Genomic DNA, 55,524 nt, shown 5'->3' with positions numbered 1-55,524 from the left:
CGCCCGCCTCGTGCTGGTGCGCAGCACCTCCCGCAGCGAGCTCGTCTCGGCCATGGCGACGCTGACGATCCCGGCCCTGGTCGGGCCGCTGGCGGGGCCGCCGCTCGGCGGATTCATCACGACCTACTTCTCCTGGCACTGGATCTTCCTGATCAACGTGCCGGTCGGCATCGTCGGCTACGTGCTGTCGGGCATCTATCTGCCGGAGGTCGAATCGGCACCGCCCGGCCCCCTCGATTTCAAGGGGTTCCTGCTGGCGGCCATCGCCGCCGCCGGCACGATGTTCGGCCTGTCGGTCATCAGCCTGCCGGCCCTGCCGCCCGCGATCGGCATCGCCTCCACGGTCCTCGGGATCCTGTCCGGATGTCTGTATCTGCGCCACGCACGGCGTCATCCGAGCCCCATCCTGGACCTCAGGCTGTTCTCCGACAGCGCCTTCCGGGCCGCGGCGGTTGGGGGAACGCTGTTTCGCATCTCGATCGGCGCCGTGCCGTTCCTGATGCCGCTGATGCTGCAGCTCGGCTTCGGCTTCACGCCGTTCCAGTCCGGCCTGATCACGTTCACGGGGGCGGTCGGCGCCATCACCACGAAGTTCATCGCCAGGCGCGTCTTGACCCTCGCCGGCTTCCGGACGACGCTGATCGTCGCCACCATCACGGGCGCCATCCTCACCTTCGCCAACGGCCTCTTCACGCCGGCGACCCCGGTTTTTCTGATCTCCTTCGTGCTGCTTCTCGCCGGCTTCGCCCGATCGTTCTTCTTCACCAGCGTGAATGCGCTGTCCTTCGCCGACATTTCCGACAGGGACGCCAGCAAGGCGACGACGATGAGCGCGGTGCTGCAGCAGATGAGCCTGGCGCTCGGGGTCGCTGTCGCCGGCGCCATCCTCGAGGTCGAGACGGCGTTCACCGGCACCGCCCTTCAGCTGCGCGACTTCCACATCGCCTTCATGATCGTCTCGGCGATCGCGTTGTCGGCGGTCGTCCCGTTCCTGACGATGGCGAAGAACGCCGGCGCAGCCGTCTCGGGCCACCGCATGGCGGCGAAGGACGACGTGGTCAGCGTGAAATAGAGGCCTCGTGCGGCCGCTCGCAGACGGCGGACAGCTTGTTGCCGTCCAGGTCGCGAACGAAGGCCGCGTAGAAATCGGGATGGAACGGGCGCAAGCCCGGCGCGCCCTCGTCGGTGCCGCCATTGGCAAGGGCGGCGGCATGGAAGGCGTCCACCGCCGCCCGGCTCGGCGCATCCAGCGCGACCGTCGCGCCGTTGCCGAAGGTGGCCGGTTCGCGGTTGAAGGGCTCGACGACCCAGAAGCGGCAGCGCACGTCGTCGTCGGCGCCGTAGCCGATCTCCCCGTCCGCCTGCTTCTGCCTGCGATAGCCGAGGAGCGGCAGGACCGCGTCATAGAAGCGGCCGGCGCGCTCGAGGTCGTTCGTACCCAGCGTCACATAGAGCAGCATCACGCCTCCGCCGCCGTCTCGTCGTCCGCCGCTTCCGCCGGCCTGCGCCCCTTGAAGCCCTTGGCCAGCAGGAACATCTCGACCGATTCGGCGCGCGAGGCGCCGGGCTTGACGTGGATCACCTGCCGGAAGTTCTGCTTGAGCATCGCCAGGAGATCGCGCTCGGTGCCGCCCTGGAAGGTCTTGGCCAGGAAATGCCCGCCATCGGCCAGCACCTCGACGGCGAAATGCGCCGCGACCTCGCAAAGGTGCATGGTGCGGATATGGTCGGTCTGGCGATGGCCGGTCGTCGGCGCGGCCATGTCGGAGATCACGAGCTGCGGCGCGCCGCCGATCGCCTGCTTCAGCTTTTCCGGCGCCTGCGGGTCGAGGAAGTCCATCTGGAGGATGGTCACGCCGGGCAAGGGGTCCATCTCGAGGAAATCGATCGCGGCGACGCGCGGATCGGCATCGGTGGAGTTCGTCACCTTGGCGGCAATCTGCGACCAGCTGCCGGGGGCCGCCCCGAGATCGATGATGCGCCTGGCGCCATCGAGGATCTTGTGCTTCTCGTCGATCTCCAGGAGCTTGAAGGCCGCGCGGGCGCGATAACCCTCGAGGCGGGCCCGCTGGACGTAAGGGTCGTTGATATGGCGCTCGATCCAGCGCCGCGACGACGCCTTCAGCTTGCCCTTCTTGACCTTCTGGCCGAGCTTGCGCCCGGTCCGGCTGCCGCCGGCGGGAGGCTTCGTCATGTCTTTTGTCCTTCGGGCCTGCCCGGGTGGCGGAAGCCGCTGCGGTTCTGGCGGCGATGGCGGCCGCGCCGCCAGACGCCGTCGTCGGCCATCATGTCGGTGAGCAGGCCCTCGCGCAGGCCGCGGTCGGCCACGCGCATGCGTGTCGACGGCCAGCGGTTGCGAATGGCCTCCAGGATGGCGCAGCCGGCGAGCACGAGATCGGCTCGGTCCGGCCCGATGCAGGGATTGGCCGCGCGGGTGGAAAAGTCCCAGGAGAGAAGCCGCGCCTGCATGGCGCTGACCTCGGCATCGAGCAGCCAGACACCGTCCACCTGGCGGCGATCGTAGCGCGGCAGGTCGAGATGGACGCCGGCAAGCGTCGTTACCGTTCCCGAGGTGCCGATCAGGTGAAAATCCTCCGGCGCCTCGAAGCCGCCATGGGGCGGGCAATCGAAGCTCTCGAGCATCGATTCGACCTCGCGCACCATGGCCGCGAAGCTCTCGGGTGTGACGTCGCGACCGCCGTGGCGCTCCGACAGCGTCACCACGCCGACCGGCAGCGAGGTCCAGTGGGTGATGTGGTTGGCGAGCCGGTTGGAGCGATTGTCGTCGATCCGGATGACTGCGATCTCCGACGAGCCGCCGCCGATGTCGAACAGCACCACCGACTTCGCCTCGCGGCCGACGAGCGACGAGCAGCCGGACACGGCGAGCCGCGCCTCGGTCTCCCGGTTGATGATCTCGAGCTCGAGCCCGGTCTCGGCCCGCACGCGGGCCAGGAACGCCTCGCCGTTTTCCGCGCGACGGCAGGCCTCGGTGGCGATCAGGCGGCTGCGACGGATGTCGCGGCTCTTCAGTTTCGCAGCGCAGATCTTCAGCGCCTCGATCGAGCGGTCCATCGCTTCTTCCGACAGGCGGCCGCTCGCGGCGAGCCCCTCGCCCAGCCGCACGATGCGCGAAAAGGCGTCGACGACGCGGAACTGGCCGGGACGGGTGGGCTGGGCGACCAGCAGGCGGCAGTTGTTGGTGCCGAGGTCGAGGGCCGCATAGAGCGGCGCGTCGTCGAGGCGGAGCTCGTTGCGGGCGATGCCGGCGCCGGCAGGCTCGTGCCGGTCGCGGCCGTTCGGCCGCCCGCCCCGCGGCCCGCCGGGCGGGTAGCCGCGGCGCTGACCATCCTCGTTGCGGCCGTGGTTCTGACCCCGTTCCTGGCCCCGATCCGCCCCCCTGTTCAGACCCGGATCCTGGCCGTGCCGCTGAGTCTGATCCTGATTCTGGCCCTTGTGCCGGCCCTGCTTCTGGTCCTGCGCCGGCCTGGCGGCGGGCTCCACGAAGGCGGGCGCCTTTTCCGGCCCCTTGAGCAGGCGTCCCTGCAGACCGCGACCCTGATGGTGCTTGCCGAAACCGGAACGACCCTGCCCGCCCCGGTCGGCGACAGGGGCGGCCGCCGGCCTGGGCTCGGCGGTGAGTTGCTGCGGATTGGCCGCGCCGCCCTTGCCGCGGCGGCGACGCTTGCGCTTGCGGACGGAATCGCCGTTCTGCGCACTCTGGTGGGGGCGTGGTTCCTGGGCGCCGTGGCCGGCATCACCCTTGCTCGGGCCAAGGGATGCGGAGGACGGATTTTGAGCCCGCTTTTCCTTTCCCTTGCGGCGGCGCGACCGCTTCGGTCTTGCCTGTCCGCCCGTGCCCTGCCCCCCTGATGAAGACGGCCCATGGCCGAGGTCGGGGTCGTTCACGTGTCTCGCCTATCGCACCGCGCAAGGCCCTTGCGGGCCGCAGCAGGCGCTGTCTGATATTTTCGTTGCCGCGACCTTAACAGCGGCCGCCACGTTCCACAAATTCTTTTTGCGGGGCGGCATGGGCGGGGCCAATCAGTGACATGGTTTGCGGGCCGCAACGGTTCCGGACAGGTGGAGCGTTCGCCCGCGCACCATACAGCCCCTCCCCCCGACCGGCCGATGCGGCCGGGAACGCGCCCGCGGGCCAACTGCGCACGGAAACGCGCCTGTCGTGAAAGGCGCCGCCCGGTGGCTTCACGGCATCGCCTGCCGAAGCGGGCGCTGCCTTCTGCGCCGCAACCGATCACACCGGCGGGGCACACGCCTGCCCTGCAGCGAACGGAGGCAAACCTCCTGCACAGATATCCCCAGCCTGGACGGAAAAAAATGCAGAAAGCCTATTTGCATCCGCAAACGTTTTGGTTATAAGCCGCCCACACCGACAGGGCGCCGCCTGCGCCGCCCACCGTTGGGGAATAGTTCAATGGTAGAACGACGGACTCTGACTCCGTTAATCTTGGTTCGAATCCAGGTTCCCCAGCCAATTCTCGCTAAATCTCCATAATTCCTTGTTTTTCCAGCCGTATCGGCCCCTGTGCCCGCAGGTGATGCTCACGGGATTGAAGCAGGAAGACTCGGTTGTGCGGGCGCGAGACGTCAGGCCTACGTCCAGAATCACTAAACGAGTACGGCTTCACCTGCCGCCGTCAGGTCCATTGGCTTGCCGCCAGCGCCAGCGCCGCATAGCGGCCGACCTTGGCGATGGAGACAAGGACGAGGAAGGTCGGCAGCGGCACCCGAAGGACGCCGGCGGCCACCGTGATCGGATCGCCGACGATCGGCAGCCAGCTCGCCAGAAGCGACCACTTGCCGTAGCGCCCGTACCAGCGCTGTGCCGCAGAGAGCCGTTCGGCAGAGACCGGAAACCAGCGCTTCGTCCGAAAGCGGTCGATGCCGCGCCCGATCAGCCAGTTGACGACGGAACCCAGGACGTTGCCGAGGCTTGCGACGGCGACGAGGGCGATGACCGGGTAGTCCTTGGTCAATTGCAGAGCGACGAGCGCCGTCTCCGACTGGGCGGGCAGAAGGGTCGCCGCGAGGAAGGCGGCCAGGAACAGGCCGGCATAGGCACCGGTGCCAGTTCCCACGCTAGTCCCGCCGCTGCCGCGTGCCGCGGCTGGCCGCTGCGATCGCCGCCTGCATCAAGGCTGCCCCGTCTCGATCGCCGGCGCCGCCTGCGCCTGCAGACCCTGCCAGCCATGGAGGCCGACATAGAGGCCGACGAGCACGATCAGCAGGCCGGAGAGGTAGGGGGCGCGACGGGCGAGCGCCGTGAGGCCGCTCCAGCGCGTCGTCGCGTGGCGGACGCTGAGCGCCGCCAGGACGCCCACCGTCACGAGTGTTGCGGCAAGGCCGACCGAGAAGCACAGCACGAGCATGAAGCCGAGGGTGAACGCCTTCAGTTGCAGGCAGAGGAGCAGGACGGTGATCGCGGCCGGGCAAGGAATGAGGCCGCCGGTCAGGCCGAAGAGGGCGATCTGCCAGTTCGTCACCTGGCGGTCTGAGAATCTGCGGCGGATGTCGTCGGCATGCGCGCGCGCGTGCGCGTCCTGATAGCCGTCCGCACGAAGCGCGAGACCGCCCGGCTGACCGTGGGCATGATCCGTGCCGTCGTCCTCGGTGAAAGCGAGCTCATAGTCGTGGCTGTGATTGCCGTGGCCGAGGGTGATCCGGGCCGCGAACGCATGCGGCTCCGCAATCGTGGTGGCCGATTGCAGGTATCCGCCCCCGTCGACGAAGGAAAAGCGCTGCCTCGTCCCGTCGGGCCGCTCGGTCACGAGCGTGACGTCGCCTGCCCGCCAGACGTGGCCGCTCAGCGTCCGCAGCCGGAAGACCGGCAGCAGGCCGTCCTCGAAGATCGCGACCTCCACGACGCCGTGGCCGGTATCGATCCGGCGGCTGCTGCCGCGGGGACCGTCGCGCCCGTGGGCATGGTGGCGGCTATCGCCTTCGCGGTGACTGTGGTCATGGTGATGACGGTGATGATGGTCATGGTGATGACCGTGAGGGTGGCCCTGCGCCATTGCGGCGGCCGCCTTCGCCAGCCTTTCGTCTCGCCAGGTTCGCCACAGCATCCACAGCGCGATCGCAATGATGATCGCTGCGGATGCCAGCTGGAAATAGGGCTCGAAAACCTCCGCATCGACGTCGCGCCACAGGTACAGGCCGGCAAAGGCTATGCCCCAGACGACCGCCGTGTGCGAGATCGTCGCGGCCACACCGAGGAGCACCGCCTGTGCCACCGTGCCCCGCACGGCGACGATGAAGGCTGCCATCATCGTCTTCGAATGGCCGGGCTCCAGGCCATGCAGCGCGCCGAGCAGGACGGCGCTCGGAACGAACAGCCAGGCATGCGCCGTTCCCTGTCGGATCAACTCGGCGAAATCGGGCATCCTGCGGACCTCAGAGATATTTGGTGATCGCCTTGAACTCGTCGATCGGTCGGCGCTGGTCACGCGCGAGCGATCCGACGGCGTCCTCCAGGCAATGGTCGAGATGGTCCTGGATCAAGGTTCGCTTGGCGTTGGCGATCGCCTTCTCGACGGCGTGGAGTTGCTGGGCGAGCTCGAGGCAGGGCTTGCCCGCCTCGATCATGGCGACCACGCTCTTCAGGTGCCCCTCGGCCCGCCGCAGCCGCTTGACGATCTCGGGATGGGTATCGTGCTTGTGTTCGGTCATGAGCATATCCTATCCCCCTGGAGGGGATATGGCAAGCCGCTGCCGGGCGTGGCGAGACGGCGTCCGGGGTCGGGCGGCAACACGCTGCCCGCTTGCGGTTCCGCCTGATCCGGTCCGGCGCGACGGCCACAGGCGACAAGCCGCCGCCCGCGCCGCTTTCGTTCCGTCACCGGCAAAGGGATGCCCGCCATCGACCGAACGACCGCGGCACAGACGCCGAAGCGGTTCCGCGGTGCTACGGCCGCAGGCTGACGACGCGGGTGACACCGGTGCCGGGAGGCATGGATGGGAAGAAGAGACGCCCTGGCCCGGGGCGTCCCGGGAAGGCACTCTCGAGCCGCCCGGCGATCGACAGAAGCGCGAGATGGCCTCACGCCCCCCCTCGACCAGCGCGATCCGGGTCCATCTGCGCCTGCCGCGCGAATGGGCCGGCGCAGCAGGGCTCCGCCAACGCCGCAGGCGGCCTACTGCGAGCCTTCCTCGCCGTGCGTGAATTCCGTGCCTTCCGGGAAGAGGCCCGACATCCGCTTCGGAGCGGTCTCCATCGCGTTGTTCAGTTCGTTCAGCTGGATCTTGTTGTCGTTGGCATAGAGGCGTTTCACCATCGGTGCGTAGCCGTCGAGCAGCTTGGCGGTGCGGCAGTCGCGGGCATCGGATCCCTCGTTCAGCGCACGCGACATGTATTCGATCCCCGACGCCAGGACCGGCTGCTTTCCCCCCTTGCGCGTCATCGACAGCAGCGTGCTCTGGCCCGTCTGGTTCATTTCGATCTGGCCGGCCTGCGTCAGCCCGATCAGCGAGTATTGCGGATGGACGCAATCGCGCGAACGCAGTTCCTTCACCTCGCCGTCGTTGGCGATGATGCCGGCCATCAGCGCCCGCGCCTGTGCGAGGCCGGCCTCGTAGAGCCGCCTGTCGTCGTTGAAGACGCCGAGCGACATGTCGGCGAGTGCGCCGGAGACCCCCTGGTTGTCGACATGATCGCGCCGCATCTCGTTTCGCTGCGCGTGCAGGCGTCCGAGAAAGGCCCGGAACTTGCGGACGTCGCTGTCCTTCCATTCCGGACCCGGATCGCCGTAGGGATGCTTGTAGTAGCGGATGATCTCGGCGGCGTTGGCCCAGATCGGGATCGCCCAGGCGGCTTCGAGCGGGATCTGTCCGGGCCCGGTCTTGGTGCCCTTCTCGCGCGTCAGGGCAACGAATTTGTCTGCCCAGGCGTTCATGATCTCGATCGACTTCGCGCGGTAGCGGTTGTCGCCCGTCTTCACCCAGCGCAGGGCCGTGAAATAGGCGGCCGCCATGTCGTTGCGGAACCGCTTCTCCGATTCGTTGCTCGTGCGCGCCACGACGAGCACATAGTCCATCGCCCTCGGCTGGTAGTCGACGGAGAAGCGACGGTCCTTGTCGAGGGACGCATAGTAGCTCTGGCGCCGGTCGGAGCTGCGGGCGTCCTTCTCCAGGCGCGACAGCACGTTGAGCCGTCCGCCGGAATTGATCAGCCCGGGATGCTTGAGGTCGGCGGCCACCGCACTCCCCGCCAGCATGACGGCGGCGACCAGCGTGAGGGCTGCATGGGCAAGGCGTTTCATCATCTCGAATTCCAGTCCATCCTGTCCGGTTCCGCAGGCCCCCCGCCCATCGGCCCGCGGTTCAAGCCGGCTCCCCGCCCGGCGCATAATAGGTCTTCTGCTTGAAGGCAAAGACGTTGCCGCAACGGCAGCGCACCATGTGCCTCGCAGGGTCGCTCGAGGCGCGCTCGGTGGAAAAACCGGCCGGCATCTCGTCGATCCTGAAACCCGGATTCCTGCGGCCCGGATCGTCGTCCTCGGAGACCTCCGCAAAGCCGGTTCGCCCGCATTTGGAGCATTCGAGCTTCCTGGAGTATCGATCCCGTGCCGCCATTTTCGCCTTCACCGTCGTTCCTGCTGCGCCTCCTTACACGGATTCGGAGCGCTTCCCAATCCGCTTCGGCACCGCCGGTCGCCGCCTAGGGCTGTTTAGCACCGCCCGAGATCACCGGGCTTTCGACGCGGTCGCCGGTGCGGATGCCGAGGCTGCGCACCGTGCCGGCGTTGAGCTCCAGGACATAGGCCACCGGCCCGCGCGAATCGATGATCGCCTCGGACAGCGGCTCGGCCTTCTCGCGGATGGTGCGGATCTCGCCGCCTTCGTCGATGAACAGCATGTCGAGCGGCAGGTAGGTGTTCTTCATCCACATCAGCACCTGGCGGGTCTCGCCGAAGGAGAAGAGCATGCCGCGGTCGGCCGCCATGGTGCGGCGGTTCATCAGCCCCTGCGCCCGCTGGCGCGGCGTCAGCGCAAGCTCCACCGTGAAGGCATGGCGGGCGCCGTCGCGCGTGACGATCGACAGCTGCCCTTCCGTAAACGTCTCGTCCGCGTGCGCGGCGCCGGCGAGCAACAAAAAAAGCGCCACGAGGGCGCTGCAGACATGGAGGAGGCGGGCGCGGACAGCGTCGGCCATCAATGCGCCCGGTTGCCCGGCATCGGGTTGTCCGGATGGATCTCGGCCGCCATCAGGCCCTTCTCGCCGTCGCCGAAGCGGACGAGGACGACCTGTCCCGGACGCAGCTCCGTCAGCCCGAAGCGGCGCAGCGTCTCCATGTGGATGAAGATGTCCTCGGTCCCCTCCCCGCGGGTCAGGAAGCCGAAGCCCTTGGTGCGGTTGAACCACTTCACCAGCACTCGCTCCAGGCCGCTCGTCGGGGTGACCTGCACATGCGTCTTGACCGGCGGCATCTGCGAGGGATGGACCGCCGTCGACTGGTCCATGGAAAGAATGCGGAAGGCCTGGTAGCCGCGGTCGCGGCGCTGGATCAGGGCGACCACGCGGGTGCCTTCCAGCACCGTCTGGTAGCCGTCGCGGCGAAGGCAGGTGACGTGGACCAGCACGTCCTGCATGCCGTTGTCCGGGACGATGAACCCGAAACCCTTGGCGACGTCGAACCACTTGATGACGCCGGTGATCTCGATCAGGTCGACCGCCTCGCCACCCTGGTCATCACGCTCCGTGATTTCCTTCGTTGACATCCTGTCCGCCATGATCTGCCCAGCCCCTCGATTACGCGTCACATGTTTTACGGTTAACTGATTCTTGCCAACCAGAATAACATCGTCCCAATGCGGTAGGGCAAGCCTTCACGAAAAGTTTTGCCCGCAACTCTCCATAGACGGCGAGGCTTGCCTCTGGCTGACAATCTCCTATCTTCGCGCCCATTCGTTCATCCGCTTTGAGGATAAAGGCATGCGCTACCTTCACACCATGGTCCGGGTCGCCGACATCGAGCAATCGCTTCACTTCTATCGCGACCTCATGGGTTTCATCGAAACCCGCAGGATGGAAAACGAAAAGGGCCGCTTCACCCTGATCTTCCTCGCAGCGTCCGAGGACGTCGCCGCCGCCAAGGCCAATGCCGCCCCCTGCATCGAGCTGACCTATAACTGGGATCCGGAAACCTACACCGGCGGCCGCAACTTCGGCCACCTGGCCTACGAGGTCGACGACATCTACGGCTACTGCCAGAAACTGATGGACAACGGCGTGACCATCAACCGGCCGCCCCGCGACGGGCACATGGCCTTCGTGCGCTCGCCGGACGGCATCTCGTTCGAGATCCTGCAGAAGGGCGAAAGCCTGCCGCCGGCCGAACCCTGGGCATCCATGCCGAACACCGGCAGCTGGTAAGCCTCGCACAACGCACCCGCTCTAGCACTCGATAGCGATCGCAGGCGCCTGCCTTCCGCCGCACCCGGGATACCGAACGACCCCGGGCACGGCTAACTGCAACGCCTGCGCGCATTTCACCACGGTTTCGCCGTCTTTTGCCCGGACTATGCCGCGGCTGTCGGCGGGTGGATGATTCCCGGAGGGAGGAGAGCCCCGGCCCCGCCCGACAGGCTTCATTCCGGTGGAATTCGAGTAAGCGACCCGCAGTGACTTGCGGGCTGCGGGGAGCCACGACGGATCATTCCTTCCGCGATGGCTGCCCTTGTGCGGACAGGCGCGGCCGATCCTTGTGCGGCGGCGGCGCCGAATGCGGGGATCCGAACTTCATGACGACGGACGGAATAGGCAAGATCGCCAACAGGATGCGGAGCGGACTGCTGGTTGCGGTATCGTCGCTGGCGCTCAGCGCCTGCGTCTCGGCCACCGGAGACGTTCAGCCGGATGACGGCGGCGTCGCGGCGGAAGCGGCCGCAAGCCAGGTCGAGACACCCGAGGCCGGCGGCGGCGGGCAGACGGCCCGATATCGCGACCCGATGGTGAGCGCCGGTGGCAACGATACCGGCCAGTCGGGGCCACCGGAGGCCGGCGGCGCCCCCTCCGAACCGGCGAGCTTCGCCGAAGCCATCATGCAGCCCGCCCAGGTGAATGCGAGCCAGACCAGCATCTTCGCATCCGCCGCCCCTTCCGGCGAACAGGGGCCGGCGGCCGACCCGGGTGCGGAACCGACCGGCCGCTCGATCACCAATCTCTATCAATCCGATTCCGCGACGATGCCGGCCGACGACACCACCGGTGCGATCCCCGCCGCCTCCGGCGTATCGCCCGCTCCGATGCCCGCACCCGACGAGGAGGCAGCCCTCGTCCCCGATCGCGTCCCCGTCCCCACCAGTGCCCGCACGGCGCTTGTCGCCGAAGGCGAAGGCAACGACGCGGCGCGCGCGCTCGCGACAGGCCCGGCGGATGGCGCGCCGGCTGCGGAGACGGAGGATATGGCCGTCGCCGATCCCGGACCGCAGGAGAACCCCGCCGGCAGCCCGGAAACCCGGCTGACGCTCGCGGCCCTGTTCGCCGCCAAGCGCAAGCCAACCGGCAACACGGACGCGGAAAAGCCGTCGACCGTCAGAAAGACCAGGCTTCTCAACCGCGAGACGGCCGTCGCCTACCAGGCGGCCTCGCTCGACCCGTCCGCCCTGCCCGACGTCGCTGCCGCACAGACCGCAGCCCCCGGAGACCACTCCGAGGCGGAAGAATCCCCCGACGATGCGGACGACAATGGCGGTGTGACGGAGGTCGCCTCGCTCGCGGGCCTGGCGCGGCTGTCGCCGAACGGCCTCTGGCTGCAGACGGAGAAGGTCAATACCGGCTGCTTCAAGCCGGAGCTCCTGACCGTCCTGAAGACGGTCGAGCAGCACTACGGCAAGCCCGTCATCGTCACCTCCGGGGTCCGTCCGATCAAGAGCAACCGGGCGAAGCAGTCGCTGCACACGCGTTGCGAGGCTGCCGACATCCAGATCGCCGGCGTCAGCCGATGGGAGCTCGCCCAGTATCTGCGCAGCATGCCGGGACGCGGCGGCGTCGGCACCTACTGCCACACCGAATCCGTCCATATCGACATCGGTCCGGAGCGCGACTGGAACTGGCGATGCCGCGGCCGGCGCAAGTAGCGCCGCCCTGCGCGGCAGTTCCGGCTGCCTGCCCCCGGCGCCGACGTGGGCACCTCCACATGTAAGAATTTAACACTAACTATTTGATTCTATAACACTATTTCGCGCACCTGGGGACGTTTCGCCCGGATGAAGTTTTTTTGACATCCGCACCGTTTGCCGCTTGCGCAACCGCAAGACGCCCACTATAAACCGCCCCGCACGCGCCCTTCGTCTATCGGTTAGGACGTCAGATTTTCATTCTGAAAAGAGGGGTTCGACTCCCCTAGGGCGTGCCACTCCCCTTTCTTCCGTCTGCCAGCGCTGCATTGCTCCAGCCCCAAGGGCCGCTTTTGCACCTCCGTTCCCCACTTGTGAATAATTTGTCGTGGCCTGCATTTTCCGCCTTGCACAAACGGGGGGGCCTAGCTAGAAGACGCCCACCGCACGCGCCCTTCGTCTATCGGTTAGGACGTCAGATTTTCATTCTGAAAAGAGGGGTTCGACTCCCCTAGGGCGTGCCACCCTCCTGCGATTTCCGCTCTTTCCTACGCCCTCGCCGCGCGCCGAACGGATCGTTCGCATGGCGCGGTCGCGCGATGTCTCTCCCTGCGGGCGGTCCCCGCCGGGCGCTGCAAAATCCCCGGAAATTTCCGCCGAATCATCATTTTAGGGCTTGCGCGACAGAGGGGTGCTGGCTAGAAGACGCCCACCGCACGCGCCCTTCGTCTATCGGTTAGGACGTCAGATTTTCATTCTGAAAAGAGGGGTTCGACTCCCCTAGGGCGTGCCACCTCTTCTCCTCCCAGGTCGCGATCTCCCGCCGCTGAACCGGCCTGTCCCCAGCCCGGATGCAGTTTGCAGCGCAGCGAGAGGCTCGGCCCGGCATCACGACGATGACCGGCCTTTGCGGCGAACCGCGAGCGATCACCCCCCTGCCGCGGCCCGGCCGATGTGGTCAGCCGGTCTTGCGGTAGCGGTAGCGGAAGGTGCAGCAGGGCGCGCCGGCCATGATCGTCTGCTTGCGCTCCAGTTCGATGTTCGGGTCATACCCCTGGCAGAACGTCCCGTCGCGATTGCAGGACATCAGGTGGCCGATGTCGGCCAGCCCCATCTCCCTGTAGGTCTCGGCGTAGCGACATCGGGTGACGTTGAAATCGTAGACCTCGTCGGTCGCTTCCAGCACCTCGACCTCCAGCGCATCGTCGGCGGTCCAGAGGTCGTACAGCCTGATGAAGCTCGCAAGCGAGGTCTCGCCGCCGGGTTCGCGGGCCGCAAACGCCTTGCCCTCGGCGATCGCCGCCTTGCGGACGGCGCTGTCGATGATCGCGTCGGCCGTCTCGCGCCCCAGCACCGCCACCATCTCCGCATGGATCGGCCCGATTACCTGCGCCTGCAGGCGGCGCTTCACCAGAACCGGTATCTCCAGCGTATCCTTCGTCATGCCAATATCCCCCGGGGCGTCTGCCGCTCGCCATCCGAAACCGGACGGCCGCCTGCCCATCCTAACACCACCGCGCGCGCCGTGCTGCGGCAAATGGCAGCCGCGGGATCGGCATGCGGAATTCGGCCGGTTGCCAACCCTTGCCGGACGAATCGGAAGCCCCTATATTGCAGCCACCTGCAAGCGCCCATCGTCTAGCGGTCAGGACATCGCCCTCTCACGGCGAAAACACGGGTTCGATTCCCGTTGGGCGTACCAACTCCACACCCACACCCGATTCCTTTCCGGAACAGCTCGGCTGGCCGCACCCGCCCCTGATTCTCAGTAGGCGTCGGCGGCGTCGCTGATACGGAACTGCACGCGCTTGGTGCCCTGCCACTGGTCGGCGGAGACGGAGCCTGCGACGTGCAGCACCTGGCCGCGGCGGGCCATACAGAAGGCGCCGAGCGGGGCGTCGGCGGCGCGGAAGGCCATGCCCTCGATCCGGCCGCGATCCGGTCCCTCCAGCGTCAGCTTCAGATGATTGACGCCGACCTGGCGGACGTCCGCCAGCCGGTGGGCGGCGAGCGCGAAGACGGGTTGCGGGTGGCCGGAACCGTAGGGGCCCGCCTGTTCGAGCTGATCGGCGAGGGCGACCGTGGCGCCGGAGGCCGACAGCGCTCCGTCGATCTTCATCGTCCGCGTCGCCGTCAGCTCGCGGACGGTCTTTTCCGCCCGCTCCTCGAAGAAGCTCCGGAGGCGTCCGAGATTGCCGCGTTCGACCGTCAGGCCGGCCGCCATGCCGTGGCCGCCGCCCTTGACGAGGATCCCCTCCTCGACGGCGGCGCGCACCATCCGGCCGAGATCGAAGCCGTGGATCGAGCGGCCCGAACCGGTCCCCTTTCCCGACGGATCGAAGGCAATGGCGAAGGCCGGGCGATGAAAGCGGTCCTTCAGCCGCGAGGCGAGCAGGCCGACGACGCCCGGATGCCAGCCTTCGCGGGCGGTGACGATGACCGAGGCGCTCTCGCCCGTGCCGTATTCCGCCGACGCCTCGGCCTCGGCTTCGGCGAGCATCGCCACTTCCAGCGCTTGGCGCTCGCGGTTCAGCCCGTCGAGCTGTGCCGCGATCGCCTCGGCCTGCGTGGTATCCTGCAGCGTCAGGAGCCGGCTGCCGAGCGCGGCATCGCCGATCCGCCCGCCGGCGTTGATGCGCGGGCCTACGAGGAAGCCGAGGTGATAGGGGGTCACCGGGCCGCCGATTCCCGCCTGCTTCAGAAGCGCGGCCAGTCCCGGATTGCCGAGATGGCGCGCGGCCACCAGCCCCTTGACCACATAGGCGCGGTTCAGCCCCTTCAGCGGCACCACGTCGCAGACGGTGGCGAGCGCCACGAGATCGAGCATGGCGAGCAGGTCGATGCCGCCGGCGCGGGGATCACGGCCGCGCATCAGCCGCTGCAGCGCCACCAGCACCAGGAAGACGACGCCCGCCGCGCAGAGATGCCCCTGCCCGGACAGGTCGTCCTCGCGGTTCGGGTTGACGAGGGCGGCGCAGACCGGCAGCTCCTGGCCGACCTGGTGATGGTCGATCACCACCACGTCGATGCCGCGGGCGCGGGCGTGGCCGATCGATTCGAAGCTGGTCGAGCCGCAGTCGACGGTGACGATCAGCTTCGCGCCGCGATCGATCAGCGCGTCCATGGCCTGCGGGTTCGGGCCGTAGCCCTCGAAGATCCGGTCGGGAATGTAGATCTCGGCATCGACGCCGAAATGGATCAGGAAGCGATAGAGGATGGCGGACGCGCAGGCGCCGTCGACGTCGTAGTCGCCGAAGATCGCGATCCTTTCGCGCCTGCCGATCGCCGCTGCGATGCGCTCGGCGGCCGCCTCGCAGTCGGTCAGGCGATAGGGATCCGGCATCAGCCGCCGGAGCGTCGGGTCGAGAAACTCCAGCGCCTCGTCGAAGCCGACGCCGCGGCCTGCGATCACGCGGGCGATCAGGTCGGGAATGCCGTGCGTCTGGGTCATCGCCAGCGCCCGGTTCTCGCCGGCCTGGTCGAGGCGGGCGATCCAGCGCTGCCCGGTGGCCGATTTCTCGACCCCGAGGAAGGCGCGCTGGACGGGATCGACCTCCTGGCTCATCGTTCTCCTTGGCGGGCTCTCCTCGGCGGCGCAGCCGCGCCGCCGCGCTGTCGTCAGGCGGTCTTCGGCCGCTCGATCCGGATCACCTGCGGCTCGCCGGCAAGATAGCCTTCCTTGGAGATCGAGGCCACCGCCCGGCGGACGCTGTCCTCCATCGTCGCATGCGTGACGAGGATGATCGTCTTCGGCTCGGCCGCCTCGCTGTGATGCTTGGAATGCTGCACGATCGATTCCAGCGAGATGCCGTTCTCGGCCATGTGGCCGGCGATGTTGGCGAACACCCCTGCCCGGTCCTCGACCGTCATGCGGATGAAATAGCCGCCGTGGTGCTTGCGGATCTGCGCGCGTTTGTAGGGGGCGAGCGAGGCGGCCGGCCGGCCGAGCACGGGCACCATCTGCGCACCGGGGCGGCTCTTGGCTATGTCGGCGATGTCGCCGAGGACGGCGGACGCCGTCGCATTGCCGCCGGCGCCGGGACCGACCATCAAGAGCTCGCCGAGGACGTCGCTCTCGATCGCCACCGCATTGGTGACGCCGTCGACCTGGGCGATCTCCGATTCGATCGGCACCATGGTCGGGTGCACCCGCTGCTCGATGCCGGTATCGGTGCGCTGCGCGACGCCGAGCAGCTTGATGCGGTAGCCGAGGTCGGCGGCGGCACGGATATCCTCGATCGAGATGTTGCTGATGCCTTCCAGATAGATGTCGTCGGCCGAGATCTTGTTGCCGAAGGCGAGCGTCGTCAGGATCGACAGCTTGTGGGCGGTATCGTTGCCCTCGATGTCGAAGGCCGGATCCGCCTCGGCATAGCCGAGCCGCTGGGCCTCCTTCAGGCAGTCGGCGAAGCTGAGACCCTCCTTCTCCATCTTGGTCAGGATGTAGTTGCAGGTGCCGTTCATGATGCCGTAGACGCGGGAGACGACGTTGCCGGTGAGCGATTCGCGCAGCGCCTTGATCACCGGGATGCCGCCGGCCACCGCCGCCTCGTAGTTCAGCAGGCAACCGCGCTCCTCGGCGATCGTCGCAAGCTCGACGCCGTGGGCGGCCAACAGCGCCTTGTTCGCCGTCACCACGTGGACCCCGCGCGACAGCGCCGCCTTGACCGCCGCATAGGCCGGGTCGCCGGCGCCGCCCATCAGCTCGACGAAGACGTCGATCTGCGGGTTTTCCGCCAGCGCCACCGGATCGTCGAACCAGGCGACGCGGGAGAGATCGACGCCGCGGTCGCGCTTATTGTCGCGGGCGCTGACGGCGACGATTTCGATCGGGCGGCCGCAGGTCGATGCCAGGCTTTCCCGGCGTTCGACGAGGATGCGTGCGAGCGAGGACCCAACGGTCCCCAAGCCCGCTATGCCGATCTTGAGGGCATCAGCCATGATGAAAAGTCCTATCGATATATGAATGTGCCCACCGGCGGCGGCCGGCGGGCGAAGAGGATCAGCGGTGGGCGTTCAGCGAGATGACGTTGTGCATCGTCTCGTCGGCCGACGACAGGAAGCGCTTGATGTTGCGCGCCGCCTGGCGGATGCGGTGTTCGTTCTCGACGAGGGCGATGCGCACATAGTCGTCGCCCTGCTCGCCGAAGCCGATGCCCGGCGCCACGGCCACGTCGGCCTTCTCCACCAGCAGCTTGGAGAATTCGAGGCTGCCGAGATGGCGGAACTTTTCCGGGATCTTCGCCCAGGCGAACATGGTGGCCGCCGGCGGCGGCACGTCGAAGCCCGCCTTGCCGAAGGTGTCGACCATGACGTCGCGGCGGCGCTTGTAGATGTTGCGGACTTCCGCGATGTCGGAGCCGTCGCCGTTCAGCGCATGCGTCGCCGCCACCTGGATCGGCGTGAACGCGCCGTAGTCGAGATAGGACTTCACGCGCGTCAGCGCCGCTATCAGGCGCTCGTTGCCGACGGCAAAGCCCATGCGCCAGCCGGGCATGGAGAAGGTCTTCGACATCGAGGTGAACTCGACGGTGATGTCGATCGCGCCCGGCACCTCGAGCACCGACGGCGGCGGCGCGCCGTCGAAGTAGATCTCCGAATAGGCGAGGTCGGACAGCACGATGATGTCATGCTTCTTCGCGAAGGCCACGACGTCCTTGTAGAAGTCGAGGCTCGCCACCTGCGCCGTCGGGTTCGACGGATAGTTGAGGATCAGCGCCAGCGGCTTGGGGATCGAATGGCGCACGGCGCGCTCGAGCGGGCCGAAGAAGGTCTCGTCCGGCTCGACCGAGATCGAGCGGATGACGCCGCCCGCCATCAGGAAGCCGAAGGCATGGATCGGATAGGTCGGGTTGGGGCACAGCACCACGTCGCCGGGCGCGGTGATCGCCTGGGCCATGTTGGCGAAGCCCTCCTTGGAGCCCAGCGTCGCCACGACCTGGGTGTCGGGATTGAGCTTCACGCCGAAGCGGCGGGCATAGTAGGCGGCCTGGGCGCGGCGCAGGCCGGGAATGCCCTTGGAGGCGGAATAGCGATGGGTGCGCGGGTCCTGGACGACCTCGCACAGCTTGTCGACGATCGCCTTGGGCGTCGGCAGGTCCGGATTGCCCATGCCGAGGTCGATGATGTCGGCCCCGCCCGCTCGCGCGCTCGCTTTCAAACGGTTGACCTGCTCGAAAACATATGGCGGCAGACGCCGGACCTTGTGAAACTCTTCCATCTCAGACCCCGTTGGGCACGGTCCTCGTCGCGCCCCAGGATCGGACGCCCCGCCTTCCGTGCAAATCAAGATTCTCGGTTAGGCGGGAATATGTCCGATTTGATGACACTCCACCCACCGAAACGGTCACTTGGACCATTCAAGGCTTTGCGTCCAATCGAGCGCAAAGGCAAGCGCTAATTCTCGATCTCTTTGAGCGTGTCGGCGCCGTGATTCGCAGCCAGCGCGTCCATCTCGGCCATCAGCCGGCGATACTCGGCCTCCGATATCGTGCCGGCGCGCCGCTGAGCGCCGAGCGCGCTGACGCGGGCGCTGATCTTGGCCGCTTCCTCGTTGCTCATCTGGGCGGTCGCGGCCTGTACGCGGGCGGTGATGTCCGGATAGGTGGCCGATCGGTCGGCCCCCGGATTGACCATCGCGGCATTCGCCGTCGTCTGCGACGGCGACGTGCATCCGGCGACCAATGCCAAGGCACCGGCCATCACGATCGCCGCACCAAGCCTTCTCGAAACACACGCCATGCCATCCCGCTCCGCGCAGCCAAAAACCCCGTTCCGGCGGCGCGCTGCCGCCCCGTCCGGACGGCGCCTGCCGATCGTGGCGCCGAAGAACTCTATGGCCCTTTTATTCTTTTTCCGGCAGGATGTAAAAACGGAACTAACAAGAAAATCCGGAGGAAACGGTTGAGCCAGGAAAAGGACGGCGACACGCGCGAGGCCGCCGGGTTTGCAGGTTTCGACCCCAGGACGATCGAGCCCTACGTCGTCAAGAATCCCGAGGCACTCGCCGTCAATTTCGCCCGCACGGTCGAGCAGCTCGGCCGGGCGGCATCCGCCTGGCTTGCGCCGCGCGAACGGGGCGAGAAGGTCGATACCGTCGCCGATCCCGTCGTCGACATGGTCAAGACGCTGTCGAAGGTGTCGGAGTACTGGATCTCCGATCCGCGGCGGACGCTGGAGGCCCAGACCCATCTGCTCGGGAGCTATTTCTCCATCTGGTCGCGGACGCTGCAGAAGATCGGCGGCGAGACGGGAGTGGCCGACGACGCGCCGGCCGTCCCCGACAAGCGATTCGCCGACGAGGACTGGGTGAAGAACCCGTTCTTCGACTTCCTGCGGCAGGCCTATCTCGTCACCGCCGACTGGGCCGAAAAGATGGTGTCGCAGGCCGATGGCCTGGACGAGCACACGCGCCACAAGGCCGCCTTCTACGTCCGCCAGATCACCAGCGCGCTGTCGCCGTCGAATTTCGTCACGACCAATCCGCAGCTCTACCGCGAGACCGTCGCCAGCAACGGCGAGAACCTGGTGCGCGGCATGCGGATGCTGGCCGAGGACATCATGGCCGGCAAGGGCGACCTGAAACTCCGGCAGACCGACACGAGCAAGTTCGCCGTCGGCGAGAACCTCGCGATCACCCCCGGCAAGGTCATCGCCCAGAGCGACGTCTGCCAGGTGATCCAGTACGACGCCGCCACCGAGGAGGTGCTCAAGCGGCCGCTCATGATCTGCCCGCCCTGGATCAACAAGTTCTACGTCCTCGATCTCAACCCGCAGAAATCCTTCATCAAATGGGCGGTGGACCAGGGTCACACCGTCTTCGTCATTTCCTGGGTCAATCCGGACGAGCGTCATGCCCGCAAGGACTGGGAGGCCTATGCCCGCGAGGGGATCGATTTCGCGCTCGCGACGATCAAGCAGGCCTGCGGCGAGGACGAGGTCAATGCGGTCGGCTACTGCGTCGGCGGCACGCTGCTGGCGGCCACGCTCGCCCTGCATGCGCAGGAGGGTGACAAGCGCATCCGGTCGGCGACGCTGTTCACCACGCAGGTCGACTTCACCTATGCCGGCGACCTGAAGATCTTCGCCGACGAGGACCAGATCGCCGCCCTCGAGCAGGGCATGGCGGCGGTCGGCTATCTCGAGGGCTCGAAGATGGCGACCGCCTTCAACATGCTGCGCTCCTCCGAGCTGATCTGGCCCTATTTCGTCAACAACTACCTGAAGGGCCAGGAGCCCCTGCCCTTCGACCTGCTCTACTGGAACTCCGATTCGACGCGGATGCCGGCGGCCAACCACTCCTACTACCTGCGCAACTGCTACCTGACGAACAGCCTCAGCAAGGGCGAAATGACGCTCGCCGGCAAGAAGCTCTCGCTGAAGGACGTGAAGATCCCGATCTACAATCTCGCGACCCGGGAAGACCACATCGCCCCGGCCAAGTCCGTCTTCGTCGGCAGCAGCGCGTTCGGCGGCAAGGTCACCTTCGTGCTGTCCGGCTCGGGCCATATCGCCGGCGTCGTCAACCCGCCCGACCGCAACAAGTACCAGTTCTGGACCGGCGGCGCGCCCAAGGGCGCCTACGAGGACTGGGTGAAGTCGGCCAAGGAAACCCCGGGCTCCTGGTGGCCGCACTGGCACGCCTGGATCGAGAAGCTCGACGCCCGCAAGGTCCCGGCCCGCAAGACCGGCGGTCCGCTGAACTCGATCGAGGAAGCGCCCGGCTCCTACGTCCGGGTCCGGGCCTGAGACCGCACGGCCCGACGGATCTGGCACGGGATGGGTCAGGCTGGCGCGCACCCACCTCCCCCTCTAGGGGGAGGTCGCCGCGAAGCGGCGGGTGGGGGTGACACGCCGCGGAACAGTGACAGACCTTTCTCGCTGGGACCCCACGGATCACCCCACCCCGGCACTGCGTGCCGACCCTCCCCCTCGAGGGGAGGGTGTTCATCACGGCAGCCCACCGCGCCGAACCTTCGCGTCGCTCGCCCGGTGGCCACGTCCCACCGGACAGCCATCTGCTCGCCATTCGCTATTCGCTATCCCCTCCGCCCCCGTCTCTGCTAAGCAGCCCGTCACCCCTACCGCCACACTCGATCCACCCTTTCGGTCTCGCATGATCTTCGATCCGCCTCTCGTGCCGGCAACGCTGGTGCAGCGCTACAAGCGCTTTCTCTTCGACGCGGTGCTCGACGACGGCACCGCGATCACCGGCTCGTGCCCGAACACCGGTTCGATGCGCGGGCTGACGACGCCCGGATCGCGCATCTGGCTGTCCGAGCACGACGGCCCTCTGCGCAAGTATCGCCACCGCTTCGAGCTGATCGAGGCGGACGGCACGGTGGTCGGCATCAATACCGGCCTGCCAAACCGGCTGGCCGAGGAGGCGATCCGCGCCGGCCTCGTCGGCGATCTCGGCGGCTACCCGCTCGTCGAGCGCGAGCGGAAATACGGGCGGAACTCGCGCATCGACCTGCTGCTCTCCGGTCCCGGCCGCCCGTCCGCCTATGTCGAGGTCAAGAACGTTCATTTCTGCCGTGCGCCCGGCCTTGCCGAATTCCCCGATACGGCAACGGCCCGCGGTGCCAAGCACCTGGAGGAACTGGGCGATGTCGCCGAAGCCGGCCATCGCGCGGTCATGCTCTATGTCGTCCAGCGCGGCGACTGCGACCGCTTCCGGATCTGCTCCGACCTCGACCCGGTCTATGCCTCAGCCTTCACGCGCGCCAGATGGCGCGGCGTCGAGGCCTATGCGGTCAAATGCGCCGTCTCGCCCCTGGAAATTCGCCCCGACGCATTGATCGCCATGGACGAAACAGCCATAGCTGCTTTATGAAATCTTGAACGACAATCGAAAGTTCGACGATGGTGACCTATATCGAAGCCTTTTCCGCGCCGATGAAGAATACCGGCGTGATCCGGCTCTACGGCAGCGAGGCCTTCGAAGGCATGCGCAAGGCCAGCCAGCTGACGGCGCGCGCACTGGACGAGATCTACCCGCTGGTCAAGCCGGGGGTCACGACCGAGGAGCTGGACCGCTTCGTGTTCGAGTTCGGCATGGACCACGGCGCACTGCCGGCGACGCTGAACTATCGCGGCTACACCAAGTCGTCCTGCATCTCGCTCAACCATGTCGTCTGTCACGGCATTCCCAACGACAAGCCGCTGCGCGAAGGCGACATCGCCAATATCGACATCACCTACATCCTCGACGGATGGCACGGCGATTCCAGCCGCATGTATCCGGTCGGGCAGATCAAGCGCTCGGCCGAACGCCTGCTCGAGGTCACCTATGAGTGCCTGCTGCGCGGCATCGCCGCCGTCCGGCCGGGGGTGCGCACCGGCGCCATCGGCGAGGCGATCCAGAAATATGCCGAGGCGGAACGCTGCTCCGTCGTGCGCGATTTCTGCGGCCACGGCCTCGGGCGCCTCTTCCACGACGCCCCCAACATCCTGCACTACGGCAATGCCAACGAGGGGCCGGAATTGAAGGAAGGCATGATCTTCACGATCGAGCCGATGATCAATCTCGGCCGGCCGCATGTGAAGGTGCTTTCCGACGGCTGGACCGCGGTGACGCGCGACCGGTCGCTGTCGGCGCAATACGAGCATGCCGTGGGCGTCACCGCCGACGGCTGCGAAGTCTTCACCCTGTCGCCGGGCGGCCTCGACCGACCCGGCCTACCCGGATAGGACCCAATGGGCAAAGACCCCGTACCGAATGGCGACAAGGCCGCTTCGGAAGAAGCGCAATCAGCAATGGGGTACGGCGGCCTGCTCTTCGACGACGAGCGCGGGCATTTCGCGGAACGGTCGGCCCGCCACGGATCGCTTGGCGGTGCCCGGGCCGCCGCACCGGCGGACGTCGAGGCCGCGCACTATCACGGTCACCGCGAACGGTTGCGCAGCCGCTTTCGCGAACACGGGGAAGCGGCGCTCGCCGACTACGAGATCCTGGAACTCCTTCTGTTCCGCCTCATTCCCCGGCGGGACACCAAGCCCATCGCCAAGGCCCTGCTCGACCGGTTCGGCACGCTGTCCGGCGTGCTCGGCGCGCCGTCGGCGCTCCTGCAGGAGGTCAAGGGCATCGGCGAGGCCGTGGCGCTCGACCTGAAGCTGGTCGCCACCGTGTCCCAACGCATGCTGAAGAGCGAATTGCGCAACAAGCAGGTGCTCGGTTCCTGGACGTCGGTCATCAACTACTGCCATGCCGCCATGGCGCATGAAAGCCGCGAGCAGTTCCGGATCCTGTTTCTCGACAAGCGCAACGTGCTGATCGCCGACGAGGTGCAGGGACGCGGCACCGTCGACCACACGCCCGTTTATCCGCGCGAGGTGGTGAAGCGGGCGCTGGAGCTTTCGGCGACCGCCATCATCCTCGTCCACAACCACCCGTCCGGCGATCCGACCCCCTCGCGCGCCGACATCGAGATGACCAAGACGATCGTCGAGACCGCCCGGCCGCTCGGCATCGTCGTCCACGACCACATCATCATCGGCCGTGACGGCCATGCGAGCCTGAAGGGCCTGCGGCTGATCTGATCCGTGATCGCGCAGTGCGACGCACAGAAATTTTTCTTGCGTCGCAACAAGAGCGCGAAGGCTTTGTTAAGCCATCACAGAGAGGCTATAGCTACGGCGGCTGGAAATGCCGCAACGCAAAAGATTCCATCGGACCCGGAAGCACCCCCATGCAGCAATTTGATCTCGTCGTCGTCGGCAGCGGCCCCGCCGGTCGCAGGGGGGCGATCCAGGCCGCCAAGCTCGGCCACAAGGTTCTCGTCATCGAGCAGGGCAAGAGGGTCGGCGGCGTCTCCGTGCACACCGGCACCATCCCGTCCAAGACCCTGCGCGAGACGGCGCTCAACCTGACCGGCTGGCGCGAACGCGGCTTCTACGGGCGCGCCTACCGGGTGAAGCAGGAGATCAGCGCCGAGGACCTGCGCCGCCGCCTGATCATCACGCTCGACCACGAGGTCGAGGTGCTGGAGCACCAGTTCGCCCGCAACCGCGTCCAGCTCATCCGCGGCAAGGCGAGCTTCCTGACGCCGGAGACGCTGCAGATCGTCAAGGACGACGGCGAGATCGTCCAGGTCTCGGGCAAGAGCATCATGCTCGCCGTCGGCACCAAGCCCTATCGCCCCGCAAGCATCCCCTTCGACGGCAAGACGATCCTCGACAGCGACGAACTGCTGGAGATCGAGGAGCTGCCGCGCTCGCTCGCCGTCATCGGCGCGGGCGTGATCGGCATCGAGTATGCGACGATCTTCAGCGCGCTCGACGCCCAGGTCACCGTCATCGACCCGAAGTCGACGATCCTCGACTTCATCGATCGTGAGATCGTCGAGGATTTCACCTACCAGCTGCGCGACCGCAACATGAAGCTCCTGCTCGGCACCAAGGCCGACAGGATCGAGAAGCTCGACAACGGCAAATGCGCGATCACGCTCGACAACGGCCGCACGGTCGTCACCGACATGGTGCTCTATGCCGCCGGCCGCATGGGCGCGACCGACACGCTGAATCTCGCCGCAGCCGGGCTGGAAGCGGACGACCGCGGGCGGCTGAAGGTCAATCTGGAGACGTTCCAGACGGCGGTGCCGCACGTCTTTGCCGCCGGCGACGTCGTCGGCTTCCCCAGCCTCGCCTCCACCTCGATGGAACAGGGCCGCGTCGCCGCACGCGTGGCGGTCGGCGCCATCGCCAAGGAACCGCAGAAATACTTTCCCTACGGCATCTACGCGGTGCCGGAAATCTCCACCTGCGGGCTGACCGAGGAAGAGGTCAAGCAGCGCGGCATCCCCTATGAGTGCGGCATCGCGCGGTTCCGCGAAACCTCGCGCGGCCACATCATGGGGCTCGATTCGGGGCTGCTGAAGATGATCTTCTCGCTCAAGACGCGGCGGCTCCTCGGCGTTCACATCGTCGGCGAAGGTGCGACCGAGCTCGTGCACATCGGCCAGGCGGTGCTGAACCTGAAGGGTACCGTCGAATATTTCGTCGAGAACACCTTCAACTATCCGACGCTCGCCGAGGCCTACAAGATCGCCGGGCTCGACGCCTGGAACCGCATGGGCGAGATCAGGCCGCAGGAGACGGCGGAAGCGCCGCCGGCCAAGAGCGCTGTGCAACGCAAGTAGCTTGCCCCGGGGCGGGCCTCAGTAGCCCTGCGGAAACTGGCGGCTGCCGTCCTCGATCTCGTAGTAATCGCCCTTGTCGGCGCAAAAGATGTGGAAGCCAATCTTCAGCCCGGTCGGCTGGTCGAAGGCGCCGGCCATGATCGACGTGTAGTCGGAGCGGTCGCCCTTCCAGAACAGGGCCGAGCCGCAGGTCCGGCAGAAGCCGCGCCCGGCCGTGTCGCTGGCGCGATACCAGGTGATGTTCCCGCCGCCCTCGATCTCGAGGTTTTCGTCCGGCACGTTCGTGGCGGCGTAGTGGTGGCCGGTCTGCCGGCGGCACTGGCTGCAATGGCAGGCGATCACCTCGCGCAACGGCCCCTTCGTGCGAAAGCGGACGCTGCCGCAAAGGCAATGCCCGGTGTGAATCTCGGCCATCAGGTCCCCTTCCCTGCTTCTTCTTGTGGTCTTTGCGCCTGACGCTGGCAACAAAAAACCGGGCCAGCTTCGGCAGCCGGCCCGGTCCTGTCAAATGCAGAAAATTCATCAGTCTTTTCAATGCCGTTGATGGACGGCACCAAACCGTGAACGAAAGGCGATCAGCCGTTCACGACCATGCGTTTCTCGTCCAGGCTGCTCTTCAGGCGCTCGGCCAGCAGGAAGGCCAGCTCGAGTGCCTGGTCGGCGTTCAGGCGCGGATCGCAATGCGTATGGTAGCGGTCCGCCAGGTCGTCGCCCGACAGTGCACGGGCGCCGCCGGTGCATTCGGTGACGTCCTTGCCGGTCATCTCGATATGGATGCCGCCCGGATGCGTGCCCTCGGAGCGATGGATCTGGAAGAAGCTCTCGACTTCCGACAGGATCCGCTCGAACGGACGGGTCTTGTAGTTGTTGAGCGTGATCGTGTTGCCGTGCATCGGATCGCAGGACCAGACGACCTTCTTGCCCTCGCGCTCGACCGCGCGGATGAGGCGCGGCAGGTTCTCGGCGACCTTGTCATGGCCGAAGCGGCAGATCAGCGTCAGCCGGCCGGCCTCGTTGGCCGGGTTCAGCAGGTCGATGAGCTCGATGAGGCCGTCGGCCGTCAGCGACGGTCCGCACTTCAGCCCGATCGGGTTCTTGATGCCGCGGCAGTATTCGACATGGGCATGGTCGGCCTGGCGGGTGCGGTCGCCGATCCAGATCATGTGGCCGGAGGTGGCATACCAGTCGCCCGAGGTCGAATCGACGCGGGTCAGCGCCTGCTCATAGCCGAGCAGCAGCGCCTCGTGGCTGGTGAAGAAGTCCGTCTCGCGCAGTGCGGGATGGTTCTCGGCGGTGATGCCGATCGCCTTCATGAAGTCCATCGTCTCGGAGATCCGGTGCGCCAGCTTGCGGTAGCGCTCGGCCTGCGGGCTGTCCTTGACGAAGCCGAGCATCCACTGGTGCACGTTCTCCAGGTTGGCATAGCCTCCCATGGCGAAGGCGCGCAGCAGGTTCAGCGTCGCGGCCGACTGCCGGTAGGCCATGATCTGGCGTTCCGGATTGGGAATCCGGGCTTCCTCGGTGAACTCGATGCCGTTGATGATGTCGCCGCGGTAGGACGGCAGCGTCACCTCGCCCTGCTTCTCGACGTTCGAGGAGCGCGGCTTGGCGAACTGGCCGGCGATGCGGCCGACCTTGACCACCGGCTTCTGCGCGCCGAAGGTCAGCACGACGGCCATCTGCAGGAAGGCGCGGAAGAAGTCGCGGATCGTGTCAGCGCCGTGTTCGGCGAAGCTCTCGGCGCAGTCGCCGCCCTGCAGCAGGAAGCCCTTGCCTTCGGCGACGTTGGCCAGCGCGCTCTTCAGGCGCCGGGCCTCGCCGGCGAAAACGAGCGGCGGATACGAGGCGAGTTGCTCCTCGGTCGCGGCCAATGCCGCAGCGTCCGGGTAGTCCGGCACCTGCTGGATCGGCTTCTGCCGCCAGCTGTTCGGGGTCCAATTCTGTGCCATCTCGTTCACCTGTTTCGGGGCATGCGCGACAAGAGGCCCGCACGCCCGCTTTCATTAGGATGCGGGCTTATAAACCGGAAAGTCCCGCTTGCCTAGCGGGGCTTCCGCCGCCTCAGAGCTTCTCGCCGTTGCGGATCCGGTAGCTCGGCTGGTACATCGTCACCAGCTCCTCCGCCGCGGTCGGATGCACCGCCATCGTCCGGTCGAAGTCGTCCTTTGTGCAGCCCGCCTTCAGCGCGATGCCGAGAAGTTGCGCCATCTCGCCGGCGTCGTGGCCGAGCACGTGCACGCCCAGCACCTTCCGGTCCGCCGCATTGACCACGATCTTCATGATCGTCTTCTCCTGGCGTCCCGAGAGCGTCGCCTTCATCGGGCGGAACTCGGCGCGGTAAACCTCGAGCTCGGCAAAGGCCTTCGCGGCCGCCTCCTCGCTCATGCCGACGGTGCCGATCTCGGGCTGCGAGAACACCGCCGTCGGGATCAGATCGTGATCCGGCGAGGTCGGGCGTCCGCGGAACTCGGTCTCGATGAAGCACATCGCCTCGTGGATCGCGACCGGCGTCAGCTGCACGCGGTCGGTGACGTCGCCGATGGCGAAGATGCCGGGAACATTCGTGCGCGAGTATGCGTCGACCACGATCGCTCCCTTCTGGTCCGTCTCGACGCCGGCCGTCTCCAGCCCGAGGTCGGTGGTGTTGGGAACGCGCCCGAGCGCCAGCATGACCTGGTCGACGACCAGCGCCTCGCCCTTCAGCGTCCGCACCTGCCGCCGGCCGTCGGCGCCTTCGACGATATCCTGCAGGATATCCTCGCAGAGGATGCGGATGCCCTTGCCTTCCATCGCCTTGTGCAGGCCCTGGCGCATGTCGTGGTCGAAGCGCGACAGTATCTCCTTGCCGCGGTAGATCAGCGTCGTCTCGACGCCCAGCCCGTGGAAGATGTTGGCAAACTCGACGGCGATGTAGCCGCCGCCGGCGATCAGGATCGACTTCGGCAGCGCCGGCAGGTCGAAGGCCTCGTTGGAGGTGATGCAGAGCTCGTGGCCCGGCAGGTCCTTGTGCGGCGCCGGATGACCGCCGGTGGCGATCAGGATGCGCTCTGCCGTGACCAGCCTGTCGGTCGCCGCAAGCCGGATCGTGTTCGGGCCGACCAGCACCGCCCGCGTATCGAGGATCTCCGCGCCGGAGGTGTCCAGCCCCTTGCGGTAGAGCCCCTCCAGCCGCGTGATCTCCTGCTCCTTGGCGGCGACCAGCTTCCGCCAGTCGAAATGCGCCTCTCCCACGCTCCAGCCGAAGCCGGCCGCGTCCTCGAAATGCTCGCCGAACTGCGAGGCGTAGACATAGAGCTTCTTCGGCACGCAGCCGCGGATAACGCAGGTTCCGCCGAAGCGGAACTCCTCGGCGATCGCCACCTTCTTGCCCATGGCCGCGGCCAGGCGCCCGCTTCTAACGCCGCCCGAGCCGCCACCGATCACGAAGAGGTCATAGTCGAAAGCAGGCATCGGGCACTCCGGATTTTAGGATTGACGGGAAGGCACGACGCGCGGGACCTCGCGCCGCCGGCAGAGATATAGGTGCTGGCATGCGAAAAAGAAAAGCCCGGATCGCTCCGGGCTTCGCAAAACCGATTGGCGACGGGCTCGCGCCTTACTGGGGCTGCTGCTGGCCCTCGGCCTTCTTCTGCGCGCCGATCTCGGCTTCGAGCTTCTTGTCGCTGTTGACGGCGAGGTCGCGCGAGATGCCGGACGCCCAGATGTCGGCGGCCTTCATCACTTCGCGCGCGGCGAGCGGGCCGGACTGCAGCAGCTTCTTGCCCGCTTCCGAGCCGTAGAAGGCGGCGATCGCGTTCAGCTCCTCGACGGTGAAGGTCTTGGCGTAGATGTTGGCGACTTCGCGCTCGAGGTCGGCGCGACGCGGCGCCAGCGCCAGGGCTTCCTCGTCGACGGTCTTGTTGATCAGGTCGCCGAAGTTCGGCGAAGACTGGATGAGGGTGCCCTTCAGGCGCTCTGCGATCTGCGGCAGAATGGCGTCGAACTGGCCGGTCGCGTTCAGCGCGGTCATGGCCGCGCGGGCGGCCTGAACCTGCTCCGGCGTGGCGTCCTGTGCCGCCACGGAGCCCGCGAAGGCGACCGAAGCGACGAGCGTTGCGGCAAGCGTGCGGCCAAGGCCGGCAAAAATGGTCATTTTGGTCATTGCTCCTGTCTAATTGTCCGCTTTCAGCGTCCGCGCACCTGCCGGTCCGGCAATGATGGCAATCGACGCCATGTTGATGAACAAGCCGTGCTCCACGACGCCCGGGATCGCGTTCAAGGCGCTTGCCAGCGCCTCTGCATCAGGAATACGGCCAAATGATGCGTCCAGAATATAGTGCCCGCCGTCGGTCGTGAAGATGCCGTCGCCGGACTGGCGCGGCTCGATCGCGCCGGAAAGGCCGAGCCTTGCGGCAAGCTTCTCGATCGCGATTCGCGTGGCCACCATGCCGAACGGATTGACCTCGATCGGCAGCTTGAAGGCGCCCAGCGTCTCGACCACCTTGCTCTCGTCGGCGATGACGATCATGCGGGTGGAAGCGGCTGCGACGATCTTCTCGCGCAGCAGCGCGCCGCCGCCGCCCTTGATCAGGCGCAGCTTGCCGTCCACCTCGTCGGCGCCGTCGATGGTCAGGTCGAGCTCCGGAAGCTCGTCCAGCGACATCAGCGGCACGCCGAGCTCCACGCAGAGCCGGGCCGTGCGCTCCGACGTCGGCACGCCGACGACCGACATGCCGTTTGCCACCCGTTCCGCCAGCAACCGCACGAACTCCTCCGCGGTCGACCCTGTGCCGATGCCGAGACGCATGCCGTCCTCGACATAGGAGAGTGCTGCGGCCGCAGCCTTGATCTTCATTTCGCGGGCGTCCATCCGCCTCGAGCTCCTCTCAAAAACCCTGCCGTCGCCCGGCAGCCGTGCGGACCGACACTTACACGCCATCACGCGGGAACGAAAGCCAAATTCGCCGTCCCGGACCGACCGGACCCAGCGTCCGGCCGCAACGGCCCGAAGGGAAGCGTCCGCCTTGGCAATTGCAATCGCCGGCGCCATCCCTTACCTGCTTTGCAACGGCTTCAGCACAAGGACATGTCGTGACCGCTCCCCTCGTCGTCTTCGATCTGGACGGAACCCTTATCGATACCGCCCCCGATCTCATCAGCAGCCTCAACCACACGATCGCCACCGCCGGGCTCGCCCCGGTCAGCTATTCCGACCTCACCCATCTCGTCGGCCATGGCGGGCAGGTGATGATCCGGCGAGCCTTCGAACTGCGCGGCGGGCGGCTTGCCGATGACGAACTGCCGGGCATGCTCGAGGTCTTCGTCGAGCACTACGGGCAAGGCATGCCCGGCGCCTCGGCGCCCTACCCCGGCCTCGTCGCCGCCCTCGACCGGCTGCAGGCGGCCGGTTTCCGCCTCGCGGTCTGCACCAACAAGATGGAGGGGCTGGCAAGGCGCCTGCTCGACGGGCTGGGGTTGACGAAGCGCTTCGCGGCGATCACCGGCGGCGACACCTTTGCCGTACGCAAGCCGGATGCCGCCCACCTGCTGGAGACGGTCCGCCTCGCCGGCGGCGATCCCACGCGCTCTGTGATGATCGGCGACAGCCTCAACGACATGCTCGTCGCGCGCAATGCGGGCGTCCCCTCGATCGGCGTCCCCTTCGGCTATTCCGACGTCGCGATCGCCGCCCTGGAACCGACCCACATCATCGAGAGCTTCGACGAGCTTCACCCCGAGCTGGTCGAGAGCCTGATCGCCCGCGCCGCCGCCGCCTGACGCACGCTCTCCAGCGAATCAGACGGCCCGCCCCGGAAATGGGAGCGGGCCGTTTTCATCTCACGGGTCCCGCCTGCGATAGGCGGGCTCCACTCAGCTCTGGGCCTGGCGGACCTGACGCGTCGCTTCCATGGCCTTGCGCATGTAGGCGTCGCGACCGTAGACGTCGTCGAAGAACTCGACCTTGCCGTCCTTGTTCGGCCATGCGGTGAAATAGGACACGTAGACCGGGATGCGCTCGGGCACGCTGACGGCCTTGTTGCGCCCCTTGGCGATTTCCGCGCCGACCTGCTCCACGCTCGTGCCGAGCACCGCCGCCGCCATCAGCCGCGGATCGGCCAGACGCACGCAACCATGGCTCAGCGCCCGCATGTCCTTCTTGAAATAGCTCTTGGACGGCGTGTCGTGCATGTAGATCGCATGCGCGTTCGGGAACAGGATCTTCAATTCGCCGAGCGCATTGTCGTCACCGGGCGGCTGACGGACGGAGACGCCCTTCGTCGAGCCCCAGTTGATCTGCGACGACGAGACCGCCCGGCCGTTGAGCTCGACCTGGTAGCCGAGCCGGTCGAGATAGGACGGGTCGGAGCGCAGCTTCGGCAGCATCTCGTTGATGATGATCGACTGCGGCACGCCCCAGTACGGGTTGTACTCGACCGTCTGGATCTCGTCCTCGAAGAAATAGGTCTGGTTCGACTTCGAGCCGACGACCACGCGCATGGAGAATTTCTCCATGTCCTGGTCGTGATAGTAGGCCATGAAGGCCGGCTGGTTGATGAAGACGTAGCGCGAGCCGAGTTCGGCCGGCAGCCAGCGTGCCTGCTCCATCGCCACCTGGACCTTGAAGATCCTGTCGGCGACGCTGTCGCCGCCGACGAGATGGCGGATCGTCGCCTGGCCGACGATCCCGTCCGCCTTCAGCCCGCGCTCCTTCTGGAAGGCCTCGACGAGGGCGACCAGTTCGGGCGTGTAGTCCGGCGTGCCCTTGTAGGCGGCGATCGTGGCGGCCTGTTCGCTCCTGAGCGCATCGGAACCGTGCTTGACGACGCCCTTGACGATGTTCGCCAGCTCGGGGTTGCTCTCTCCCGGCTTCAACAGCGTGCCGGGCGCGATCACCACCGGCTCGGATGCGTCGCTCTCGGCCTTGAGCGCCTTCAACTCGGCCTTCAGGGCCTGGAAATGAGCGCCGGACGGCTCGCGGCTCTTCAGATAGGCCGCGACATCCGGGCTCATCGAGAGGATCTTCAGCGCCGCCACCAGGTTGACGTCCTTGCGGGCGAAATCGTGGTAGCCCGAGATCCGGTTGGGGTTGATGCGGCCGCGGACGGTGTCGAGCACATAGGTGGCGACGGCCGAGGACAGGTTGACCTCGAAGGCCGCGAGCTCCTGGTAGCGCGCCGCCATGTTGGCACTGTCGAAGACGGCCGACGGCACCTGAACGGCATAGTCCTGCGGGTCGAGCCCGGTCGAAGCCGCGTCCGCGAGCACGGCCAGCGCTGCGCGGGCACGATCGCTGATCTGGCTCCCCGACACCCAGATGAGGCCGGTATTGTGGCTGTAGAAATCCTCGACGGCCCTGGCGCTCTCGGCCGGAGCCTCCGCCTTCACCGAGGCGAATTCCCGCCGGACATCGCCTTCGGGCGTGTGTGGCGCCGCATCCACGGTCGCGACGTCGATCGACCCCGTCACCACCGGATCGGCGACCTTGTCCAGCGCGATCGTCTTCAGCGGGTCGGCCTTGTAGGTGTAGTAGCTCGGCGCGCTCACCTTCGGCAGCGGCGCCGGCTTGGTGGCGACAGCGGGCCCGGGGGCGGCCATCGGCATGTTCACGCCCGGCGGCGGCACCGGCTCCTGACGCCTGCGCTTGCCGAACAGAAGCTCCAGCAGGTTCGGCTGGGCCGCATATGCCGGGGCGACATCGGCGACCGTAACAGCGCAGGTTATCAAGAGCGCCGTGAGCGCCGCGGACTTCTTCAACGTCATATCTGCTTCATTCCCCTGTACCGCCGGTAGCGGCGGCGAACTGGTTTGCACCCGACCATGCGAGCCGGGAAACTATAGAATCGGATGGTGAATGAAAAGGAAACGCGTTGCACGTACACCATCACAACCGCCCCCGTTCGCCAACCGGATCGACGCCTGCGGCTGCAGCCAACACCCTGAAACAAAGAGAGAATCCGGATCGCTCAAATATTCTGCCGCAGTTTCGCCGCAACCGGGCGCCGGCCTCGCCATGAAATTGCGTCCAGCTGTGCCGCAATCGCAACAGCACGCACCGTCGATCGACGACGCCCGAGGCGCTGCGACTCGCTAATCGATTTTAGCGGACCGAGCCGGACATTGCGGCATCGGCGCCCTTTACAAGCACGGACTTTATGGGCCAGAGAATGCGCCGGATTTCGAGCACGGCGCCATCTTCCGCGCGCCGTCCGGCGACGGCCGCTTCCATGCGGCGGCGGTCGCCGACCCGAGAGCGCATGGATTGACGGCGGGAAGAGAAATGACATCTACGCGTACCGAAACCGATACCTTCGGCCCCATCGAGGTCGACAACAGCCGCTACTGGGGTGCGCAGGCACAACGCTCGCTCGGCAACTTCAAGATCGGATGGGAGAAGCAGCCGCTGTCGGTCGTCCGCGCGCTCGGCATCGTCAAGCAGGCCGCCGCCCGCGCCAACATGGCGCTCGGCCGGCTCGATCCGAAGCTCGGCGAGGCGATCATCGCCGCCGCCCAGGAAGTGATCGACGGCAAGCTCGACGACCACTTCCCGCTCGTGGTCTGGCAGACGGGCTCCGGCACGCAGTCCAACATGAACGCCAACGAAGTGATCTCGAACCGGGCGATCGAAATGCTCGGCGGCGAGAAGGGCTCCAAGAAGCCGGTTCATCCCAACGACCACGTCAACATGAGCCAGTCGTCGAACGACACCTATCCGACGGCCATGCACGTCGCCTGCGCCGAGCGCATCGTCCACCACCTGCTGCCGTCGCTGAAGCACCTGCACCAGGCCCTCGAGGCCAAGGTCAAGGCGTTCGACCACATCATCAAGATCGGCCGCACGCACACGCAGGACGCCACCCCCCTCACCCTCGGCCAGGAATTCTCCGGCTATGCCGCCCAGGTCGCCTCCTCGATCAAGCGCATCGAGATGACGCTGCCGGGCCTGATGGAGCTGGCGCAGGGTGGGACCGCCGTCGGCACCGGCCTGAACGCGCCGGTCGGCTTCGCCGAGAAGGTCGCCGAGGAGATCTCGAAGATCACCGGCCTCGACTTCAAGACCGCGCCGAACAAGTTCGAGGCGCTGGCCGCCCATGATTCGATGGTCTTCGCCCACGGCGCCATCAATTCCGCCGCCGCCGCCCTCTTCAAGATCGCCAACGACATTCGCCTGCTCGGTTCCGGCCCGCGCTCCGGCCTCGGCGAACTGTCGCTGCCGGAAAACGAGCCAGGCTCGTCGATCATGCCCGGCAAGGTCAACCCGACCCAGTGCGAGGCGCTGACGCAGGTCTGCATCCAGGTGTTCGGCAACCAGACCTCGCTGTCCTTCGCCGGCAGCCAGGGCCATTTCGAGCTGAACGTCTACAATCCGCTGATGGCCTACAATTTCCTGCAGTCGGTGCAGCTTCTCGCCGACGCCGCCGTCTCCTTCACCGACAACTGCGTCGTCGGCATCGAGGCGCGCGAGGACAACATCAAGGCCGCGCTCGAGCGTTCGCTGATGCTGGTGACGGCGCTGGCGCCGAAGATCGGCTACGACAACGCCGCCAAGATCGCCAAGACCGCCCACAAGAACGGCACGACGCTGCGTGAGGAAGCCGTCGGCGGCGGCTACGTCACGAACGAGGAGTTCGACGAGGTGGTCCGCCCCGAAAAGATGATCATGCCGGGCTGAACCGCCTGAAAATCAATCGTTTCGTCCAGGCCCCGCGGCGTTTCCGCGGGGCCTTTTTTCTGTCGTCCGCCCGCCGGCGATCATAAGATCGTTAATCGTTTCCAAATCATTTCTCACTAATTTGACTGATCAGAAGCCGACCCCGACAGGAGCTAGCGTTGAACACTCCCATCGCGCAGAAAGTGCAGGCGCCAGACATCGCGGCGCAGGTGGCTTATGCCATGCGCATCATGGGCGTCGCCCCCATACCGCGGAACTACGAGCTGTTTTACGAGGCCTATATCGGTTCGAGCCCCAAGCTGACGCGCGAGGTCGCCGCCCTCGGCAACAGGGCCTCGCAGGAGGAGCTCGATCAGATCGGCCGCCAGTATTTCGGCCACCATCACCGGGCCGAGGCGATCGACGGCGCCCACAGCAAGCTCGTCAACCAGCTGGAGGGCCTGCTGCAGCTCCTGCGGCAGGAGCAGACGTCGCTGGAGAGCTACAACCAGCTGCTCGACGAGACCTACAGCCGCATCAGCAACAAGAACAACACCAGCGCCGAGATCATCCGGGGCGCCATCAACGTGCTGTCGGCGGCGACCGGCGACACCATCAGCCAGGGCAAGGAGATGGTGGAGACCGTCACGCAGCGGTCGCGCGAGATGGACGTCGTCCGGCGCGAGCTCGACGAGTACAAGCGCATCGCCAACACCGATTCGCTGACGCAGCTCTCCAACCGCCGCGCCTTCGACGACAGGCTCGCGGCGATCTACGACAACGCGATGCTGCACAACGTCACAGCGCTGGTGCTGGCCGACATCGACCACTTCAAGAAGATCAACGACACCTACGGCCACCCGGTCGGAGACAAGATCCTGGCGTCGGTCGGCAGCATCATCCGCGCCAGCGTGCGCAAGGACATCTTCATCGCCCGCACCGGCGGCGAGGAGTTCGCGATGATCGTCGAGGGCAACAACCAGGAAGAGGTGATGACGATCGCCGAGCGCGTCCGCACCACGCTGGAGCACACCCCGTTCAAGAACTCCAAGACGGGCGTCAACTACGGGCCGATCACGATCTCGCTCGGGCTGTGCATGGCGAGCGAGGCGGACGGCCCGGCGGAACTCTACAGCAAGGCCGACATCGCGCTCTACTGCGCCAAGAACGGCGGGCGCAACCGCACCATGCCCTTCGAGGACGGCATGAAGAAGGACTTCTCCAAGAGCTGGCTCATCTATCGCAAGTAGCCGGCCATCCGGGCGCGCCATGCCACGGTCCTTGCATGACGACACTTCCCTCGGGAACTCCACGGCGCCTTCCGGCGCCGTTTTCTTTTCCTGCCGCCTGTTCCCCCGGTAACAGCGCGCGCGAATTTTTGCGCCGACACTGCGCTCGCCGTTCAGGGTACCGCGCGGATCCTCCCAAGCGTTGCGGCACCTTTCGAGAAGCGCTTCACCAATCAGGTGGGGGCCTGGGTGCGTGCCTCCGGACGAGCCGGCAACGGAGATCGCCGGAGGCACGCGTTCCAGGCCATGCCTGTGCGCGACCGCAACGGCTCTCCTCACCACATCGTCTTTGCCGCCCGGGCCGGCCATTCGCGGTCGTAGGCCTTGCCGTCGAAGCCCTGCTTGGCCGAGGCCAGCATCTCACCGACGGTCGGCAGGCTCTTCGGATCGCGGAATTTCTCGGCATTCCACAGGTCGGCGCGGATGACGGCGCGGGCGCACTGGGAATAGACCTCCTCGATCGTGATCACCACGACGGAACGCGGATGACGGCCGTCCATCTCGAACCGCGACGTCAGCGCGTCGTCGATGCGGACGACGGCGCGGCCGTTGAGCCTGATGGTCGTGTTGGAGCCGGGCACGAGGAAGAGCATCGCCACGCGCGGATCGCGCACGATGTTCGAGAGCGAATCGATGCGGTTGTTGCCGCGCCAGTCGGGCAGCATCAGCGTCCGCTCGTCCTCGATGTGGACGACGGTGCCGGCATCGCCGCGCGGCGAGCAGTCCAGTCCTTCCGGCCCGACGGTCGCAAGCGTCATGAACGGCGAGGCCTCGATCATCGCCCGGTACTCGGGCAGGAGGAAATCGGTCACCTTGACGAGCGACGCCTCGCCCGGTTCGCCATAGAGGCGGTTGAGCTCTTCGACGGAGGTCACGACGGTCATGAAAATCCCTCGCTGATTGGACGCCGGCGTCGTTCGCACATCGCCGTGACGGTTGCGTGACACCTGATATCGACGCAAATCGAGATGACCCTAGCGCGGCTTCTCCGAGCGGTCCCGCGTCATGCCCTTCTCGGCAAGCTCGCGCTCATAGGCCGCGAAGAGCTCGCCGCCCTTCTCGCCGAGCTCGCGCAGGTAGGCCCATGTGTAGATCCCGGTATCGTGGAAATCGTCGAAGCCGATGCGTACGGCGTAGTTCCCGGTCGGCGTCACCGAGATGATGGCGACGTTGCGCTTTCCCGGTACGGTGACCCGCTGCCCGGGACCGTGACCCTGGACCTCCGCCGACGGCGACAGCACCCGCAGCATCTCCGCCGACAGCTCGAAGCGCTGCCCGTCGTCGAATGCGACAGTCAGTCGCTGCCGGTCCGGCGATACCCGCAACTCGGTCGGCCAGTATTCGCTCATCGTTGGTCTCTCCGCCGCTTTTTCGGAAGCACTAGGACCGGTCGCCGGCCGAGGCAAGCCTCAACTTCGCTTGATCCGGACATCAGCCCCTTGACGGCTTGCTGCAAGGGGCCCACATTCCCGGCAATTCAAGAGGATAGACGTGAACAGTATCGTAGGAACGATGGACAGGGCAACGGCGCTCGGCAGATCGGACGCGCCGATGATCGATCCGTTCGGCCGCGCCGTCACCTATCTTCGGGTCTCCGTCACCGACCGCTGCGACTTCCGCTGTACCTACTGCATGGCGGAGAACATGACCTTCCTGCCGAAGAAGGACCTTCTGACGCTGGAAGAGCTCGACCGGCTCTGTTCCGCCTTCATTCACAAGGGTGTCCGCAAGCTGCGCCTGACCGGCGGCGAACCGCTGGTGCGCAAGAACATCATGTTCCTGGTGCGCAAGCTCGGCCGCCATGTCGAGACGGGTGTGCTCGACGAGCTGACGCTGACGACGAACGGTTCGCAGCTTGCCCGCCATGCCGCCGAACTCGCCGACTGCGGCGTCCACCGCATCAATGTCTCGCTCGATACCCTTGATGCCGACAAGTTCCGCAGCATCACCCGCTGGGGCGATCTGTCCAAGGTGATGGCGGGCATCGATGCCGCCCAGGCGGCCGGCCTCAAGGTCAAGCTCAATGCCGTGGCGCTGAAGGACTTCAACGACCGCGAGATCCCCGAGATGCTGCGCTGGGCGCACGGGCGCGGCATGGACCTGACGCTGATCGAGACGATGCCGATGGGCGAAATCGACGAGGACCGCACCGAGCATTACCTGCCGCTGTCGGAGATGCGCGCGCGCCTTGCCGAAGAGTTCACGCTCGCCGACAACGACTACCGCACCGGCGGTCCCGCCCGCTACGTCACGGTCGCCGAGACCGGCGGCCGGCTGGGCTTCATCACGCCGATGACGCACAATTTCTGCGAAAGCTGCAACCGGGTGCGGCTGACCTGCACCGGCACGCTCTACATGTGCCTCGGGCAGAACGACGCGGCCGACCTACGGCTGCCGCTGCGCGCCTCGGAGGACGACGCCCTGCTGTCGCAGGCGATCGACGAGGCGATCGGGCGCAAGCCCAAGGGCCACGACTTCATCATCGGCCGCAACAACCGCCCCGCCGTCGCCCGCCACATGAGCGTCACCGGCGGCTGAGCAGCACGCCTCACCTCTGAACGATCGATCCGGTCCCCGGCCGGGAACGGGCACGTGGCTGCACGGCCGCGCCGTCTCCCCTCATCGCCTCGCATTCGCTCGGCGCATCTCTCACAGGCGAACACAGACAAAAGGGCAAGAGGGAAGCCGGTTCCCTCCTGCCCAGACTCTTGCCCCTCGAAGGGCGTGCCGCCGGCGGCATCGCCGGCGCGCCTTCAGGCGGCGTAGGAGCTGTCCGAGCGGCTTTCGAAGCCGCCCGTCCTGAAGCGCTCGATCTTGCGGTTCAGGAGCTCGACGCGGCTGCGCAGGCCGTGGATCTCGGCGTTGTTCTCCTCCACCATGGCCGCGTTCTGCTGGGTGATCAGCTCGACCTGGTGCACCGCCTGGTTGACCTCGTTCAGGCCCTCGTACTGGGCGGCGGCGGCCTTCTCGATATTGCCGACGAGGTCGTGGATGGAGGAAATGTGCTCGTTGATCACCGTCAGCGCCTTGCCGGTCTCCTCCACCAGCGAAACGCCGCTGCGGACCTGGGCGGAGCTGTCGGAGATCAGCCCCTTGATCTCGCGGGCCGCACCCGCGCAGCGCTGGGCCAGTTCGCGCACCTCCTGGGCGACGACGGCAAAGCCCCTTCCCGCCTCGCCGGCGCGCGCGGCCTCGACGCCGGCATTGAGCGCCAGGAGGTTCGTCTGGAAGGCGATCTCGTCGATCACGCCGATGATTGTGCCGATCTTCTCGGAGGAGCGGTTGATCTGCGCCATCGCCTCGACGGCCTGGGCGACCACCTGGCCGGACTTGATCGCATAGGTGTGCGTCTCGTCGACGGAGGCGGTCGTACGCTGGGCGCTCTCGGCCGTCGTGCGGACGATGTCGGTCAGCTGGCGCAGCGCCCGCGAGCTCTCCTCGAGGGCCGCCGCCTGCTGTTCGGTGCGCCGCGCGAGGTCGTCGGCGGATGCGGCGAGGTTGCCGGTGCCGCCGTTGATCTCCTGCGTGGTGGCGCGAACGTCGGCGAGCGTCGCCCGCAGCGCCTCGACGGCATTGTTGTAGGTGCGGGCCATCGCCACGTATTCGGCCGCGAGCGCCTCCGTCATGCTTTCCTCGAGGTCGCCCTCGGCGAGCTTGCCGAGCACGCCGGAGAGCGCGGTCAGCGCCTCCATCTGCTCCGCTTCGATCCGGGCCTGCTCGGCCGCGCGGCGGGCCTGTTCCGCGGCCGTCTGCGCGCGCTGCGCCTCGGCCTCCTGCTCCAGCCTGACGTTCTCCAGCGCGGCATCGCGGAACACGGCGACCGAGCGCACCATGTCGCCGATCTCGTCGCCGCGGTTGCGGCCGTCGATCGACACCTCCAGGTCGCCGCTGGCCAGCCGCGACATCACGTCGGTGACGCGCTTCAGCGGCCCGCGCAGCGTCTCGACCAGCATGAGACCGCCGACGATGGCGAGCAGGGTGCCCGCGACCATGGCGATGATCGAGATGTCGGCGGAGCGCTGGCTGTCACGCTTGCCGGCTTCCTGGGCGCTGCTGACGAAGGCTTCGAGCGTCTGGCTGGCATCGGCCACCAGCGTGCGGGCCCCTGCCCGCGCCTCCCGCCAGCGCTGGTCGACGTCGATCAGCGCCTGCGAACCCTGCTCGATCGCAGCCAGGTGCGGCTTCAGCTTCGAGGCCAGATCCCGCAGCGTGGCATTCCTGCCGCCGAGACCGGAAAGCTCGGCTGCGCTCTTTTCGACCGCGGCCAGGTCGGCGAGCACGAGCGCGCGGCCGGCCTCCTCGGGCTTGCGGTGCAGTTCGCTGATATGCAGCCGCGTCCGGTCGATCTGGAGGAAGGTGTCGCCCATCAGCGCGATCAGCGTCTTCAGGACCCCGATCTCGTTGTCCATGCTGACGAAGCGCTTGGCGGCCATGTCGGAATTCTGCTGGGCGGCCTTCAGGAAATCGGCGTCGTATTTGGAGAGCTTCGACAGGATCGGCGTGAAGGCCTGCTTCTTCGTCTCGGCATCGTCGTTGCCGGCCAGCACCTTCTCGATCTGGGCGATCTCGTTCTTGACCAGCACGAACTGGCCGAGCGCCTTGGGCGAGGCGATCTTCTCGGATTCGCCGAGCTGCTTGACGAGTGCGGGAAGGTAGGTGGTCGCAGCCTTGACCTTGTCTTCCGCCTTCATGGCGAGCGCCACCGGCTTGCGGAACTTGCCGATCCGTTCGGCGAGCCCCTGGTAGGCGGCGGCGTCGAACAGGAGCGTGCGGGCGAACTTCTCCTTCTCGTCGGATTCGCCGCGGATGACGCCGATCTGCTTTTCGGCGAACTGTCCCTCGGCCGTCAGGCCGGCGAGCGCCGCCTCGAGTTCGGCGGTGATCCGGCCCTGCTCCTCGTGCACGGCCCACAGGGTGTCGGCCTGCGCGCGCATCTGCGGCGGCAGGGCGACGACGGAGGCGATCTTCTCCTTCTCGGCCGCATCCGGCAGCAGCGCGTCCAGCGCGTGGATGCCCTCGTCCTGCGCATCGATGCGCTCGGCGAGCGCGGTGCGCGCCGACTCGGACGGCGCGTCGACGAATTCCTGCAGCGCGGTCCTGAGATACTGGAAATCCGACAGGCTGCTGATCGTCTCGCGCGTCACCGTCATGTGACCGTTCAGGGTGCGGGCGGTGAAGAAACCGACGAGGCCGATGCCGGCGATCAGGATGACGAGCGGAACGACGAAGAGCAGCACCTTGGTGACGATACGGCGGCGCTGCAGCAAGCGATCGATGAAGGACATGGATTCCCCAGGGTATTGTTCTTGTCCATCTCATACCCGACCGGTGGCCGACTGCCTGTGTCCGCCTCTCCGGGTCCGGGCGCAGCCGGGACCGAGGGCAGGACCAGCAGGGCGCGGCAACTTTCCCTCGCGCGCCCGCCACCCGTCGCATCATGCGATGGGTCCTGTGGGTGACGTTACGATAGGAGCCGAGGATTAAAGAATTGCCAATCCTGCACTATCGTTTTTCGTGAACGCCGCAGCGCCCGATCCGGCCGCAGCGCGCACGAAACCCGCACTGGCTTCCGCCCGCCATCACGGCTATCACGGTGGGACCTCGCAGGAATCGCAGCATGAAATTCTCCGCAAATCACAAGGGCGCGCTGTTCATGGCGCTGGCCATGGCCAGCTTCAACGTCAACGACGCGCTGGTGAAGTCGGTCACCGGCGCGATGAACCCGGGACAGATCATGTTCGTCCGCGGGCTGCTCACGTCCTGCATGATCATCGCGCTCGCCTGGCCGGCGCGGGCGCAATTCTGGCGACGGGTGCTGCCGGACCGCAAGGTGCTGGTGCGGGCCATGGCCGAGGTGGGCGCCGCCCTCACCTACATCATGGCGCTCGGCCTGCTGCCGCTCGCCAACACCGCCGCCATCCTGCTGTCGCTGCCGCTGGCGGTGACGCTCGGGGCCGTGCTGTTCCTCGGCGAGACCGTCGGCTGGCGGCGGTGGCTGGCGATCATCTGCGGGTTCGCCGGCGTGCTGATCGTGATCCGGCCCGGCCCGGAGGGGTTTTCGATCGGTGCCGTCTTCGTGATCGGCGCCGTCATCTGCGCCGCCACCCGCGATCTCCTGACGCGCCGTATCGATCCGGAGATCCCGGCGACGCTGATCACCGTGGTCACGGCCCTCGCCATCACCCTGTTCGGCGCGCTGATGATCGTGCCCCTGGGCGGCTGGCGGCCGATGGATGCGGACGTGTTCGTGCGGCTCTGCTTTTCCAGCGTCGCGCTGCTGATCGGCTACCAGTGCATCGTCTTTGCGATGCGGGCCGGCGAGATTTCCTTCGTCGCGCCGCTGCGCTACACGAGCCTGATCTGGGCCATCGGCATCGGCATCGTCTTCTTCGGCGACATCCCGGATTTCTGGATGTGCGTCGGCGTGGCGGTGATCGTCGCCTCGGGGCTCTATGCCTTCAACCGGGAAAACCGCAAGCGCGCCGAACAGTTCGCCCAGACGTCGGCGGCCAAGGGACCCTGACTGCGGCAATGTTGCCGGGCGGATGACCGTGGGCGGGCGTTGAAACGGTAGAAATCGGGTCTAAGATCGGAAAGATCAAACAGTTAGCCGGGTCCGCGCCGCCGTGACAGAGAAGCCGAACGCCAACGCCACTGCCGCCATCGCCACGCCCGCCGCCCCCGGCCTCGCCATTCCCGGCGTCGTGCTCGCGGGCGGCCTGTCCAGCCGCATGGGCGCCGACAAGGCCCGTATCCCGCTCGGCGGCGTGCCGCTCGTCGAGCGCGCGCTGCGCCGCCTCGAACCGCAGGTGTGCGCGCTTGCGATCAGCACGAACGACCCGAACGCTCCGGAGCTCCGGGCGCTGGGCCTGCCGCTCCTCGGCGACCCGGACGGCGTCCGGTCCGGGCCGATCGGCGGCGTGCTCGCAACGCTGCGGCATGCCCGTCGCGCCCATCCGGCCGCCTCCCATGTCGCAACGGTGCCGACCGACAGCCCCTTCTTCCCGGCATCCCTCGTCGCCCGGCTGAGCGAGGCGGCGCGTGGCCCGGAGGACATCGCCTTCGCCACCTCCTCGGGCGGCGCCCACCCCGTCTTCGCGCTCTGGCCGGTCGCCCTCGCCGACGATCTCGCCCACTGGATGCTGAGCGCGGATACGCTCCGCCTGCGCAGCTGGCTCGCGCGGCACGAGGCCCGGGCCGTCGCCTTTGCCGACTGCGAGACGGCCGAGGGGCCGCTCGATCCGTTCTTCAACGTCAACACGCCCGCCGATCTGGAACGGGCGGAATTCTGGCTCAGGACACTTTCCCGATGACGACATCCCCGCCCCGCATCTTCGGCATCGCCGGCTGGAAGAACTCCGGCAAGACCGGTCTCGCCGTGCGCCTCGTCGAGACGCTGGTGTCGCGCGGCTTCGTCGTCTCGACGATCAAGCACGCCCACCACGATTTCGACATCGACAAGGTCGGCGCCGACAGCTACCGCCACCGCCAGGCGGGCGCGCACGAGGTGACGATCGTCTCGGGAACGCGCTTTGCCATCATGCACGAGCTGCGCGGTGCGCCCGAGCCGAGCTTCGAGGAAATCCTGGCGCGGATCGCGCCCTGCGACCTGGTGCTGATCGAAGGCTACAAGCGCGAGCCGATCCCCAAGATCGAGGCGCGGCGGCTGGAATCGGTCAACCGCACGCCGCTCTCGCCGGAGGACCCCCACATCGTCGCGATCGCCGCCGATCACCCCGTCACGGACACCGCACTGCCGGTCTTCGATCTCGACGACACGGATGCGATCGCCGACTTCGTACTGTCTACGGTGGGGTTAGACCGGAAGAAATTCGCGCCTGATCTCGAGCGGTAGCACCATGTTGTTTCCGCCCTCATTGTCCGCCGATCTTCTCGCCAGATCATTTCGCGCGACCAATGGCGAACTCGGAGTCCTGCTGATCGATGCCACGGCATTCCTTGATGCCTGCGACGCAGATGACGTGGCTGTTCTGGGATGGGAACTGTGGCTGGTCGATCATGGCTGGGACAGGTCCGGCCAACCATGCCTCGCCCCCGGATACTGGATCGGAGTGATACCGACCCGCGATGGATCCGGTTCGGTGATCGGGGGATCCGGCAACTCCGATTGCACCCGGAACGACGTCGCCACTTTGGACCTTCAGGCGATCATCGAAGACCGTTGGCTTCCATTTGTCAGGATCAATTTCACCCTAGGCGCCTGAGTGACTTCGCCGAAAGGCCGCCGGATCGCTGCGGCGGCCTCCAAGTTCTGTGCGTCCGCTGCCTCACTCGGCCGAGGCGACCGGCTTCACCAGCGGGGTGACGCGGCGGATGGTGACACGGCGGTTGAGCTGCTCGGGGCCGTCGGTGGCGACCTTGAGGTAGCGCTCGCCATAGCCCTGGGTCGACAGGTTCTCCGGCGGGATGTCGTAGACGTCCGTCAGGACGTTTGCGACCGATTCGGCCCGCTCGTCGGAGAGGATCAGGTTCGAATCGTCGGAGCCCACCGCATCGGTGTGGCCCTCGATCAGGAAGGTCTCGCTCGGATCCTCGTCCAGAAGCTCGTTGATCGCGTCGGCGACCTGGCGCAGCGTCGAGGCCTGCTCCATCGAGATCTCGGCGCTGCCGGTGGCGAAGGTGATCGTGTCGAGGTCGATACGGCGCACCTTGTCGCGGATGCGGGCCGAATACTTCACCTCGTCGAGCGTGTAGACCCGTTCGACCGGCTCCACCGGCGGCAGATCGAGGAACTCGCGATAGTCGCGGTCATAGCCGGAGGAGGTGTCGATGATGTACTCGTCGACGGGCACGCTCAGGCGCATCGGCGGCAGGTCGAGGCCCGGATCGTAGAACGGCCGGTCGTAGACGTAGTCGACCTCCGGCACGTAGTAGAGCACGTACTCCCGGTCGCCGACGAAGCGCGAGCGCTGGATGACCTCGCCGTAGTCGTTGCGGATCGTCACGACGCGGACGCCGCCGGGGCGCTCGATCGTCTCGCGGATCCGTCCGTCGCGCAGCGTCTCGTAGTACGTGTTGCCGCCGCGGCGCGACAGGCGGTCGCTGTCGTAGTGGCGCACGAAGGTGCGGTTGTCGATGTTGTAGATCACGCGGTTGTCCTCGCGCCGGCCGATCCGGACATTGTCGGGATCGCGGTAGTCCGGCCGCCGGTCGCGCCGCTCGCCGCGCTCGCGGTCGATCGATTCGTGGCGGTCGTAGCGGCGGCGGTTGCCGTCACGGTCGACCTGAGCGTCGGCATCCGACCGCGGTACGCGCACGCTGGCCTTGCGACGCTCCTCCTCGCGCTTCCTGCGGCTCTCCTCGCGCGATCCGCCGCGGCGATCGGCGTCCTTGTCGCTGTCGAGCACGGCCGCGCCGCCGACCACCGGAAGGTCGATCGTCTCGGTCGTCTTGGAAGGATCGCGGGCGATCCGCTCGCGCTCGGCATCGCGCTCGCGGCGGGGACGCTGGCGGTTCTCCTCGTCCGCACGCCGTTCGCGGTCGGATTCGGCCTTCTTGCGACGCTCCTCGCGGGCGCGCTCACGGTCGGTCTGCCCGTCCTGCCGCTCCTTCGCCTGCTCGGACTTGCGCTCCTGCTGTTGCTTCGCGCGGTCGGACTGGCGTTCCTGCTGTTCCTGGTTGCGGTCAGACTGCCGTTCCTGACGCTCCTTGTTCCGGTCGGATTGCCGCTCCTGCTGCTCCTGATTGCGATCGGACTGACGCTCCTGTTGCTCGCGATTGCGGTCCGACTGCCGTTCCTGGCGTTCCTTGTTGCGGTCGGACTGGCGCTCCTGCTGCTCGCGCTGGCGGTCGGACTTCTGCTCCTGCTGCTGCTTCTGATTGCCTTCCGACTGCCGCTCCTGCCGTTCCTTGTTGCGATCGGACTGGCGTTCCTGCTGTTCGCGGTTGCGGTCCGACTGCCGCTCCTGCTGCTCGCGATTGCGGTCGGATTGGCGCTCCTGGCGCTCCTTGTTGCGGTCGGACTGGCGCTCCTGCTGTTCCTGATTGCGGTCGGACTGCCGTTCCTGGCGCTCCTTGTTCCGATCGGACTGGCGCTCCTGACGTTCCTTGTTGCGGTCGGACCCGCCCTCCTGGCGCTCCTGCTCGCGCTGCTCGCGGCGCTTGCGGCGCAGTTCCTCTTCGCTGTCGCCGTTGTCGTTCGACTGGGCGAGGATCACGCCGCCTGCGGCATCGACGGGCTGCAGCGTCGCGCGGAAGGCGGCTGCGTCGGCAGGCTGCCAGATGATCGAAACGATCGGCAGTGCCACCGTGGCAAGCAGTTTGGCTCGATTACCCATGATCTATTCCTTGTTGTCGCGTTTCCTCATTGGCGAGGGGTCAACCAACCATTCGGGGCGATTTTGTGTTTCAACCGCAACGGTTAGCGTCTTGATATTCAACGATATCGGCCTTCGCCTGAACTTCCCGTGAACGTCCCGTTGAACCCGCGTTCACCTCCGGGACACGTCAACGCCTGTCCAGGCCGATAGTTCCGCAATCCACAGCCGCCGCTCTCGCTGCCCGCGCGCCGCGGCGGATTGCCCGTTGATTTTTGCCCAAAAAGCTGGCGATTATCGCGGCAAGCGGAAACCCGTGTCCGCCGAGCGCCGGCAGAACCACAAGAAACCCGGCCGGCATGAACAAACAGAGAGGATCTCAATGCGCATTTCCAAACGTCTCACCATGGCCGCATCCGCTGCCGTCTTCACGCTGATGGCCGGCGCCGCAATGGCCGATGGTGAAAAGATCGTCATCGGCACCGAAGGCGCCTACCCGCCCTTCAACAATCTCGAGGCCGACGGCACGCTCACCGGCTTCGACATCGACATCGCCAAGGCGCTCTGCGAGCAGATGAAGGCCGAATGCACCTTCGTCACGCAGGACTGGGACGGCATCATCCCCGCGCTCGAGGCCAAGAAGTTCGACGCCATCATCGCGTCGATGTCGATCACCGAGGAGCGCAAGCAGAAGGTCGACTTCTCGGCCAAGTACTACAACACCCCGCCGGCCATCGTCGTGCCGAAGGATTCCGACATCACCGCCGCCACGCCCGAGGCGCTCGCCGGCAAGACGCTCGGCGCACAGTCGTCCACGACCCATTCCAACTATGCCGAAGCGCATATGAAGGATGCGGAGCTGAAGCTCTACCCGACCGCCGACGAGTACAAGCTCGACATCGCCAACGGCCGCATCGACGGCGTGATCGACGACGTCGTGGTGCTTTCGGAGTGGCTGAAGACGGCAGACGGCGCCTGCTGCAAGCTGCTCGGCACCCTGCCGATCGATCCGGTCATCAACGGCGAAGGCGCCGGCATCGCCGTCCGCAAGGGCGAGACGGCGCTGGCCGACAAGTTCACCAAGGCGATCGCCGACATCCGCGAAAACGGCAAGTACCAGGAAATCAACGCCAAGTACTTCCCCTTCGACGTCTACGGCGAATAAGGCCCAAGGCCGATCGGCCGCATTCCCGGCCGATCGCGCGATGCTTCGTCAGGGGGGCTTGCCGGCCCCCTGACCGAAATCCTCCCTGTCGCAAGACGCCACCGCTATCGGCGGGCCTTGCGGCAGGGACCTGCGAGATGCGGGCCGGCGGCCTGTCGCAGATGCCGCAATCTCGCGACCGATGCATGCTGCCCGACGCGCCGCACCGCGCCATGCACACAGGCGGCGCCGCGGTCCCATGGCTCGTTGCCGGTTCGACAAGGTATCGGCACCATGACAAAAGCGCAGTTCCAGATCAGCCGTTGCGGGATGAAGGGCGTCACCGCCGTTTCTGCGGATACGGCGCATGCGTTCGGCCGGCACACGCACGACCAGTTCGGGATCGGCGTCATCGTCCGCGGCGCGCAGAAATCCCTGAGCGGGCGCGGCCTCGTCGAGGCGGAAGCCGGCGACGTCATCACCGTCAATCCCGGCGAGGTGCATGACGGCGCGCCGCTCGGAGAGCGCGGCCGGGCGTGGCGGATGCTCTATTTCGACCCGACGGCGCTTACCGGCCCGATCCGCGCCCTGACCGATGGCAACCCCGACTGTGCCGAGCTCACACGCCCGGTGCTGCGCGATCCGGCGTCGGCGGCGCATTTCCTGACCCTCTTTCGCGCCATGACCGATCCGCACGGCGGACATAGCGAGATCGAGGGCGCGGAAAACCTGCTCCTGCTGCTTTCGCGCTTCATCGAACCCCGCGATCGGATGCGGCCCCGCGTGCCGCGGGCGATCGACCGCGCACGCGCCCGCATCGACGACGACCCGGCCGCGCCGTTGTCGCTCGCCGAGCTGGCGGCCATCGGCGGTATCAGCCAGTTCCAGCTTCTGCGAGGCTTTGCGAAGGCCACGGGGCTGACCCCGCATGCCTATCTCGTCCAGCGACGGCTGCAGCAGGCGCGCCGGATGATCGCGGACGGTGCGCCGCTGGCCAATGCCGCAATCGCATCCGGCTTTTCCGACCAGAGCCACATGACCCGGCTGTTCGTGCGCGCCTACGGCATGTCGCCCGGGGTCTATGCCGCGGCGATGAACTGACCCCCGCAATTTCCTTCAAGACGGGGCGCGACCGCATGGCGCATAAGGCCCGAAACAACCGGGCCGCCATCCTGCCTTTCCGCTCCCCGCCATGGCGCCGGGACGGCGGGCGTGATGCCGCCCCTGACGCCCCCGCCGGCCGGGGCGCGCGCCGCGCGCCGGCCGGCCCTCGCCGCGATACGAATGGAGTTGCCATGACGCTGGAATTTCTGCTGACCTCCCTGGTCATCGTCGCCTCGCCCGGCACCGGCGCGATCTTCACGGTCGCGGCCGGCCTCTCGGGCGGGGTGCGCGCCAGTCTCGTCACCGCCTTCGGCTGCACGCTCGGCATCCTTCCGCACATGCTGGCGGCAGTCAGCGGGCTCGCCGCCGTGCTGCACGCCAGCGCGCTCGCCTTCCAGACGCTGAAATACCTCGGCGTCGCCTACCTGCTCTTCATGGCCTGGGCGATGTTTCGTGATCGCAGCCTGCTGAGCCTCGACGCGGAATCCTGCGACAGGAGCGTCCGGCAGGTGATCGTCTCGGCCATCCTGATCAACCTCTTGAACCCCAAGCTCTCGATCTTCTTCTTCGCCTTCCTGCCGCAATTCGTCGGGCCGGACGAGCCATCCCCCGTCGGTCGCATGCTCGAACTGAGTCTCGTGTTCATGGCGCTGACATTCGTGGTCTTCTCCGCCTATGGCGCTTTTGCCGCGGCCGTCCGGCGGCACGTCATCGCCAGCGCCTCGGTCCAGACCTGGATGCGGCGCGGCTTTTCGGCCGCCTTCGCGGGCCTCGCCGCGCAACTCGCCCTCGCCCAGCGATAGCGCTCAAAGCCTTTGCCTCGGGAAATCAGTCGTTTGCGTCGGCATCTTGCGACGTCGAAAAAGCAGCCGCCGTGCGACAGGTGCCGGTGCAGACCGCGTCACGCCGGCCTTTCCGGCGGGCGGAATCCCCCGATCGTGGGCGCCGGAACGCGGTTCGGCATGACCGTCCGCGACGATTCCGCAGCCAAGTTGGGGACGGGGGGCTTGCCCTCCGGTGTTTTTTGTTTGAGAACTGCCGCAATCAGAAGGCGTTCGAAGCGCCGCAAGACGAGCGCGAAACGCGCCCCGGGGGTTCTTTAGGCATGAGCGGGTTCTTTTCCGCCATCGCGGAGGCGGTTTCCGCATTTCTCGGCTTCGTCGATCCGTTGTGCGGCCCAGCCGGCGTGTTCCGCTGGTTCGCCGGCGATACGCTCCTGTCCTGCGGCGATACCGGCTGGGGCGACGAGATCGCGGTCGGCTTTCTCGTCACCGCGAGCCTCGCGGTCGCCACGCTGCCGCTGGGGCTCATCATCGGCTTCTTCATCGCGCTCGCCAAGCAGTCGCAGGAGCGCTCGCTCCGGCTCGCCGCCGACATCTACACCACCATCTTCCGCGGCCTGCCGGAACTGCTCACCCTGTTCATCGTCTACTACGGCCTGCAGATCCTGGTGCAGAACCTGCTCTCGGCGTTCGGCTACGACCAGGCGGTCGAAATCAACGCCTTCGTCGCCGGCATGATCGCGCTCGGCGTCGTCTTCTCGGCCTATTGCTCCGAGGTGCTGCTGTCGGCCTTCCGCGCCATCCCGCGCGGCCAGTACGAGGCCGGCTACGCGCTCGGCCTGCATCACGGCCGCACCATGGGCCTGATCATCGTGCCGCAGCTCGTCCGCATCGCCCTGCCCGGCCTCGGCAATCTGTGGATGGCGCTTCTGAAGGACACCGCGCTGGTCTCGGTCGTCGGGCTGTCGGACATCCTGCGGCAGACCGGCATTGCCGCGCGCGTCACCAAGGAGGCGTTCCTGTTCTACGCCATCGCCTGCATCCTCTTCCTCGTGCTCGCCTTCCTGTCCTCGATCGTCTTCGCGATGATCGAGGCGCGGGTGCAGCGGTCGGAGGTGCGCCGATGAGCGTCGTCAGCACCCTTCTGCCGCCGCAGGCGCCGCCGCCCGTACCGGCCCGCCCCTACACGCTGTCGCGCTTCGTCGGCAGTGCCGCCCTCGGCATCTGGCTGGCGCTCGCCGTCGGCATCTTCCTCACCGTCGTCGGCGGCTGGGATCAGGCGAAGTTCTCCCGATACGCGCCGAACTACCTGTCCGGCCTCGGCGTGACGCTGCTCCTGGTCGCCATCTCGATCACCCTCGGCGGGATCGTCTCGCTGCCGCTCGCCTTCGCGCGGATGTCGAAGAACAAATTCCTGTCCTGGCCGGCCTACGCCTACGTCTATTTCTTCCGCGGCACGCCGCTCCTCACCCAGCTCTTCCTCGTCTACTACGGTCTCGGCAGCTTTTCGGCGGAGCTGAAGGCGATGGGCCTGTGGGGCTTCTTCCGCGACGCCTGGAACTGCGCGCTGTTGACGTTCACGCTGAACACCGCCGCCTACCAGGCCGAAATCCTGCGCGGCGCCATCGAGAGCGTGCCGCGCGGCCAGCACGAGGGCGCCGCCTCGCTCGGCCTGCCCGAACGGGTGACCTTCTTCAAGATCATCCTGCCGCAGGCCCTCATCGTCGCGCTCCGCCCCTATGGCAACGAGATCATACTGATGATCAAGGGCTCGGCGATTGTCTCGATCGTCACCGTCTTCGACCTGATGGGCGAGACCCGGCGCGCCTTCTCGCGCACCTTCGACTACCAGACCTATCTCTGGGCCGCCCTGCTCTACCTTTTGATCGTCGAGCTGATGCGCAATGTCTGGGCCTGGCTGGAGGCGCGGCTGACCCGTCACCTCAAGCGGTGACGGCAACCGGCCGCAGGCCCTGGCAGCACTCGTCGCAGTTGGCTGCCAAGCCATTGTTTTAAAAGACTATTCATTGTCATCGATGAAAAAAGACAATTGCCTTGCGGCGGCGATCGTCCGATCATGGTTCCATCATTCACGATGGAACGAGGTCCTGAATGACATCGGACATGGAATTGCAGCTCAAGGGCTACGGCATGACCACGGCCCAGATCCTCTACCGCATGCCGGACCATCCTTCGCTGCTGCAGACCTACATCTGGCAGCACTACGACCTGGCGCCGGACTTTCCCGAAATGCGCCAGTTCCTGAAGTTCTGGCAGGAGAAGCTGGACGGGCCGCTGCACTCGGTGCGCTACGTTCACCGCAAGCTGATCTCGGCTTCGGAATGGCGGGCGCTGAAGGGCGAGTTCATCCTGCACTGAGATGCTCCTGCGGCCGGCCGAACCCGCTCAGACGTGCGCCTCGCCGCGCACCCGCTCCCCCTCGGCCCGGTCGCGGTGGAACACGCCGGCCAGGATGATGGCGTAGAAGGACAGGACGATCGCGAGGACGACGGCGCCCGGGATCGGCCCGAAGGCGGCATTCTTCAGCACCTGCTCGAAGGAGAGCGCCACATCGACGCTGCTGCTCGGGTTCTCGGTCATCGTCGAGGAGGAGATCTTCAGCGCCCAGGCCAGCAGCAGGATGAGGTACATCCAGGAATAGTTGCGCCGCAGCCGCCGACAGGTGGCGTCGCGGTAGCTGATCAGGAATTCCGGCTTGCGCAGGCTGGCGGCGACCGCGGCACCCCAGTCCGGCGCCAGATCGCCACGCGGCTGCAGGAATTCGGCGAAGTATTTCTTCTCCACCTGGCGGACGCGGGCGCGATAGACGTCGAAGAAGCGGTAGCGGCGCGCCTCGATCAGAAGCAGCAGCGTCACGAGCAGCATGGCGAAGAGCAGCACCCCATGGTGGGAGTTCGCCGTCGACAGCGACACCGACAGAAGCGCCGCCACGACGGTGATCGCCCAGTTGGTGGTGCGGTCGATCCGGTCGCGCCAGCCGGCCATCCGCCCCATCTCGCCGCGATAGTAGTGGACCATCAGATTGATGGCCTCCGTCGAGGTCGTGGGCTGGGCCGGCGACGGATTCGGCTCCTTTTGCGCCTTAGCCGACAGCGCAGTCACCTCCCCAGACATCGCCAGCCTCCCTTCTGCCGTTTCTGTTGAAGCGAATGATGCTCCTCTTTGTTCCGCTTGTGAAATGTCAATTTCCGACATTTCTCCGACTCCGGCCGGGATGCTGCCGTCATTGCCAAACGCCTTGCCCGGCCCTATGACACCGATCATGAAGAAGATAGACGAAGAAGCCCTCGCCGAAGCCTATAACCGCGCGCTCGCCCTGGAGAAGTCCGGGCAGTTCGACGCCGCCGCGGCGGCCTATCGCGAGGTTCTGGCGCTCGACCCGGAGGACCACGGCGGCGCCGCCGTGCGTCTCGCCTCGATGCGCCGCGGCGAGACGCCGGAAAAGGCACCCGACGCCTATGTGGCGACCCTGTTCGACCAGCATGCGGAGGTCTTCGAGGACGTGCTCGTCGACCAGCTCGGCTATGCCGTCCCGGTGCTGGTGCGCCAGCGCCTGCAGACGCTGGAACTCGGGCCGTTCGGGCGGATGCTCGATCTCGGCTGCGGCACCGGCCTCACCGGCGGCACGCTGCGTGACATGGCCGAGAACATCACCGGCGTCGACCTGTCGGAGAACATGGTCGAGGTCGCCCATGAGAAGGATCTCTACGAGACGCTCTACGTGGCCGAGGCCGTCGATTTCCTCGACGACAACGACGACGAGCCGTTCGACCTCATCACCGCGACCGACGTGCTCCCCTATGTCGGCGCGCTCGAGCCGCTGTTCTTCGGCGCCGCCGACAACCTCAACGCCGGCGGCCTGTTCGTCTTCTCGTCCGAGACGCTGCCCGCCGAAGCTTTTGCCGGCGGTGGCTTCGTCGTCGGCCCGCACCAGCGCTTCGCCCATGCCGAAAGCTACCTGCGCGACCGCCTGGAGGCCACCGGCTTCGACCTCGTCGAAATCACCGACATCACCGTGCGGATGGAAGAAGGCGACCCCATCGCCGGCCAACTCGTCATCGCCCGCTACCGCGGCGAGGCATAGGCGACAGCCCCTTCCCCATGCCGCCCTCCACCCGGCGACGGCGCTCTGCCTCGGCAGCGCTCTGCGCTGCTCGCTGTCTCGCGGTCGCGCCTTCATGCGAGCCGCAGCCCGAGCATGCGGTGGCGTCGCCTGGCCTTCCGCCTCGCCGCCGATTCGGCTAAACCCGTCGGCGACGATCACAGGAGTAGGAAGCATGGCAAACGTCGCATTCATCGGGCTCGGCGTCATGGGCTATCCCATGGCGGGCCACCTCAAGGTCAAGGGCGGTCATGACGTCACCGTCTACAACCGCACCTTCGCAAAGGCCGAGAAATGGGCGGCGCAATTCGGCGGCAAGGCGGCGCGGACGCCGGCTGCGGCTGCGAAGGATGCCGACTTCGTGTTCATCTGCGTCGGCAACGACGACGACCTGCGCCAGGTGACGATCGCCGAGGACGGGGCGCTGGCCGGCATGAAGCCCGGCGCGATCCTGATCGACAACACCACCGCCTCGGCCGAGGTCGCCCGCGAACTCGACGCGGCCGCTCGGAGCAAGGGCTGCGGCTTCATCGACGCGCCGGTCTCCGGCGGCCAGGCGGGCGCCGAGAACGGCGTGCTCACCGTCATGTGCGGCGGCGACGCGGCGACGTTCGAAAAGGCCAGGCCGGTCATCGAGGCCTATGCCCGGATGGTCGGGCTGATGGGGCCGTCGGGTGCCGGCCAGCTCACCAAGATGATCAACCAGATCTGCATCGCCGGCCTCGTCCAGGGCCTGGCCGAGGGCATCCATTTCGGCAAGCGGGCCGGCCTCGACATCGAGAAGGTGGTCGAGGTGATCTCCAAGGGCGCGGCCGGCTCTTGGCAGATGGAGAACCGCCACAAGACGATGAACGAGGGCAAGTACGACTTCGGCTTCGCGGTCGACTGGATGCGCAAGGACCTCGGCATCGTGCTGGCGGAAGCCAAGCGCAACGGCGCCCGCCTCCCCGTCACCGCCATCGTCGACCAGTTCTACGGCGACGTGCAGGACATGGGCGGCAACCGCTGGGATACCTCGTCGCTGCTGGCGCGGCTGGAGCGGAAGTAGACGAAAACCGATACCCGGCAGTGCGCACAGGCGCTGCCGGGTCAGGACCTCGGGTCGACAAGGGGCGCCGGATGCGGCGGACCTCAGTCCTCGGCGGACTTCTGGTTGTCCACCATCATGTAGTCGAGCGGCAGCTCGGTCGTGTACTTGATCTGCTCCATGGCGAAGCTCGAGGAGACGTCGCGGATCTCGATGCGCGCGATCAGGCGCTTGTAGAAGGCGTCGTAGGCGGCGATATCGGGCACCACCACCCGCAGCAGGTAGTCGACGTCGCCGCTCATGCGGTAGAACTCGACCACTTCCGGAAACTCCACCACCACTTCCGAGAACCGCTTCAGCCACTCCGTCGAATGCGAACTCGTACGGATCGACACGAAGACGGTGACCTTCGTGTTGACCTTGACCGGGTCCAGCAGGGCGACGCGCCGGCGGATGACGCCGTCCTCTTCCATCTTCTGGATCCGCCGCCAGCACGGCGTCGTGGACAGACCGACCTTCTTGGCAAGATCCGCAACGGCCAGCGTCGAATCCTCCTGCAGCAGACGCAGGATCTTGCGGTCGAGACGGTCCATGGATACTCCCTTCATTGAAACGAATTTCCTATTTGAACCAGTCTTACGGCAAAATAAAGAACGATATTTCAGCCAATCAAGGTTTTCACCCGCTTTCGCAACTCCGGCAGCAGTTCGTCCTCGAACCAGGGATTGCGTTTCAGCCAACCGCTGTTGCGCCAGCTCGGATGCGGCAGAGGCAAGACCGGAACGCCGGCTACGCCCTCCAGATGACGCCGCCAGGCCAGCACGGTCTCAGTCATCGAGCGCTCCCGCTGCGCGCCGAGGTGCCAGGCCTGAGCATACTGGCCGACCGCGAGCACGAGGCGGATCTGCGGCATTGCGGCCATGGCGGCGGCCC

At 66.7% G+C, this 55,524-nt stretch carries 52 protein-coding genes and 5 tRNA genes (2 of these 57 running past the window's edge); 29 read left to right on the top strand and 28 right to left on the bottom strand.

Features of this window, described 5'->3' with window-relative positions:
- On the top strand, positions 1-1,072 hold the 3' portion of the coding sequence (locus P0086_RS15775) for a DHA2 family efflux MFS transporter permease subunit (protein ID WP_275787215.1). Its footprint begins 527 nt before the window's first position; 1,072 of the gene's 1,599 nt are visible here — the last part of the coding sequence; its start codon lies off the left edge, out of view; it ends in the stop codon at positions 1,070-1,072.
- On the opposite strand, the gene P0086_RS15770 is transcribed toward P0086_RS15775, so the two are convergent.
- Genes P0086_RS15770 through P0086_RS15760 form a run of 3 tightly spaced genes read right to left on the bottom strand, consistent with a single transcriptional unit; the run spans position 1,059 to position 3,909 of the window.
- Entirely contained in the window at positions 1,059-1,460 is a 402-nt protein-coding gene (locus P0086_RS15770; protein WP_112612022.1) for a VOC family protein, read from the bottom strand. The two genes, P0086_RS15775 and P0086_RS15770, sit on opposite strands and share 14 nt — an antisense overlap.
- A complete protein-coding gene (locus P0086_RS15765; RefSeq protein ID WP_112598514.1) occupies positions 1,460-2,194 on the bottom strand; it encodes an RlmE family RNA methyltransferase in 735 nt (244 codons plus the stop codon). The genes P0086_RS15770 and P0086_RS15765 overlap by 1 nt, the downstream gene beginning before the upstream one ends.
- A complete protein-coding gene (locus P0086_RS15760; protein ID WP_275787210.1) occupies positions 2,191-3,909 on the bottom strand; it encodes an exopolyphosphatase in 1,719 nt (572 codons plus the stop codon). The genes P0086_RS15765 and P0086_RS15760 overlap by 4 nt, the downstream gene beginning before the upstream one ends.
- A 512-nt stretch (positions 3,910-4,421) precedes the next feature.
- On the opposite strand from P0086_RS15760, the gene P0086_RS15755 reads away from it, so the two are divergent.
- Positions 4,422-4,495 (top strand) — tRNA-Gln (locus P0086_RS15755).
- A 163-nt stretch (positions 4,496-4,658) separates the two neighbouring features.
- On the opposite strand, the gene P0086_RS15750 is transcribed toward P0086_RS15755, so the two are convergent.
- The 7 genes from P0086_RS15750 to P0086_RS15720 form a co-directional block, all read right to left on the bottom strand.
- The gene (locus P0086_RS15750) at positions 4,659-5,099 is read right to left on the bottom strand and encodes a YqaA family protein (protein WP_275787208.1); all 441 of its coding nucleotides are present in this window, start codon (positions 5,097-5,099) and stop codon (positions 4,659-4,661) included.
- A gap of 54 nt (positions 5,100-5,153) precedes the next feature.
- Positions 5,154-6,404: a nickel/cobalt efflux transporter gene (locus tag P0086_RS15745; RefSeq protein ID WP_275787205.1), complete on the bottom strand. Its 1,251-nt coding sequence runs from the start codon at positions 6,402-6,404 to the stop codon at positions 5,154-5,156.
- 10 nt (positions 6,405-6,414) lie between these two features.
- Positions 6,415-6,690 (bottom strand): metal-sensing transcriptional repressor, encoded by a 276-nt coding sequence (locus P0086_RS15740; RefSeq protein WP_112598552.1) that lies wholly within the window; start codon positions 6,688-6,690, stop codon positions 6,415-6,417.
- 464 nt (positions 6,691-7,154) lie between these two features.
- A complete protein-coding gene (locus tag P0086_RS15735; RefSeq protein WP_275787201.1) occupies positions 7,155-8,282 on the bottom strand; it encodes an alginate lyase family protein in 1,128 nt (375 codons plus the stop codon).
- Between the two features lie 58 nt (positions 8,283-8,340).
- Entirely contained in the window at positions 8,341-8,592 is a 252-nt protein-coding gene (locus tag P0086_RS15730; RefSeq protein ID WP_112598555.1) for a hypothetical protein, read from the bottom strand.
- Positions 8,593-8,677: 85 nt separating this feature from the next.
- The gene (locus P0086_RS15725) at positions 8,678-9,172 is read right to left on the bottom strand and encodes a DUF192 domain-containing protein (protein WP_275787197.1); all 495 of its coding nucleotides are present in this window, start codon (positions 9,170-9,172) and stop codon (positions 8,678-8,680) included.
- Positions 9,172-9,750 carry a cold-shock protein gene (locus P0086_RS15720; RefSeq protein ID WP_112598558.1) on the bottom strand — a complete coding sequence of 193 codons (579 nt, stop codon included), beginning with the start codon at positions 9,748-9,750 and terminating at the stop codon, positions 9,172-9,174. The genes P0086_RS15725 and P0086_RS15720 overlap by 1 nt, the downstream gene beginning before the upstream one ends.
- Positions 9,751-9,952: 202 nt before the next feature.
- On the opposite strand from P0086_RS15720, the gene P0086_RS15715 reads away from it, so the two are divergent.
- The 5 genes from P0086_RS15715 to P0086_RS15695 all read left to right on the top strand — a co-directional run bounded on the left by P0086_RS15715 (position 9,953) and on the right by P0086_RS15695 (position 12,871).
- The gene (locus tag P0086_RS15715; protein WP_275787194.1) at positions 9,953-10,393 is read left to right on the top strand and encodes a VOC family protein; all 441 of its coding nucleotides are present in this window, start codon (positions 9,953-9,955) and stop codon (positions 10,391-10,393) included.
- Between the two features lie 368 nt (positions 10,394-10,761).
- Positions 10,762-12,099, top strand: a complete 1,338-nt coding sequence (locus P0086_RS15710) for a D-Ala-D-Ala carboxypeptidase family metallohydrolase (RefSeq protein WP_275787191.1) — start codon at positions 10,762-10,764, stop codon at positions 12,097-12,099.
- Positions 12,100-12,302: 203 nt separating this feature from the next.
- Positions 12,303-12,377, top strand: a tRNA-Glu gene (locus P0086_RS15705).
- 150 nt (positions 12,378-12,527) lie between these two features.
- Positions 12,528-12,602 (top strand) — tRNA-Glu (locus P0086_RS15700).
- Positions 12,603-12,796: 194 nt separating this feature from the next.
- Positions 12,797-12,871, top strand: a tRNA-Glu gene (locus P0086_RS15695).
- Between the two features lie 165 nt (positions 12,872-13,036).
- Here P0086_RS15695 and P0086_RS15690 read toward each other — a convergent pair.
- Positions 13,037-13,522 (bottom strand): L-2-amino-thiazoline-4-carboxylic acid hydrolase, encoded by a 486-nt coding sequence (locus P0086_RS15690; protein ID WP_275787187.1) that lies wholly within the window; start codon positions 13,520-13,522, stop codon positions 13,037-13,039.
- Between the two features lie 183 nt (positions 13,523-13,705).
- Between P0086_RS15690 and P0086_RS15685 the strand changes: the two genes are divergently transcribed.
- Positions 13,706-13,780 (top strand) — tRNA-Glu (locus P0086_RS15685).
- Positions 13,781-13,843: 63 nt separating this feature from the next.
- Here the strand turns inward: P0086_RS15685 and recJ are convergent.
- The 4 genes from recJ to P0086_RS15665 all read right to left on the bottom strand — a co-directional run bounded on the left by recJ (position 13,844) and on the right by P0086_RS15665 (position 18,780).
- Positions 13,844-15,643, bottom strand: coding sequence for a single-stranded-DNA-specific exonuclease RecJ (gene recJ / locus P0086_RS15680; protein ID WP_275787185.1), 1,800 nt, complete (start codon positions 15,641-15,643; stop codon positions 13,844-13,846).
- A gap of 53 nt (positions 15,644-15,696) precedes the next feature.
- Positions 15,697-17,019, bottom strand: a complete 1,323-nt coding sequence (locus P0086_RS15675) for a homoserine dehydrogenase (RefSeq protein WP_275787181.1) — start codon at positions 17,017-17,019, stop codon at positions 15,697-15,699.
- Positions 17,020-17,080: 61 nt separating this feature from the next.
- Positions 17,081-18,298 carry an LL-diaminopimelate aminotransferase gene (locus P0086_RS15670; RefSeq protein ID WP_112598568.1) on the bottom strand — a complete coding sequence of 406 codons (1,218 nt, stop codon included), beginning with the start codon at positions 18,296-18,298 and terminating at the stop codon, positions 17,081-17,083.
- 176 nt (positions 18,299-18,474) lie between these two features.
- A complete protein-coding gene (locus tag P0086_RS15665) occupies positions 18,475-18,780 on the bottom strand; it encodes a hypothetical protein (protein WP_275787178.1) in 306 nt (101 codons plus the stop codon).
- Positions 18,781-18,981: 201 nt separating this feature from the next.
- Here P0086_RS15665 and phaC point away from each other — a divergent pair, with 201 nt between their 5' ends.
- From phaC to sthA, 5 genes are all read left to right on the top strand, one after another.
- Entirely contained in the window at positions 18,982-20,826 is a 1,845-nt protein-coding gene (gene phaC / locus P0086_RS15660) for a poly(3-hydroxyalkanoate) polymerase subunit PhaC (RefSeq protein WP_275787176.1), read from the top strand.
- 367 nt (positions 20,827-21,193) lie between these two features.
- Positions 21,194-21,913, top strand: a complete 720-nt coding sequence (gene sfsA, locus P0086_RS15655; RefSeq protein ID WP_275787173.1) for a DNA/RNA nuclease SfsA — start codon at positions 21,194-21,196, stop codon at positions 21,911-21,913.
- 29 nt (positions 21,914-21,942) lie between these two features.
- Entirely contained in the window at positions 21,943-22,770 is an 828-nt protein-coding gene (map, locus tag P0086_RS15650; RefSeq protein ID WP_112600205.1) for a type I methionyl aminopeptidase, read from the top strand.
- Positions 22,771-22,776: 6 nt separating this feature from the next.
- Positions 22,777-23,619 carry a DNA repair protein RadC gene (gene radC, locus P0086_RS15645; protein WP_112609874.1) on the top strand — a complete coding sequence of 281 codons (843 nt, stop codon included), beginning with the start codon at positions 22,777-22,779 and terminating at the stop codon, positions 23,617-23,619.
- Between the two features lie 149 nt (positions 23,620-23,768).
- Entirely contained in the window at positions 23,769-25,217 is a 1,449-nt protein-coding gene (gene sthA / locus P0086_RS15640) for a Si-specific NAD(P)(+) transhydrogenase (RefSeq protein WP_275787169.1), read from the top strand.
- A gap of 18 nt (positions 25,218-25,235) precedes the next feature.
- On the opposite strand, the gene P0086_RS15635 is transcribed toward sthA, so the two are convergent.
- The 5 genes from P0086_RS15635 to rpiA form a co-directional block, all read right to left on the bottom strand.
- Positions 25,236-25,631, bottom strand: a complete 396-nt coding sequence (locus P0086_RS15635) for a GFA family protein (protein WP_275787166.1) — start codon at positions 25,629-25,631, stop codon at positions 25,236-25,238.
- A gap of 161 nt (positions 25,632-25,792) precedes the next feature.
- Positions 25,793-27,166, bottom strand: a complete 1,374-nt coding sequence (locus P0086_RS15630) for a 3-deoxy-7-phosphoheptulonate synthase class II (protein WP_112600226.1) — start codon at positions 27,164-27,166, stop codon at positions 25,793-25,795.
- Between the two features lie 112 nt (positions 27,167-27,278).
- Positions 27,279-28,667, bottom strand: a complete 1,389-nt coding sequence (gene gor / locus P0086_RS15625; protein WP_275787163.1) for a glutathione-disulfide reductase — start codon at positions 28,665-28,667, stop codon at positions 27,279-27,281.
- Between the two features lie 145 nt (positions 28,668-28,812).
- Positions 28,813-29,349, bottom strand: coding sequence for a DUF2059 domain-containing protein (locus P0086_RS15620; RefSeq protein ID WP_112600227.1), 537 nt, complete (start codon positions 29,347-29,349; stop codon positions 28,813-28,815).
- Between the two features lie 18 nt (positions 29,350-29,367).
- A complete protein-coding gene (rpiA, locus tag P0086_RS15615) occupies positions 29,368-30,066 on the bottom strand; it encodes a ribose-5-phosphate isomerase RpiA (RefSeq protein ID WP_112609866.1) in 699 nt (232 codons plus the stop codon).
- Positions 30,067-30,287: 221 nt separating this feature from the next.
- Between rpiA and P0086_RS15610 the strand changes: the two genes are divergently transcribed.
- Positions 30,288-30,974 carry an HAD family hydrolase gene (locus P0086_RS15610; RefSeq protein ID WP_148149829.1) on the top strand — a complete coding sequence of 229 codons (687 nt, stop codon included), beginning with the start codon at positions 30,288-30,290 and terminating at the stop codon, positions 30,972-30,974.
- Positions 30,975-31,067: 93 nt separating this feature from the next.
- Here P0086_RS15610 and P0086_RS15605 read toward each other — a convergent pair whose 3' ends face one another.
- Complete coding sequence (locus tag P0086_RS15605) at positions 31,068-32,957, bottom strand: L,D-transpeptidase family protein (RefSeq protein WP_275787158.1); 1,890 nt, start codon at positions 32,955-32,957, stop codon at positions 31,068-31,070.
- Between the two features lie 517 nt (positions 32,958-33,474).
- Here P0086_RS15605 and fumC point away from each other — a divergent pair.
- Together fumC and P0086_RS15595 are read left to right on the top strand one after the other, a co-directional pair.
- Positions 33,475-34,866, top strand: a complete 1,392-nt coding sequence (gene fumC / locus P0086_RS15600) for a class II fumarate hydratase (RefSeq protein ID WP_112600213.1) — start codon at positions 33,475-33,477, stop codon at positions 34,864-34,866.
- A 158-nt stretch (positions 34,867-35,024) separates the two neighbouring features.
- Positions 35,025-36,095: a GGDEF domain-containing protein gene (locus P0086_RS15595; protein ID WP_112609860.1), complete on the top strand. Its 1,071-nt coding sequence runs from the start codon at positions 35,025-35,027 to the stop codon at positions 36,093-36,095.
- Positions 36,096-36,409: 314 nt separating this feature from the next.
- Here P0086_RS15595 and P0086_RS15590 read toward each other — a convergent pair whose 3' ends face one another.
- Both P0086_RS15590 and P0086_RS15585 read right to left on the bottom strand, forming a co-directional pair.
- Positions 36,410-37,018, bottom strand: coding sequence for a pyridoxamine 5'-phosphate oxidase family protein (locus P0086_RS15590; protein ID WP_112600215.1), 609 nt, complete (start codon positions 37,016-37,018; stop codon positions 36,410-36,412).
- A gap of 90 nt (positions 37,019-37,108) precedes the next feature.
- The gene (locus tag P0086_RS15585; protein ID WP_112615484.1) at positions 37,109-37,483 is read right to left on the bottom strand and encodes a DUF971 domain-containing protein; all 375 of its coding nucleotides are present in this window, start codon (positions 37,481-37,483) and stop codon (positions 37,109-37,111) included.
- A gap of 163 nt (positions 37,484-37,646) precedes the next feature.
- Between P0086_RS15585 and moaA the strand changes: the two genes are divergently transcribed.
- Positions 37,647-38,672, top strand: a complete 1,026-nt coding sequence (gene moaA / locus P0086_RS15580; RefSeq protein ID WP_275787513.1) for a GTP 3',8-cyclase MoaA — start codon at positions 37,647-37,649, stop codon at positions 38,670-38,672.
- 215 nt (positions 38,673-38,887) lie between these two features.
- On the opposite strand, the gene P0086_RS15575 is transcribed toward moaA, so the two are convergent.
- Complete coding sequence (locus tag P0086_RS15575; RefSeq protein WP_275787150.1) at positions 38,888-41,419, bottom strand: methyl-accepting chemotaxis protein; 2,532 nt, start codon at positions 41,417-41,419, stop codon at positions 38,888-38,890.
- 332 nt (positions 41,420-41,751) lie between these two features.
- Here P0086_RS15575 and P0086_RS15570 point away from each other — a divergent pair, with 332 nt between their 5' ends.
- From P0086_RS15570 to P0086_RS15555, 4 genes are all read left to right on the top strand, one after another.
- Positions 41,752-42,657, top strand: coding sequence for a DMT family transporter (locus P0086_RS15570; protein ID WP_275787148.1), 906 nt, complete (start codon positions 41,752-41,754; stop codon positions 42,655-42,657).
- A gap of 139 nt (positions 42,658-42,796) precedes the next feature.
- Positions 42,797-43,447 (top strand): molybdenum cofactor guanylyltransferase MobA, encoded by a 651-nt coding sequence (gene mobA / locus P0086_RS15565; protein WP_275787511.1) that lies wholly within the window; start codon positions 42,797-42,799, stop codon positions 43,445-43,447.
- Entirely contained in the window at positions 43,444-43,989 is a 546-nt protein-coding gene (gene mobB, locus P0086_RS15560; protein WP_275787145.1) for a molybdopterin-guanine dinucleotide biosynthesis protein B, read from the top strand. Before mobA ends, mobB begins: the two co-directional genes overlap by 4 nt.
- 4 nt (positions 43,990-43,993) lie before the next feature.
- Positions 43,994-44,359, top strand: coding sequence for a hypothetical protein (locus P0086_RS15555; protein WP_112609852.1), 366 nt, complete (start codon positions 43,994-43,996; stop codon positions 44,357-44,359).
- A gap of 63 nt (positions 44,360-44,422) precedes the next feature.
- Here the strand turns inward: P0086_RS15555 and P0086_RS15550 are convergent, their stop codons facing one another.
- Complete coding sequence (locus P0086_RS15550; protein WP_162714731.1) at positions 44,423-46,432, bottom strand: OmpA family protein; 2,010 nt, start codon at positions 46,430-46,432, stop codon at positions 44,423-44,425.
- 361 nt (positions 46,433-46,793) lie between these two features.
- On the opposite strand from P0086_RS15550, the gene P0086_RS15545 reads away from it, so the two are divergent.
- The 6 genes from P0086_RS15545 to P0086_RS15520 all read left to right on the top strand — a co-directional run bounded on the left by P0086_RS15545 (position 46,794) and on the right by P0086_RS15520 (position 51,820).
- Positions 46,794-47,576 (top strand): ABC transporter substrate-binding protein, encoded by a 783-nt coding sequence (locus P0086_RS15545; RefSeq protein WP_112600223.1) that lies wholly within the window; start codon positions 46,794-46,796, stop codon positions 47,574-47,576.
- 273 nt (positions 47,577-47,849) lie between these two features.
- Entirely contained in the window at positions 47,850-48,656 is an 807-nt protein-coding gene (locus tag P0086_RS15540) for an AraC family transcriptional regulator (RefSeq protein ID WP_275787141.1), read from the top strand.
- A gap of 194 nt (positions 48,657-48,850) precedes the next feature.
- Positions 48,851-49,462, top strand: coding sequence for a LysE family translocator (locus P0086_RS15535; RefSeq protein ID WP_275787139.1), 612 nt, complete (start codon positions 48,851-48,853; stop codon positions 49,460-49,462).
- 302 nt (positions 49,463-49,764) lie between these two features.
- On the top strand, positions 49,765-50,568 hold the full coding sequence (locus tag P0086_RS15530; RefSeq protein WP_112615489.1) for an ABC transporter permease: 804 nt from the start codon (positions 49,765-49,767) through the stop codon (positions 50,566-50,568).
- Positions 50,565-51,395, top strand: a complete 831-nt coding sequence (locus P0086_RS15525; protein ID WP_275787134.1) for an ABC transporter permease — start codon at positions 50,565-50,567, stop codon at positions 51,393-51,395. Before P0086_RS15530 ends, P0086_RS15525 begins: the two co-directional genes overlap by 4 nt.
- A 158-nt stretch (positions 51,396-51,553) precedes the next feature.
- Positions 51,554-51,820: an usg protein gene (locus P0086_RS15520; RefSeq protein ID WP_112609842.1), complete on the top strand. Its 267-nt coding sequence runs from the start codon at positions 51,554-51,556 to the stop codon at positions 51,818-51,820.
- Between the two features lie 27 nt (positions 51,821-51,847).
- On the opposite strand, the gene P0086_RS15515 is transcribed toward P0086_RS15520, so the two are convergent.
- Positions 51,848-52,576 carry a DUF2270 domain-containing protein gene (locus P0086_RS15515; protein WP_275787131.1) on the bottom strand — a complete coding sequence of 243 codons (729 nt, stop codon included), beginning with the start codon at positions 52,574-52,576 and terminating at the stop codon, positions 51,848-51,850.
- Between the two features lie 136 nt (positions 52,577-52,712).
- On the opposite strand from P0086_RS15515, the gene P0086_RS15510 reads away from it, so the two are divergent.
- Together P0086_RS15510 and P0086_RS15505 are read left to right on the top strand one after the other, a co-directional pair.
- The gene (locus P0086_RS15510; protein ID WP_275787128.1) at positions 52,713-53,546 is read left to right on the top strand and encodes a methyltransferase; all 834 of its coding nucleotides are present in this window, start codon (positions 52,713-52,715) and stop codon (positions 53,544-53,546) included.
- Positions 53,547-53,739: 193 nt separating this feature from the next.
- Positions 53,740-54,612 carry an NAD(P)-dependent oxidoreductase gene (locus P0086_RS15505; RefSeq protein WP_275787126.1) on the top strand — a complete coding sequence of 291 codons (873 nt, stop codon included), beginning with the start codon at positions 53,740-53,742 and terminating at the stop codon, positions 54,610-54,612.
- A gap of 83 nt (positions 54,613-54,695) precedes the next feature.
- Here the strand turns inward: P0086_RS15505 and P0086_RS15500 are convergent, their stop codons facing one another.
- Both P0086_RS15500 and P0086_RS15495 read right to left on the bottom strand, forming a co-directional pair.
- Positions 54,696-55,184 carry an Lrp/AsnC family transcriptional regulator gene (locus P0086_RS15500; RefSeq protein ID WP_112600703.1) on the bottom strand — a complete coding sequence of 163 codons (489 nt, stop codon included), beginning with the start codon at positions 55,182-55,184 and terminating at the stop codon, positions 54,696-54,698.
- Positions 55,185-55,252: 68 nt separating this feature from the next.
- A protein-coding gene (locus P0086_RS15495) for a uracil-DNA glycosylase family protein (protein WP_275787123.1) crosses the window boundary here: on the bottom strand, positions 55,253-55,524 show its 3' end. It continues 373 nt past the right edge of the window; 272 of the gene's 645 nt are visible here — the last part of the coding sequence; its start codon lies beyond the right edge, outside the window — the gene reads right to left on this strand; its stop codon occupies positions 55,253-55,255.

This window comes from Mycoplana sp. MJR14 (assembly GCF_029210525.1).
GTDB lineage: Bacteria > Pseudomonadota > Alphaproteobacteria > Rhizobiales > Rhizobiaceae > Mycoplana.
Note: the sequence above shows the minus strand (reverse complement) of the source record. Positions and strands in the feature narration are given on the sequence as shown.

What these genes read in the sequence shown, in the direction of transcription:
- P0086_RS15770 (WP_112612022.1), bottom strand. Translation starts at nt 1,460, where the DNA reads ATGCTGCTCTATGTGACGCTGGGTACGAACGACCTCGAGCGCGCCGGC.
- P0086_RS15765 (WP_112598514.1), bottom strand. Translation starts at nt 2,194, where the DNA reads ATGACGAAGCCTCCCGCCGGCGGCAGCCGGACCGGGCGCAAGCTCGGC.
- P0086_RS15745 (WP_275787205.1), bottom strand. Translation starts at nt 6,404, where the DNA reads ATGCCCGATTTCGCCGAGTTGATCCGACAGGGAACGGCGCATGCCTGG.
- P0086_RS15740 (WP_112598552.1), bottom strand. Translation starts at nt 6,690, where the DNA reads ATGACCGAACACAAGCACGATACCCATCCCGAGATCGTCAAGCGGCTG.
- P0086_RS15735 (WP_275787201.1), bottom strand. Translation starts at nt 8,282, where the DNA reads ATGATGAAACGCCTTGCCCATGCAGCCCTCACGCTGGTCGCCGCCGTC.
- P0086_RS15730 (WP_112598555.1), bottom strand. Translation starts at nt 8,592, where the DNA reads ATGGCGGCACGGGATCGATACTCCAGGAAGCTCGAATGCTCCAAATGC.
- P0086_RS15725 (WP_275787197.1), bottom strand. Translation starts at nt 9,172, where the DNA reads ATGGCCGACGCTGTCCGCGCCCGCCTCCTCCATGTCTGCAGCGCCCTC.
- P0086_RS15720 (WP_112598558.1), bottom strand. Translation starts at nt 9,750, where the DNA reads ATGGCGGACAGGATGTCAACGAAGGAAATCACGGAGCGTGATGACCAG.
- P0086_RS15715 (WP_275787194.1), top strand. Translation starts at nt 9,953, where the DNA reads ATGCGCTACCTTCACACCATGGTCCGGGTCGCCGACATCGAGCAATCG.
- P0086_RS15710 (WP_275787191.1), top strand. Translation starts at nt 10,762, where the DNA reads ATGACGACGGACGGAATAGGCAAGATCGCCAACAGGATGCGGAGCGGA.
- P0086_RS15690 (WP_275787187.1), bottom strand. Translation starts at nt 13,522, where the DNA reads ATGACGAAGGATACGCTGGAGATACCGGTTCTGGTGAAGCGCCGCCTG.
- recJ (WP_275787185.1), bottom strand. Translation starts at nt 15,643, where the DNA reads ATGAGCCAGGAGGTCGATCCCGTCCAGCGCGCCTTCCTCGGGGTCGAG.
- P0086_RS15675 (WP_275787181.1), bottom strand. Translation starts at nt 17,019, where the DNA reads ATGGCTGATGCCCTCAAGATCGGCATAGCGGGCTTGGGGACCGTTGGG.
- P0086_RS15670 (WP_112598568.1), bottom strand. Translation starts at nt 18,298, where the DNA reads ATGGAAGAGTTTCACAAGGTCCGGCGTCTGCCGCCATATGTTTTCGAG.
- P0086_RS15665 (WP_275787178.1), bottom strand. Translation starts at nt 18,780, where the DNA reads ATGGCCGGTGCCTTGGCATTGGTCGCCGGATGCACGTCGCCGTCGCAG.
- sfsA (WP_275787173.1), top strand. Translation starts at nt 21,194, where the DNA reads ATGATCTTCGATCCGCCTCTCGTGCCGGCAACGCTGGTGCAGCGCTAC.
- map (WP_112600205.1), top strand. Translation starts at nt 21,943, where the DNA reads ATGGTGACCTATATCGAAGCCTTTTCCGCGCCGATGAAGAATACCGGC.
- radC (WP_112609874.1), top strand. Translation starts at nt 22,777, where the DNA reads ATGGGCAAAGACCCCGTACCGAATGGCGACAAGGCCGCTTCGGAAGAA.
- sthA (WP_275787169.1), top strand. Translation starts at nt 23,769, where the DNA reads ATGCAGCAATTTGATCTCGTCGTCGTCGGCAGCGGCCCCGCCGGTCGC.
- P0086_RS15635 (WP_275787166.1), bottom strand. Translation starts at nt 25,631, where the DNA reads ATGGCCGAGATTCACACCGGGCATTGCCTTTGCGGCAGCGTCCGCTTT.
- P0086_RS15630 (WP_112600226.1), bottom strand. Translation starts at nt 27,166, where the DNA reads ATGGCACAGAATTGGACCCCGAACAGCTGGCGGCAGAAGCCGATCCAG.
- gor (WP_275787163.1), bottom strand. Translation starts at nt 28,667, where the DNA reads ATGCCTGCTTTCGACTATGACCTCTTCGTGATCGGTGGCGGCTCGGGC.
- P0086_RS15620 (WP_112600227.1), bottom strand. Translation starts at nt 29,349, where the DNA reads ATGACCATTTTTGCCGGCCTTGGCCGCACGCTTGCCGCAACGCTCGTC.
- rpiA (WP_112609866.1), bottom strand. Translation starts at nt 30,066, where the DNA reads ATGGACGCCCGCGAAATGAAGATCAAGGCTGCGGCCGCAGCACTCTCC.
- P0086_RS15605 (WP_275787158.1), bottom strand. Translation starts at nt 32,957, where the DNA reads ATGACGTTGAAGAAGTCCGCGGCGCTCACGGCGCTCTTGATAACCTGC.
- fumC (WP_112600213.1), top strand. Translation starts at nt 33,475, where the DNA reads ATGACATCTACGCGTACCGAAACCGATACCTTCGGCCCCATCGAGGTC.
- P0086_RS15590 (WP_112600215.1), bottom strand. Translation starts at nt 37,018, where the DNA reads ATGACCGTCGTGACCTCCGTCGAAGAGCTCAACCGCCTCTATGGCGAA.
- P0086_RS15585 (WP_112615484.1), bottom strand. Translation starts at nt 37,483, where the DNA reads ATGAGCGAATACTGGCCGACCGAGTTGCGGGTATCGCCGGACCGGCAG.
- moaA (WP_275787513.1), top strand. Translation starts at nt 37,647, where the DNA reads ATGGACAGGGCAACGGCGCTCGGCAGATCGGACGCGCCGATGATCGAT.
- P0086_RS15575 (WP_275787150.1), bottom strand. Translation starts at nt 41,419, where the DNA reads ATGTCCTTCATCGATCGCTTGCTGCAGCGCCGCCGTATCGTCACCAAG.
- P0086_RS15570 (WP_275787148.1), top strand. Translation starts at nt 41,752, where the DNA reads ATGAAATTCTCCGCAAATCACAAGGGCGCGCTGTTCATGGCGCTGGCC.
- mobB (WP_275787145.1), top strand. Translation starts at nt 43,444, where the DNA reads ATGACGACATCCCCGCCCCGCATCTTCGGCATCGCCGGCTGGAAGAAC.
- P0086_RS15555 (WP_112609852.1), top strand. Translation starts at nt 43,994, where the DNA reads ATGTTGTTTCCGCCCTCATTGTCCGCCGATCTTCTCGCCAGATCATTT.
- P0086_RS15550 (WP_162714731.1), bottom strand. Translation starts at nt 46,432, where the DNA reads ATGGGTAATCGAGCCAAACTGCTTGCCACGGTGGCACTGCCGATCGTT.
- P0086_RS15545 (WP_112600223.1), top strand. Translation starts at nt 46,794, where the DNA reads ATGCGCATTTCCAAACGTCTCACCATGGCCGCATCCGCTGCCGTCTTC.
- P0086_RS15540 (WP_275787141.1), top strand. Translation starts at nt 47,850, where the DNA reads ATGACAAAAGCGCAGTTCCAGATCAGCCGTTGCGGGATGAAGGGCGTC.
- P0086_RS15535 (WP_275787139.1), top strand. Translation starts at nt 48,851, where the DNA reads ATGACGCTGGAATTTCTGCTGACCTCCCTGGTCATCGTCGCCTCGCCC.
- P0086_RS15530 (WP_112615489.1), top strand. Translation starts at nt 49,765, where the DNA reads ATGAGCGGGTTCTTTTCCGCCATCGCGGAGGCGGTTTCCGCATTTCTC.
- P0086_RS15525 (WP_275787134.1), top strand. Translation starts at nt 50,565, where the DNA reads ATGAGCGTCGTCAGCACCCTTCTGCCGCCGCAGGCGCCGCCGCCCGTA.
- P0086_RS15520 (WP_112609842.1), top strand. Translation starts at nt 51,554, where the DNA reads ATGACATCGGACATGGAATTGCAGCTCAAGGGCTACGGCATGACCACG.
- P0086_RS15515 (WP_275787131.1), bottom strand. Translation starts at nt 52,576, where the DNA reads ATGTCTGGGGAGGTGACTGCGCTGTCGGCTAAGGCGCAAAAGGAGCCG.
- P0086_RS15510 (WP_275787128.1), top strand. Translation starts at nt 52,713, where the DNA reads ATGACACCGATCATGAAGAAGATAGACGAAGAAGCCCTCGCCGAAGCC.
- P0086_RS15505 (WP_275787126.1), top strand. Translation starts at nt 53,740, where the DNA reads ATGGCAAACGTCGCATTCATCGGGCTCGGCGTCATGGGCTATCCCATG.
- P0086_RS15500 (WP_112600703.1), bottom strand. Translation starts at nt 55,184, where the DNA reads ATGGACCGTCTCGACCGCAAGATCCTGCGTCTGCTGCAGGAGGATTCG.